This is a genomic window from Novosphingobium sp. 18050 (assembly GCF_902706195.1).
GTDB lineage: Bacteria > Pseudomonadota > Alphaproteobacteria > Sphingomonadales > Sphingomonadaceae > Novosphingobium.
This window is the reverse complement of sequence record NZ_CACSJO010000017.1, coordinates 1-57,671: the sequence shown is the minus strand read 5'-3', so window position 1 is coordinate 57,671 and position 57,671 is coordinate 1. Positions and strand designations below refer to the sequence as shown.

Here is a 57,671-nt window from a genome sequence, read left to right as displayed (position 1 = left end):
GCGCGGATCGTTGGGGTAGTGGCTGGTGCGCACGGCGTTGACGTTGGCGGCCTTCATCAGCTCGATGTCGCGCCGCATGGTCGCCTCGGAAACGATGCGGAAGGTCTTGGGATCATGCTCGTGCCGGTTGACCCCGCGGATCATGATGCGTTTGCCGTTGACGCGCACCTCGCCTCCCGCGATCTCGACCGTTCGGAAGCCGATGCGGCGGCTCGTGGCCTCCACCAGCTTGCCCTTGTCGTCGAACAGTTCGACCAGCAGGGTGTAGAGGTTGGGCGCTTCCGCCGTCCATGTGCGCACCGCAGGCAGCGCCGCGCCCAGTTCGACCGTGCCCTGGCCCCTGCCCTCCCGCATGAGCACCTGGCGCTTGCCATCGAGCACGGTGGCGCGCACCCGCATCGCGGCCGCCTTGCCGCCGATATCCACCTTCACGGCCAGCTTGCCGCTGCGGTAATCGCTTTCAAGTCCCGCATCGACCACCAGATCGCGGATATGCGTCTGCGGCGCGGCGTAGAGCGTAACGCTGCGCTCGATGCCATTGACGCGCCAGAAGTCCTGATCCTCCAGATAGCTGCCGTCCGCAAAACGGTAGAGTTCGATCGCCACAGTGTTGCGTCCCGGACGGGCATAGGCAGTGACATCGAACTCGGCGGGGAGCTTGGAATCCTCCGAATAGCCCACGCGCTGGCCGTTCACCCAGATGTAGTATGCCGCGCCCGCCGCGCCCACGGTCAGTAGCAGGCGGCGCCCCGCGAAATGAGCCGGCACGGCGAAGTCGCGGCGGTAGGAGCCGACTTCGGCCAGCGCGTGGTCGATCCTGGGCTGATCGCGCGGGAACGGATAGCCGCTGCCCACGAAGACGGCGCGGCCATGCCCCTCCGCCTGCAGGATACCGGGGACTTTCATGGTGCCCCATCCGCTGACGTCGAAGTCGTTCCTGAAGAACTCCACCGGACGGCTCTCGGGCGTAGGGGAAAGCCTGAACTTCCAGTCCCCGTCGAGCGAAAGGTGGTAGCGCGATTTCGCCGCGTCGCGCGAAAGCGCACCGGCGCGGGTATCGAAACCGTCGAAAGTGGTGTGCATCGGCTCGGCACCCTGACGCACGATCTCCGGCTGCTCCCATTCCGCGGCCGGCGCCTGAGCATGTGCGCTGCCCGAGGCGAGGAGGCTGACAGCAAGCGCCGCCACGCTGGTGTGGATGGTGCGTCGCATATGTCTCTCCTCAATCCGCCAATTCGGTCGCGCAGCGCATCATTGCTGCTGCAGCGCCCGCACGAAGAAATCGAACTGGCGCCGCGTGATGTAGTCGATTGGGCCGGTGGAGCGCCCGACGCTGTGCTCGCCGCCGGGGACGACGAGAAGGTCGAAATCCTTGTCCGCCTTGATGAGCGCGTCGACCACCTGCATGGTAGAGGCCGGGTCGACATTGCTGTCCTGCTCTCCCACGATCAGGAACAGCTTGCCGGTAAGGCGCGTGGCATTGTCCACGCCCGATGCGGCGGCATAGCTGGCATCGACCGGCCAGCCCAGCCACTGCTCATTCCAGCTGATCTTGTCCATGCGGTTGTCGTAGCAGCCCGCATAGGCAACCCCCGCCTTGTAGAAATCGCCGTGGAACAACAGTGCGTTGAGCGTGCTCTGCCCGCCCGCCGAAGCGCCATAGATGCCCACGCGGCTGATGTCATAGGCGGGATCTTTTGCCGCCAGGGCCTTGTGCCAGAGGATACGGTCGGGGAAGCCGGAATCCTGCAGGTTCTTCCACGCAACGTCCTGGAACGCCTTGGAGCGGTTGGCTGTCCCCATCCCGTCGATCTGCACGACGATAAAGCCAAGGTCGGCCAGCGCCTGCATGCCGATCACCTTGTCCCCGCCGGAGTGATAGCCGAAAGGCCAGAACTGCTTGGGCACGAAACTGTCGTGCGGGCCGGCATAGATGTTCTCGATCACCGGGTACTTCTTCGCCGGATCGTAGTCGCGCGGGCGCACCACGAGACCCCATATATCGGTTTTTCCATCGCGGCCCTTGGCGGTGAAGACTTCCGGCGCGCGGAAACCGGCGGCGGTAAGGGCGCCGATCTCGCCGGTGGTCACCGTGGCCACCGGGGCGCCATTGCCCGCGCGGCGCAGGACGCTGACGTTCGGCAGGTCCACACGTGAATAGTTGTCGATCAGCAAAGTCATGTCGGGAGACAGGCTGGCGACATGGTCTGCTTTCTCCGGGGTCAGCGCGGTCAGGTTCCGCCCGTCGAAATCGATGCGGTAGTAATGGCGGAAATACGGGTCTTCGCTGCCGCCCTTCGCGGCATCCATGCCGCTGGCGACGAACCAGACCTGCCGCTTCGCGTCGTCCACCCTGACCACTTCGCGCACGGTCCAGTTGCCGGTGGTGATCCGGTTCTTCACGCGCCCGCTGCGCCCGTCCATCAGGTACAGGTGGTTCCAGCCGTCCCGCTCGGAGGCCCAGACGATCTCGTCGCCGGCCTTGCCCGCTTCCCATGCGAAACGGCGGTCGGCGTAGACGAAAGTGCGCGCATCTTCGGTAACGGCAGCATGGGCCTTGCCGGTGGCCGCATCGACCGCGATCACCTTGGCCTGCCCGAAACCGCGCGCCACGTAATCGAACGCAACGCTGCGACCGTCTGGCCGCCAGCGGGGCGCGGACAGTTGGTAGGCATTGGGGATCAGGCCGGGGTCCACTTCCGTCTGCCGCCCTGTGTCCAGATCGAACAGCACCGGCTGCTCCATGTCCACCGCATCGCCGGGCTTGGGATAGAGCTGGCGGCGCAACCCAGGCTGGATCTGGCCTTCCGGCGCCGCCTCCACGCGCAGGACGTGGCGGGCGTAGCCGGGCCGCACGCGGTAGATCATCAGGTGCCGACCGTCCGGCGACCAGGCGATCGTCTCCGGATCGTAGAAATTCCCCGCCGATCCGTCGGTGCTAAGGCGAACGAAATCGCCACCGCCCCTGCTGCGCACGACAAGGTTATCACCCTCGACAAGGGCCTCGCGCAGGCCATCGGGGGAGAGGCGCGGATGATTGTCGGCAGGCACCGACAAGTCACGCACCACCCCGAAGCCACGTGGACGGCCCTGTTCGGTCCGCTCCTCGCAGGCATATTCGACCAGCGTGCAGCGCCAGCCCTGCTCGCCCGCCGAGAACAGGATCGCCTGACGGGAACCGTCATAACCGAACTCGGCAAAAGGAAGGCGCAGCGCCTGCACTGGCCGCTTCATCGCCTGAGCCAGAGCGCGGGCAAGGCGTTCATGATCGAAGGCGGGAGACTTGGCCAGGGTTCCAGCATCCACGGTTTCAAAGGCAAAGCCTCCCTTCACCGTCTTGCGATACGAGAAAGCCGTGCCATCCGGCGTCCACGTCGCCGGCCATGCGATCTCCCGCGTAAGGTACTGCCAGTCCTCGCGTAGCACCACGGAACGGTCGACCTGTTCACGCGTGGGTTCGGCCAGTGCGGGACATGACAACAACACTCCCGCCAAGGCGCCAGACAGGAATAGGCGGCGCAGCTCACTGGGCATGGCAAACCTCTTGAAAATGGAAAGCACCAATCAGCCGCAGGAGGAGCGGCCGATTTTTGTCGTCTCGGGCGGTGGTGCGAACTTGATCCTTCGCTGACCTGGCACTCAGTCGGCAAGGCGATCTACGGATGCCTGCGGCAGCGTGAACCACTGCGCTCCGGTTTCCGTAACGAACATATGATCCTCCAACCGCACGCCGAAACGCTGCGGCACGACGATCATCGGCTCATTCGAGAAGCACATGCCCGGCTCCAGCAGGGTACGGTCACCGCGTACCAGATAGGCCGGCTCGTGGATCGAAAGCCCGATACCGTGCCCGGTACGGTGCGGCAGCCCGGGGAGCGCGTAGTCCGGCCCAAGCCCAGCCTTGACCAGCACCGCGCGGGCGGCGGCATCGACGCTTTCGCAGGTTTCGCCGGGGCGCACCGCGTCGAAGGCGGCCTGCTGGGCTTCCTTCTCGATGTCCCAGATGTCGCGGATATTCTGCGAAACCGCGCCGAACCCGTAAGTGCGGGTTATGTCGGAGTGATAGCCCTGGATCGTGCAGCCGGTATCGATCAGCACGAGTTGCCCCTCCTCCAGCGCGCGGTCACCCGGGAGGCCGTGGGGATAGGCGGTCGCCTCGCCGAACTGGACGATGCAGAAACTGGAACCGCTGGCACCCAGCTTGCGATGCGCGGCGTCGATAAAATGTACCACCTCGCTCTGGCGGATACCCGGCGCAAGAATGCGCGCCGCAGCGTGGTGGATGGACAGCGTCATATTCTTCGCCTGCTGCATCAGTGCAAGTTCGGCCGCCGATTTGACCATGCGACACTGCTTCACCACCGGCATGGCGTCGACCAGCGCGGCGGCGCCCTGGCGGATGCGTTCGGCGAAGTGGAACGGCAGTTCGGGATCGATGGCCAGTGTCTTCGCGCCGACCTGCGCCAGAACATCGATCACAAGCGCGGCCGGATCTTCGTCTTCCTGCCACGAACGGATACCCACCGGGATCGCGAGGTCCGCTTCCAGCGTGCCGATCTCGAAATGCGGGCAGATCATGATCGGCTCGCGCCCCGGCACCAGCAGCATCGCGACGAGACGCTCGCTCTGGCCCCATGGCAAGCCCGAGAAGTAGCGCAGCGAGGCGCCTGCGTTGATCAGTAGCGCGTCGGCGCCGAGCGCCTCGGTCAGTTCGTGTGCGCGGGCGATACGTGCCTTGCGCTCACTCACACCAATCGCCGGAGCATGCTCGGCCCAGGGCCGGAGGCGATCCAGTTCGATCTGCGCGGTCGATCCACCAATCATCATATATGTCCTTATGCGAAGCGCTGGATGTCGAACGGCGCGAGCGGCAGTTCCGTCTGCCCGCCCATCACCATCGACCTGACCAACCGCGCGGTAATCGGTGCGAGGGTAAGCCCGAGGTGCTGATGCCCGAAAGCATAGTAGAGGTTGTCCGCCCGCGTCGAGCGTCCGATCGCCGGCAGATAGTCCGGCAGCGTCGGCCGGCAACCCATCCAGCGGCGGAACGGCCCGGAAATAGGCAGACCGAGCTGCGCCACATGGCGTTCGAGCCGCTCCCACTTGCGAGGATCGGCAGGCGCATCGAGCCGGCTGAATTCCACGAAGCTGGCGGCCTGCACGGTCGGCCCATAGCGGGTCACGATCATCGAACGCTCCTCGAACACTACTGGCGGCAGATCCTCCGGCCAGCCCGAAGAATTGGCGCGGATGTGATAACCACGCTCGGCGATCATCGGCACCTTGTGGCCTAGAACCTCCATCAGTCCGCGCGAGTGCACGCCCGCGCAGACAATCACCCGGTCGGCGTCCAACCCGGCAATCCGGGCGCGACCATGATCCAGGCCGAGAACGGCGGAGGCTTCGTGGATCGTGCCCCCGCGCGCGATAAAAGCCGCGCGGAGGGCGCCGCGCAGAGCGCCGAGATCGGCAATCTGGCCGCTACCTGAAAAGCGGATCGCCCCGGCCACGCCCCGATTGCCGAGGGCCGAGAGCATACTGCGCTCATCGGGCGTTGCACCGCGTACTTGCGCAGTGCCGGTACGGGCCATTTCCCAGGAAGCACGCCCGGCGCTGGCTGCATCGTCACCATGCCACACCACGAAGTGCCCGTCCCGACGTAGCAGTTCCGGCGCGCCGATGCGCTCCGCTATGGACTCCCAGGCCGGCATCGAACGCTCCAGCAGCGGCCCCAGCGCCGCGCAGCCGCTGCGAAAACGCGAAGGACTCGCCGCCCCAAGCAGGCGCAGGCCAAATGGCAACCATGCGGGCAAGGACAAAGTCGGCAGCGCCAGCGCACCGCCGCGAATGAACAGGCGCCGGGGCATCGTGCGCAGCGTATTCATCGAGGCCAGCGGCTCGACCTGCTCGACTGCGATGTGTCCGGCATTACCCCAGGACGGAGCCTGCGCAGCAGCGTCATCGTCGATGATCGCCACGCACTCCCCTGCCTCCAGCAGTTCGATGCCGGCGCAAAGGCCGACCACCCCGCCGCCGACGATCCCGATTAGTCCCACAAAAACTCCGTTGCAATGAACGAGATATCGTATACGGTATATACACCGATCAGCGCCAGCACAAGGCTCCGCATCAGCGATGACCCTAACCTCAGCCCGCCCTCAAAACAGTTGCCTTTATAGGGTCACTGTTCGCGCGGCGACGAGTTCTCGGGCCTTGAAACCAAGGCGCAGATTGCAGGCGCATTCCGGATCATCTACCGTATACGTTAGCGCAGCCGCGTTTGACCCGGCCGCTATCGATATGGAGATACACTGGTGACGATCGTCGTCCGCACACTTGCCGAACGGATTTTCGACGTGATCCGCGAAAGGATCGTCGAAGGGAAGCTCCCCGTCATGGAGCCGGTCCGCCAGGACGCGCTCGCGGCCGAGCTGGGCGTCAGCAAAATCCCGCTGCGCGAGGCGCTGACCCGCCTTGAACATGAGGGCCTGCTGACCAGCCAGGCCAATCGCGGCTGGTTCGTCCGGCCGATGTCGAGCGACCAGGCCGAGGAAATCTACCTTCTGCGCCTGGCGATAGAGCCGGCCGCCGCAGCCTATGCCTGCGGCCACGCCGACGAGGCCGACAAGCGCGCCGCTCTGGAAGCGTTCGAACGGCTCGACGAAGCGGCTCGAGGCGACCTCACAAATGTTGGTCTGCGAAACCGTGAATTCCACGTCGCGCTGGTGCGGCCCGGCAAGCGGCTGCTGACCACCCAGCATGTCGAACGCCTCGAGGTTCTCGCCGAACGCTACGTGATCGCACACCTCGAACCGGCAGGACGCGGCGATCGCGCGCATTCCGAACACCGTGACCTGCTCGACGCCTGGCTCGCCGGAGAGGCAGACAAGGTGAAGGGCCTGCTCACGCAGCACATTGCCAGCACGCTCGACGACTTGCGCGCTCATTTCACAGCCAGCCTGACCGGCTGATCCAGACTTCACAAGGGGGACACATGCTCGGACCGCGTAAATCCATAGACTCGTTGCTGAAACGCGAATCCGGGCACTCCCTCGCCAAGACCCTTAGCTGGCCGCACCTGATCGCCTTGGGAGTCGGCGCAATCGTCGGCACCGGCATCTATACTCTGACCGGCGTGGGGGCCGACCGCGCCGGGCCCGCGGTGATTCTGGCCTTCGCGATCGCCGGAGCCGTTTGCGCCTGCGCCGCCCTCGCCTACGCCGAAATGGCGACGATGATCCCGGCGGCGGGCAGCGCTTATACCTTCAGCTATGCCGCGATGGGCGAATCGATTGCCTGGATAGTGGGCTGGAGCCTCATCCTCGAATATTCCCTGGCTTGCTCCACAGTGGCGGTCGGCTGGTCGGGCTACCTGGTCGGCTGGATACAGTCGGCGGGCATCCACCTGCCGCATGCACTGCTCGTCGGCCCGCACGGCGGCGGTATCGTCAACCTGCCCGCCGTGGCCGTGGCGCTGGCGGTAATGGGCATGCTGATTGCAGGCACGCGCGAAAGCGCGACGCTCAACATCGTGCTGGTCATCATCAAGCTCGTCGCACTTTCGGTCTTCGTGGCCATGGCGATGCCGGCATTCCAGTCCGGCAACCTTGAACCTTTCATGCCTTACGGCTTCATCAGCACCGAGGTCGGCGGCCAGCAGCGCGGTGTCATGGCCGCAGCCGCCATCGTGTTCTTCGCGTTCTATGGCTTCGACGCCGTGGCGACTTCTGCCGAGGAAGCCAAGAATCCGGGCCGTGACCTGACCATCGGCATTGTCGGCTCCATGGTCGTCTGCACGGTGATCTACATGGCCGTCGCCTTCGCCGCGATCGGCGCCCTGCCCTTCCAGCAGCTTGCCAATTCGCCCGAGCCGCTGGCCCTCGTGCTGCGCCAGCTTGGCCAGCCGGTTGCCGCGCACCTGATCGCCCTTGCCGCCGTGCTGGCCCTGCCCTCGGTCATCCTGGTGATGATGTATGGCCAGAGCCGCGTATTCTTCGTCATGGCGCGCGACGGCTTGCTGCCGCGCAGCCTTGCCAAGATCAGCCCGAGCACCGGCGCACCCACGCGTATCACCCTGATGACCGGCATCTCCATCGCGATTGTCGCGGGCATCTTCCGCCTCGACGAGATCGCCGAACTGGCCAATGCCGGCACCCTGATCGCGTTCATCTCGGTCGGTGCCTGCCTGATGATCCTGCGCCGCCGCATGCCTGAACTGCCGCGCCTGTTTCGCTGCCCCAAGCCGTACCTTGTCGGCACCTTGACGATCCTGGGCTGCGCCTATCTGCTGTTCAGCCTGCCCGCCTCCACGCTGGTGCGCTTCGGGGCGTGGAACGTCATCGGTCTGCTGGTCTATTATCTCTACGGCCGGAGCCGCAGCGATGCCGGACGCGAAGCGGCGAACGCCGCCGCCTGACCGGCGCACTTTTCCACCTGACATGTCTCATCCAAGATCAAAGGAGATCGCGATGTCGCGCGCCCTTTTCACGGCTGCCGTACTTCTGGGAACCAGCCTGTCGCTGGCCGCCCCCGCGCTTGCCAAGACCGCCTATGACGGTGTCTGGCTGTTCGACGACACCCCGCCGACACCCGGCGTTACGATGATGCAGGTCACCTCGAAAGGCGGCAAGATCGAGGGCACCGTGACCACCCGGTGGTACGGCCCCGTCGAAATGCTGAACCCGCATCTCGAAGGCGGCATGCTGAAATTCGACACCCGTAACATCAACGACCGCGAACACCCCACCCGCCCCTGGAGCGTCACCATCGAAGGCGGTAAAACCAACCTCAGGGCCCGCCTCAAGGGCCGCATCTGGGAGTCGGAAGTCGACGCTTCGGGCTATCGCGGCAAGGCGAAGGACGCGCAGGCCCGTGCCTTCAAGTTCTCGCCCCCGCTGCCCGCGCTTGGTACGCCGATCCCCAGCAAGCTGGCCGCCACGCCGCCGATGGGCTGGAGCAGCTGGAACAAGTTCGCCGAGCATATCGACGACAAGACCGTGCGCGCCATGGCCGATGCGATGGTCTCGACGGGCCTGCGCGATGCCGGCTACCTCTACGTCAACATCGACGATGGCTGGCAGGGCAAGCGCGACGTCAATGGCGTGCTTCAGCCCAACGAGAAGTTCCCGGACATGAAGGCGCTGACCGACTACGTCCATTCCAAAGGACTGAAGATCGGCATCTATTCCTCGCAGGGGCCACGCACCTGCGCAGGCTATGAGGGCAGCTACGGCCACGTCAAACAGGACGCCCAGACTTATGCGGACTGGGGCTTCGACTACCTCAAGTACGACTTGTGTTCGGGCGAATGGTTCTACGACGATGCCGATACGGTAAAGCGCAGCTACTACGAAATGGGCGCTGCGCTTCAGGCGACGGGGCGCGATTTCATCTTCTCGCTGTGTGAATACGGGCGTTTCGACGTGGGATCGTGGGGCCGCGACGTCGGCGGCCAGCTCTGGCGCACCACCGGCGACATCACCGACGATTATCAGACAATGGCCAGGATTGGCTTCGACAAGAACGGCCAGCCCGAATGGGCCCGTCCGCACGGGTTCAACGACCCCGACATGCTCGAAATCGGCAACGGCGGCATGAGCGCGGACGAATACCGCACCCACATGACCCTGTGGGCAATGTCCGCCGCGCCGCTGATGATGGGCCATGACCTGCGGGAATCCACGCCCGAGACGCTCGCCATGCTCACCAACCCGCGCGTGATCGCTGTCGATCAGGACGCGAAAGGCGTGCAGGCCAAGGCGCTGCGCAAGCAGGGCACGATGGAAGTCTGGACCAAGCCCCTGGCCGATGGCCGCGTGGCGCTGGCGCTGTTCAACCGCGGCGATGCGGCGGGTTCGCTGGCGCTTACGCCCGGCGACGCGGGGCTGACGGCCGTGAAGCAGGTTGAGGACGTATGGAGCGGCGCAAAGTCCGTAAGCCTGCCTGCCAGCTACACCGTCCCGGCGCGCGGCGCGGTGATGGTCGTCGTGGGAGGCTGAGGTTGTAGGGGAGCAGCGTGAAAACGCGGCTCCCCTACAACCTCACAACCCTGACAACCCCGCTCAGCCTGAGCGGAGTTTGAGATATTGCGGGTGGTGGTAACGCCTACACCTCCCCGTTCCGAAGGAATGGGGAGGGGACGAAGGGGTCACTTGACCTGAAAGCCTTCCCAGAAGGTATCGGCCTTGTCGATCCAGATCGTGTTGAACCCGGTGGCTATCGCCGAACCCTCGATCGAGGGAATGATCGCCGGCTGGTCGCCCAGCATCACAGATTGCTCCACGCGGCCGGTGAAACGGCTGCAGATGTAGCTCTCGTGCACGAAGCTATCCCCAACGGACAGCCGCTCGGACGCCGCCAGATGCGCCAGGCGCGCCGAGGTGCCAGTGCCGCAGGGGCTGCGGTCGATGGCCTTGTCACCGTAGAACACGGCATTACGGCCATCGGCGCCCTCATGTTTGGGCTTGTCCGTCCAAAGCACGTGGCTGACACCCCGGATCGTGGGATCGAGCGGATGAACCGGCTCGAACTTCGCCCGAACCGCCTCGCGCACTCGGCCGCTAAGGTCGATGATCCGTGCCGCACCAAGATCGTCAAGGCCGGTGTAGGCGCCCTGCGGCTCGACGATGGCATAGTAGTTGCCGCCATAGGACACGTCGATCGAAAGCGGCCCGATGCCCTCCACGTCCACCTTGATGCCGCGCGCGGCGACATAGGCGGGGACGTTGGTGATGCGCACCGAAGTGACCTTCGGCCCCTCGGTCTCATAGGCGATCTCGATCACGCCCGCCGGCACTTCCACGCGCAGGCGGCCCGGCGTGGCGGGCTGGATCAGCCCGTGCTCGAGACCGAAGGTGACAATGCCGATGGTGCCGTGGCCGCACATCGGCAGGCAGCCGCTGGTCTCGATGAACAGGATACCGATGTCGTTCGCAGCGTCGGTCGGCGGATAGAGGAACCCGCCCGACATCATGTCGTGCCCGCGAGGTTCGAAGCACAGGCCGGTGCGGATCCAGTCGAAGCGCTCCAGGAAATCCTGACGCCGTTCGGACATGGACGCGCCCTTCAACAGCGGAACCCCGCCCGCTATCAAGCGGACGGGGTTACCGGCTGTGTGACCGTCGATGCAGAAGAATGTGTGCCGCATCGAGACTCCTTCAGGCTGCCTTTGCGGCGGAAAGTTCCGGCCGGGTTGCGGCGGCCTTCTCGACCATCGCGATCACTTCGGCGCGGCGCTCGCCCTGAAGCACGTAGCGTGGAGGCAGAACGCGCTCCGAACCGCGGCCCATCACTTCTTCGGCCAGCTTGATCGACTGGACAAGATCGTGCTCGGCATCGAGGTGCAGCAGCGGCATGAACCAACGGTAGATTTCCATGGCCTTGGCATGGTCGCCGCGCTCGAACGCTGCAACCAGTTCCACCGATTCCTTGGGGAAAGCGTTGGTAAGACCGGAAACCCAGCCCTGCGCGCCAAGGTACAGCCCTTCCAGCGCAACGTCGTCGAGACCGGCGAACAGCACGTAGCGATCACCGAAGGCATTGCGGAAATCGGTGAAGCGGCGCGTATCGGGTGCCGATTCCTTGACCGCAACGATGTTCGGCACATCGATCAACTGCGTCAGCACTTCCTGGTCAATCACGGTGCGATAGGCCGGGGGGTTGTTGTAGAGCATGATCGGCAGGTCGGTCTGCTCCGCCACGCCCTTGAAGTGGGCGACGAGTTCATGCGCCTTGGGTACGTAGACCATCGGGGGCAGCAGCATCAGGCCGTCCGCACCGGCCTTTTCAGCGGCCTGAGCATAACGCACGGCGCGGCGGGTGTCGTATTCGGAAACGCCGGTGATGACGGGCACGCGGCCGTTCACAACCTCGACGATAGCCGAGAGAACCTGAACCTTTTCGTCATATTCCAGGGAGTTGTTTTCGCCAACCGTGCCCAGCGCGATTACGCCGGTAACACCGTCACGGATCAGATCGTCAACGACGCGCTGTGTGTCCGCGATGTCGATCGACAAGTCAGCGCGAAGCTGCGTGGTGACTGCCGGGAAAACACCCTTCCAACCGATTGCCATGAATTTCGTCCTGTTATGCGTTAACTTGAGATATCGTATACGATATTATTTAGTCGGTTGCAATCGGATTTTTCGCATCTGCACATCGCTCACTTCGGCCCAGTCGGCCGGGAGCGCATCTTCGACATCCCGGGAAAACGGCAGGAGACGGGCGATCACGCAAGAGGGGCCGGGGATCTGGCTAACACTCATCGCAGAGCGTACCTTGTCGCCTTCGCAGACGCGGTCGCCGTCTGACGCCAGATTTACGATCGCAAGCGGGTTAAGCTTGTGGCGCATTCCCTTTAAAGACAGCGATATAGGACTGTCGAACATCAGGCTCCCCGGAAGCGCAGCCTTTGGCGCCGCAGCGCCAGTTCCCAGAAGTACCGCCATGAGAGCGCCGCCGAACCTAACGCCGCCGGTAAAGCGAGATGGTCCGATCATGACAGAAGCTCCGCTCGTTGAAATAGCTGCGGAAACGAAAACAGCCGCGCCATTGGGATGGCGCGGCTGTCGGTCATGTTGACTAAGGCGCCGATCCGATCAGAAGCGGAAGCGAACACTGCCTTGAAGCGTGCGTGCCAGAGTGCGCACACCCAGCGGCAGCAGGTTCTGGTTGGCGTGGTAGCGGAACACGTCATTACCCAGGATATTCGAAGCCTCAAGCGAAAGGGTCATGAACGGAACCGGTGTATAGTTCAGCGCCGCATCCAGCTTGGAAGTGCTTCCATTGTAGGGTGAATACTCCGGATTTTCCTGCCAGATACTCAAACGGTAGGAAGAGCGATAGTTATAGGCGACGCGTGCGCTGAACTTGGGCGTATCGTAGAACAGCGTAGCGTTGGCAGTCCACTTCGACGTATTCGGCGAATCGAATGCACCGGGGAAATCCTCGGGGTAAGGATATTCGATCCGAGCCTTCAAGATATGGCTAGCGTTCATGCTGGCACCGAAATTCTTCAGGATACCCGGCAGGAAGTCGAAGAACGACTGCACCGTACCTTCGAGACCAACGAATGTACCGTCACCTGCGTTACGCAGCTGTTCGACATAACCGGTGCTCAAACCATAGTCCGCAAGGTTAATGCCGTAGGCCGCCATCTCGGTCGCGCTCGCCTGCTCGCGGCTGTAGTAGAGGAAGCCGGTTGCCTTCTTGTAGTAACCGGCAAGAGATACTTGGCCGCCCCGACCGAAGTAGTATTCCGCGCTGACATCGAACGCCTGCTCGCGCTGTGCCTTCAGTGCCGGGTTGCCGGCAAAGACCACAGCTGAAGTAGCGCCGACATCCACCGTATAGAACGGGCGTGAATCGTAGAATCCGGGCCGCTGCACGTTTGTGGAATAGGACAGGCGCAGCTGAGCCTTGGGTGTAAAGTGGACCACTGCCGTCACGGTAGGCAACACGTCAAAGTAATTTCCCGCGCCGGGCGATGCCTCGACGATACCTCCCGGCCGGAAATTGAAGCTGCTCGATGTACCCCAGGTATTGGTATAGCGCACACCGGCAAGTCCATCGACCGGGATCGAGCCAATGTCGAAGCCGTAGTTGAACTGGGCATAAGCCGCGAAGTTCTTCTCGTTCGAGCTGAACGTCTGCCCCCGATCGCTCGACGGATAGACGCTGGCGAAATTATTCGCATTGGCCGGATCGGTCTGCTGGATCAGCGCACGGATCTCATCGATATTGCTCAGGACCGATGCACCGGGAATGCGATACCACTGCGTGGTTGCACCGCCGATGTCAGGCCCGACCATCGATGCAGCATCGAATCCGGGGAACATGCTGAGCGGGGCAAACGTGCCGCCGACACGCGGGAAACCGTCGCGGTAGCCGTAGTAACGGCTGGTCCGGCGCTGGTTGAAGCGGCCACCCACCTGCAGATTGCGCAGGAAGCCGGTGTCGCTCAACTGCAGGGTCAGGTCAGTCTGGGCGGCGAATTCCTTGTTCTTCGAGCCGCCACGATTGTCCTGGAACCGCTCGACCCCGTAGGAGGACAGGTTATTCAGGTCGACACCGTTGAAGGTGATCGACGGCGCGCCCTTGCTATAGAGGTCGGATGCGAAATCGACGCTGGCCGAGGTAATCTTACCGGGCTTGAGAATGGTTTCGACGAAGTAGTTGCCTTCGTTTGACCAGTTGTACTGGGCGGCCGCATTGATCTGGACCCGGTCCGAATGCCAGTGCGCTTCGAGGTTGGTCGTGTAAAGGTTCGAGTGGATCGAGTTGTACAGACTGTCGATACCCGCTGCCAATCCATTCGGATTGCTCAGCGTCACGGACTTAACGGTCTTGCCGTCCGGCATGAACACCAGGTCGCTGTAATTCGGGACCACCTGCATGTCCTGCACGTAAAGGCGCTCCACCGAACGCTTCTCGCGTGAGCCGAGGTAGCTGCCTTCCAGCACGAAATCGAGTTTGTCGCTGGCCCGCCATTGCAGCACACCGTTGATCGAGGGACGCTTCACGCTGCCCTGTTCGAGGCCGTACTGGGCGCGGTAAGGGATCACCATCTCGCTGCCGCCGGTCGGCGTGACCGAGAACGGGGATTCGCTTTCGATGAAGTTTTCGCGGTAGTTGGTCTTGGTCATCGACGCGTTAATAAGGAAACCGATCTCACCGATGCCGGTTTCGAAACGGTTAGCGACCAGAAGGCTGCCGTAGGGACTGACCTTTTCAGAGATGTCGTCGTAGGAACCGCGCGCACTGCCTGCGATCGTCCAGCCCTTCTTCATGTCGAACGGACGGCGCAGCTCGACGTTCACGGCGCCAGCGATGCTGCCTTCCACTTGATCGGCCGAGCGCGTCTTGTAGACATCGACCTGCTTGAGCAATTCAGCAGGAATGTCCGACAAGTTAAGCGAGCGACCGTCACCGAGATTGGTGTTGTTGCCGTTGACTGTGGTCTGGACGCCGGAAAGGCCGCGGATCGTAACGTCCTGCCCCTGACCGCGCGCACGGTCAATCTGCACGCCAGTTACGCGAGCAAGCGCTTCGGGGACGTTATTGTCCGGCAATTTTCCGACATCCTCGGCCACGATGGAATCGACGATCTGCTTGGAATTCTTCTTCTTTGTGACAGCCGCCTCGACGCTGCCACGCACGCCGGTTACGACGATATCGTTTCTGACCGCCTCATCAACGGCTACATCAGTAGTCTGTGCGATGGCTGGCGCGCCAATGGCGATTATCATGATGGAAGAGAGCGCAGTCGAAAGCTTCAAGGCTTTTAAAGATGTCATCACAAACCCCCTGTTTGAATACCCCGGCGCCTTTGATCCGACACCTTAACGTTATATCGTATACTTCTTATCATATCCAAGGCGAGTCAAGCCGATTATGGCTGATTTGTGAATTTTATGTCTGACTAATGAAAGGCGGAGGATACCGCTGAAAATAAAGAATTTCGGGGCGCCGGTTGCTAGCCCGCGCCCCGTTCAGGCTTTCATCGGCGATGCCGCAAGGTGCCTAATTGCAACGGGTAGCGGCTTCGGCTTGTCCGCGTACACGAACCGGTGCTGCTTCGGGTGCCAGTGCTTCCCACTCCTGCACGGCCAAGGCAGCGTGGGTTTTGCCGTCCGTCGAGGCGTCCATCACCGCGCGTAGGCAGCGGGTGGTTACGGGTCGGAACGAGACCTCCTGATAGGCTCCGGTGGCGACGCCGTAGCCGCTGGCGCCGCGAACCGGCTTCCAACCCTTTTGCCAATATTCCAGGTGCCAAGCAGCCGGCGGGGCAACGCCCATACCCGAACCGGCAGGCTGGTCGTTCCAGAACCAGATACGCGAGGCGTTGAGCGTGACCGGCTTGTCCCAACGATATTCGATCCACTGGCGCGGCGGGTTACTCTGCGTCCAACTGCCCCACATGTCGGGCGGCAGGGGCGCGGATTTGGTGATCCCGTCGTTGAGCGACTTGATCCAGAACTGCACCGGCACCGGATAGTTCGAAGCGGTGGCCCAGGCCGAGCGGGCGATGTTGCGGCTGGGAACGGGTGCTGGCTGCGGGCGCAGGGTCGGCACTACGGTGCGGATACGCGCAGGGCTGACGCTGTCGTCCCACTCCATTTTGTCCAGCGCGACACTGCGGCGGAAGTGGCCGCCGCCTGCCGCATCGGCGGTATGATAGGCCATGTACCACTGGCCCTCGAACTCCACCGCGCCGGGGTGCGAGGTGGTCGAGGATACCGGCTTCAGCGCCACGCCGCGATAAGTCCACGGACCCAGTGGCGATGGCGCGCTGCCATAGGCGATGCAGGCATGGTACACCGCCGGGGTACAGTCCGAGGTCGGCCCCGCCTTGTTACCCGCGTAGAGCATGTAATAAGTGCCCTTGCGCTTCATGATCCACGGCGCTTCGAAAAAGCCGTCCAGCCCTTCGACCTTCTGCTCCGGGCCTTTGGGGGTGATCATGTCGCGCGCCAGTTCCATACCGCGCAACTTTCCGAACGTGCCCCAATAGATGTAGACCTTGCCGTCATCGTCGATCAGCACAGTGGGGTCGATGTTCTGGATATCGTTGGCGACGGGCACTCGTTGCGAGATGATCGGCCCTGCCGGATGGGCATCACGCCATGGTCCGGTGGGCCTGTCCGCCACCGCCACGCCGATGGCGAAACGGTCTGCGGCATCGCTGTTCTTCTCCATCACGGGCGCATAGAAGTAATAGCGTTTGTCCGCCCCCTGCACGATCTGGCCGGCATAGGCGCGGTCCGGCTCGGCCCACGCGAAGATGTTAGCGGGCCTGGCTACGGCGGGGTAATGCGTCCACTTGCCAGAGGCCGGGTCTTCGGTCCTGAGCAGTTGCCATTCGCTCATGACGAAGTCGTTCACGTCGCTCGGTGCCTGATCGCGCCCGGCGACAATCCACAGCGCTCCGTCCGCCACGAATGGCGCTGGATCGGCCGAATAGTAGTCGCCGTCCGCAAGGATCGGATTGCCCGGTATCGACAGTTCCCGCGCTTCCTGCGCGGTGGCGGGAGCGGCCAGCGCAGTGGCCCCCAGAACGGCGGCGAGGATGCGGATCATCGGATCATTCCTCATCGGGGTAAGGCCCCTTGCCGCCGTCCTTGATGAGTTGGTCGACGCGGGTGTCGAGCAGCGGCAGCGGCACCCCGCCCAGTTCAAGCGCGGCATCGTGGAAGGCGCGGATGTTGAACTTCTGACCCAGCGCCTTCTCGGCCTTACTGCGCGCATCTACGAAGGCCAGCTGGCCCATATAGTAGGACAAAGCCTGGCCCGGCCAAGAGATGTAGCGATCGACTTCGGTCTCGATCTCGTGGTCGGACAGCGCGGTATTTTCGCGCAGGTACGCCTGCGCCTGTTCGCGCGACCAGCCCATCGCGTGGACGCCCGTATCAACGACAAGTCGCGAGGCGCGCCAGGCCTGATAGCTCAGCATTCCGAAGCGGTCGTAGGGCGTTTCGTACATGCCCATGTCCTCGCCCAGCGCCTCGCAGTAGAGCGCCCAGCCCTCGCCATAGGCGGGGAGGTAGGTGTCGCGGCGGAAGGCCGGAAGGTCGCCGTTCTCGGCGGCAAGCGGCATCTGCATCGCGTGGCCCGGCGCACTTTCGTGCAGGGTCAGCGCGATCTGCGAGTAGAACGGGCGCGAAGGCAGGTTGTAGGTATTGACCAGATAGATACCCGGACCGCCTCGCCCGCCGGTGTAGAACGGCGCGATATCGTCTGGAACCGGCTTGATCGCGAAGCGGCTGCGCGGCATCCGTCCGAAGAACTGCGAGGCCTTGCCGTCGAACGTCTTGGCAATCCACGCGGCGCGGTACAGCAGCTCGTTCGGCGTCTTGGGATAGAACTGCGGATCGGTGCGCAGGAAATGCAGGAAGGCCTTGAGGTCGCCCTTGAATTCCACCTGCTGCATCACTTCGGCCATCTGCGTGCGGATGCGCGCCATCTCGGACAGGCCGATCTGGTGGATTTCCTCAGGGCTTTTGTCGAGCGTCACGAATTCGCGGATCTTCGAGCGGTAGTAGGCCTCACCGTCAGGCAGGGCATAGGCGGCGAGGGTCTTGCGCGCGCCGGTATCGTACTCGCCGCGCATGAAGGCCAGCAGCTTGACGTGCGCCGGGGCCACGCCCTGCGTAATCAGCTTGCGCGCTTCGCTGCGCAGCTTTTCCTGCTCGGCAGCGGGGATAGTGGGGGGCAGAACCTTGAACGGCTCGTAGAAGGGTGAGGCTTCCGGCGTCTTCGCCTGCGCCACCAGTTCGATCCCCTTGTCACGCCCGGCCAGCGTGACATGCGGCGCCGAAAAACCACGGGCAAGGCCGGCGCGCATGTTCTCGATCTGCTGCTCGTAATAGCGCGGGATCTCGCGCAGCATTTCGAGGTAGTCGTCGGCCGCTGCCTTGTCCTTCAGCGGATTACGCGCCCAGTCGCCCAGATCGCCCCAAAAGCTGGTGTCGGCATTGAACGGCTTTTCGAAGTCACGGTAACGCTGCGATGCCAGCAGCGCATCGACCTGCCCCTTGTAAACCGCGAAGTTGACGCGGTTGGCGGGCGAAAGCCGGTCCTGACGGATCGCGCCGAGTTGCTTCTCGACCTTTTCCCAGCAGGCAAGGCGCTCAGCCTGTGCCTTGGGGCTGAGATCGGGGAGAACGACCTTGCTGTTCTTGGGCGTGTCCTCGCAAGGGCCGACCTGCTTCTGGCGCCATTCGTATTCGGCGGTGTAGATCGCCTCGAATGCCTTGTCCGCGCCGGTTTCCTTTGCCTGCTCCGCGACCTGGGCGGCGGGGGCAGCGGCAGTTACGGTTGGCGTGCCGGCAAGGGCAGCGCCGGCCAGCAACATCGCGCGGGCAACCGTTTTGTTCACGTCATTTCCCCTTTCGAGAACCTCGATAATATCCTGATGGAGCTTCGCGGGTATCCGCAGCCCCTCTACGGCAGAGCGTGCTCGGGCGACGAGGCGACGCGATCCGGGAAGGCGTGCGCCCTGCTCCTCGATCGCGGCGAACATGGCTTCAGCTCGGCTCAGGTGCGCGTTTAGTCCGGTGCCGAGGAACCCGGCCGGGTCGATGACAACGATCAGTTCGCCGCCCAGCGGCGCCCCGCCGCGCCCTTCATCCGCTGCAAGTGATTCCGCGCTCGTCATGTCGCCAATCAATGGCCCGGAGACCAGTTCGACCATCGCCGCCAGCGCCGATCCCTTATGGGCGCCGAATGTACGCATCGCGCCGTCCAGCACCGCCTTGGCATCCGCAGAAGGATTGCCGCCCGCGTCATAGCCCCAGTCCAGCGGGATCGCCTTGCCCGCGCGGCGGTGCAGTTCGATCTCCCCGCGCGCGACGGCGCTGGTGGCGAAATCGAACACGAACGGCGCTCGGCCGGGTCGCGGCCAGCCGAAAGCGATCGGGTTAGTGCCGAACACCGGCAGGGTGCCGCCCTCCGGTGCAACCCAGGCATGGCTGGGGGTAAAGGCCAGCACGACCAGCCCTTGCTCCGCCAGCGCCTCAACCTCGGGCCAGAGCGCGGCGAAGTGGACCACGTTGTTCAGCGCCATGGCAGCGATGCCGTAGCGGCGCGCCTTCTCGACCAGCAGCGGCATACCCTGCTGGAAGGGCAGCTGCGCAAAGCCGCCCTTCCCGTCGACGCGCACCAGCGCAGTGGCCGGCTCGCTCACTTCCGGCACCGCATCGGGCACGACGACGCCGCGCTCGACCGAGTTCGCCGCCACCAGCAGCCGGTACAGCCCGTGCGAGGTGCAACCGTCACGTTCGCCAGAGACCATCGTTTGCGCCACGGCGGCGGCATGGTCTGGCGCCAGCCCCCATGCCTGCAGCACGGTGCGCGCCAGTTCATCGGCCTCGGCCAGCGTCAGCGCAACCTCGTCCGTCATGCTCATTTCGCCGTGAACAGGCGCACGCCGAAGACCGGGCCGGCGGAACTGCGATCATGCGGCACGAAGCGCACCTTCACGCTGCTCTTGCCCTTGGTCACAGCCTCGGGCAGCGGATAATCGACGTCGAAGAACTTGCCCGGGCGATCGTTTTCAAGACGCTGCGTGGCGACCTTCACATTGTCGACGAGAATATCGAAAATGCGCGACCGCTCATCGCCCCAGTAACTGGCCTGAAGCAGCAGCGGACCGGGCTTCACCTTCATCGTGAACTCGAAGAACCCGCCCGAACGCGCATCGCGGCCATTACGGCCCCGGTACGATGCGGGGTATGAGAGTTCCGATGTCAGGGCGTGGTCACGCTCGGGCTGCATTTCACCCAGGTGCATGAAGTCGATCGAGCGTGCCGCGAGGTCCTTCTGGCGGGCCTGTTCGGCGAGGAAGGCGGCTTCCTCGGTCTTCCAGCCAGCCTCGGTGAAGCGCTTGAAGTAGACTGCGCTGCGCCGGTCGTACTGGCTGTAGAACGGCACGAAGGTCAGGTTGCCCGGACGGATGATCCCAGCGGTCTGGAAGCGCGGGCGATCCGAAACCATCGGCGCGAAGGCGGCGAGCGGGCTATCGCCGACCATTGCCGGCTCCGCGCCCGTCCACTCCGTCTCGGACGGCCCAAGGTCGGCGGCGAGGACCAGCGGGCCGCGCACCACGGCAACGACATCCTGCGCGCCGGGCGCGGATTCCAGACGCAGATCCAGCGGCAGGTGCAGCGCGACGACGTCGCCCTTCTTCCACCGGCGTTCGATGAAGGCATAGCCGTTGGTCGGCGTCGAAGGCACCGGCGCACCGTTGACGGTGATCGCCGCCTTGCCGCCCGACCATGCCGGAATGCGCAGCGCCAGCGCGAACTTGCCCTGCTTCACTGCATCCAGCGTGAAGCGCACATCGGACTTGAACGGATATTCGGTGTCGATCGTCGCAGCGACGCCCTTGGCCTGCCACTGCACGCTGGAGGGGATGTAGAGGTTGACGAACAAGGTATCGTCGCCCTCCCAGTAGATGGAATCGCCATGCTTGGCATGGCTTTCCATGCCCGAGCCGACGCAGCACCAGAACGAATCCTCGTTCGGCTGCGAATAGCCGCGCGCAGTGCCGCTCATCATCGGGGTCATGTAAGTGAAGCCGCCCGTCGCCGGGTTCTGCGCCGACATGACGTGGTTCAGATGCGCGCGCTCGTAATAATCGAACGCGGCGCCGTCGGGCTGCCAGCTGTAGAGCTGGCGGGTCAGCTTGAGCATGTTGTAGGTGTTGCAGTGCTCGCAGGTCGATTCCGTGAGATGCAGCGCCACCGTGTCCGGCTCGAAGAAATATTCGCGGTCGGCATTGCCGCCGATCACGTAGCTGTGGTGCCCGGTCACGCGCTCCCAGAAAAAGCGTGCGGCCTTGCCCGGCGCTTCCTTGCCGGTCAGTTCGTGGATGCGCCCAAGGCCGATCAGCTTGGGCACCTGGGTGTTGGCGTGAAAGTTGGAGAGCTTGTCCTCCTGCGCTTCCAGCGGCGCCAGAACGCGGCGGTCGAAGATGCTCTCGGCAACCTTCAGCCAGCGCAGGTCGCCGGTGCGGGCGTAGAGTTCGGCATAGCTCTCGTTCAGGCCGCCATATTCGCACCCCAGCAGCTCCTGCATCTGCTTGTCGTCGAGCGCAGCGAAGACCTTCTCGAAATACCCGCCAAGGCCGATCACCACTTCCAGCGCCCTGGCATTACCCCAGGCGGCATGGACATCGAGCAATCCGGCGAAATACTTGTGCACCGTATAAAGCGGCGACCACGATCCGTTGAGGTCGAACCCGCCGGACTTGATCTCGCCGCGCATGACTTCTGGGAAGATCGCCTCGCCGTCGACGATCGTGCCGTCCTTGGTCTTGCGGCCCAGCGCGCCGATGTAGCCATCGCTGCGCTTCGACTGGCATAGCGCCAGTTCCTCGACGATATAGTCGGCGCGCTTGCGGCATTCCGGGTTGCCGGTCTGCTGCCAGCCCAGCACCAGCGCCGTCATGTAGTGGCCAAGGGTGTGACCGGCGATGGTGTCCGATTCCCAGCCGCCATAGATCGGCGCCTTCGGCTCAAGCCCGGCATACTTGCGGAAATTGTGCAGGAAACGGTCGGGACTGAGCGACATCAGGTAGTCGATGTTGACTTCCACCGCAGTCGCATAGGCCGAGGGACGCAGGCGCACGTCGGTCAGCGGCAGAGGCTTCGCCTTGAGCGGCACCTTGGGCGCCACTATCGCGGCAAAACCCTTCAAGGGAACAGAGCAAAGCGCCAGTGCCGCAACACCCGCCATCCATTCGCGCCGACTGGCCTTCATGCCCTCAAAACTCCTATCGAATATCGTATACGTTATTGATAGAAGCCGGGTGGGCAGAGTCAACCCCGCTTGGCAGCCTTGCCCGTCAGCGCTTGAGGGCGATCTTCGTGTCGGAATGGGCAAGTTCAATCAGCGTGATCATCGCCCTGCGCGCCTGCCTGGGGTTGCGATCCGCGATCTGGGTATAGAGCGCATAATGCTCCGGCATCGCATCGCGAGGCGATCCGTCGCGGCTCTGCTTGATCGCCGTGGTCGAGGCGATGGCAGTGGAAATCGAGTTCGATAGCGCCAGCAGCATCTCGTTGCGGGTCGCCTCCATCAGCAGTTCGTGGAACCGGATATCTGCCGCGCGGCCTTTGGGGGTGGAAAGTGTGAAGCGCTCCATAGCGTCGAGCGCGTTGGCCATGTCGACCAGTTGCCTTTCGTCACGGCGCATGGCGGCCATCTCGGCGGCCTGGGGCTCCACGACCATGCGCAGTTCGAACAGGTCACGCAGGAATTCATCGCTAGCCCCGCACTGGATCTGCCAACCCAGCACATCGGGATCGAGCAGGTTCCACTTGCGCCGCTCGTTGATGCGCGTCCCCGCCTTGGGCCGACTGCTGACCAGGCCCTTGGCAGTGAGCACCCGGAACGCCTCGCGCAGGACCGAGCGCGAAACGCCGAGCATCTCGGCATGTTCGACCTCAGCGGGGAAGACATGCCCGCAAGGCGTGTCGCCGCTGACGATCTGGGTCGCCAGCCGCTGAGCCACGACATGGTGCAACCGCCCACTCGGCAATGGCAGCCCTTCGATCTCTTCGCCCAATCCCAAATCGGCCATCGTGCTTTCTTTCTTCATGCGTCCGGTCGTGTAACACGCATATAGCGCAAGAGGACCCGAAAAAGCGCAGATCATATATCGTATATTCTTCTTGACGCTTTCTTAAGCGGCGGTCATGACAAAGGCGTCTCCCCTGAAATAATCGACGGGCCGTCAGCCGTGAGCTCACCACTTTCTCGCATGTCCCGTTCCGTCAGCCTGTTCGCATTCGCATGGGCAACCGTTGGTGCCAGTCTTGGAGCCGCCATGACGGTGACGCCCACCGCCCATGCCGCAACCTCGCGCACTGCCACGTCGCCTTCGCAGCCCAGTATTGCCCAGCGCTATGCAGCGGCCGATGCGTTTCTCGGCAATGCGCTTGGCGACCTTATCGACAATGCCGATATCGCCCCGCGCTTCGTTGAGGGCGGGCTGTTCTATCGCATCGGCAACCGCCTCGACCAGCGCTACCAGTTGCTTAACCTCGCTACGCGGGAAACGCGGGAGGTGACGACGACCGCGAAACTCCTCGCTGCGTTGTCTGCCACGAAGGGCAAGAATGTGACGATCGACGAGGCGCGGATCACCGACGTCGATTACGATCCGGCCAGGGATGAGCTGAAGTTCAAAGCCTTCGACGGTGCCCTGTGGAGCGTCGATGCCGCCGGCAAGGCCGCGCAGATAGAAGAAGCCGACCACCGCGAATACGACCTGCTTTCTCCCGATGGCAAGACGAAGATCATCGCGCGTGATTTCAACCTGATAGCGGTCGATGTTGAAAGCGGACATGAAGTGCCGCTGACCACCGACGGCACGCGAGAGCAGCCCTATGGCCGTTCGATCCCTGAGCTAGCGGACATCCTGCGCGAAGGCACCGAGGAACCGGCGATGCCAGTCTCGGCCCAGTGGTCGCCCGATGGCCGCTATCTGCTCAGCTGGCGGCTCGACACGCGCGAGGTGAAGAAGCTTTCGATCACCCAGCAGAACCCACCGGGCAGCTTCTATCCGCGCAGCTTCTCCTATGTCTATCCGCTGGCAGGGGCCGAGAAACTGCCGCAGGCGTCGCGCTTCGTCATCGACATGCGCGCGGCTATGAAAGCGCGCAAGGCGAAGCTGGTGCCGATCCAGATGCCGGCCGAATCCCTGCTCTACCCCGCCGCGCCCGACATGGGCTGGGTGGATGGTAAGCTCCGGATGCTCTGGACCGAGCGCGGCTATAAGCAGCAGGCCGTCTACATCGCCGATCCCGCAACCGGCGCCGCCCGCATCGTGGCGCATGAAGCGGTCAAGCCGGTGGTCACGGTGACCTCCAGCATGATGATGCCCTCGCCCGAGCTTGGCGGCGAACTGTCGATTTCCGAGCGGAGCGGGTGGGCGCAGCTTTACCTCGTCAGCCCCGATGCGCCGGACGGCGGCACCGCGCTGACGCAGGGGGCGTGGGAAGTCCTCTCCGTCGACCACATGGACGAAGACAAGTCCGCGCTTGTAGTGACCGGCGTGGGCCGCGAAGCGCAGCGCAACCCTTACTGGCGGGCGCTCTACCGCGTGCCGACCAAGGGCGGCACCCTTACCGAACTGACGCCCGAGCCGCTCGATCACGATGCCAAGGTATCGCCCGACGGAAAGTGGATCGTCGACCAGATGTCCAGCCCCACCTCGCCCACCCGCGCGGTGCTGCGCGACGGCAGGACCGGCAGGATCGTCAAGGAACTGGCGAAGGCCGACGACAGCCGCCTGATGGCCAGGGGCTTCACCGCGCCCGAACCGTTCAAGGGCCTGGCCGCAGACGGCACGACGCCGATCTACGGCATGATCCTGCGCCCCGCGAACTTCGACCCGAAGCGTACCTACCCGGTCATAGACAACGTCTACACCGGCCCGACGACCACCGATGTGCCTGCCACATGGTCCGATGCGCGGCGCGTGGGCGGCAACAGCCTTGCCCAGATCGGTGCCATCGTCGTCATGATCGACGGCACCGGTACATCGCGGCGCGGACAGGCCTTCCGCCTTCCCGCTTTCCAAAACCTTGGCGAAGTCGGGCTCGACGATCACATCGCCCTGATCCGCCAGATGGCCGCGAAGTACCCCTACATGGACGTGAACCGCGTCGGCGTGTTCGGCGGTTCGGCGGGCGGCTATGACACCGCGCGTTTCGTGCTGCGGCGGCCGGACTTCTTCAAGGTCGGCGTATCGTCATCTGGCAACCACGACCTCAGGCTGGACAAGACCTGGTGGCCCGAAGTGTCGATGGGCAACCCGGACGAGGCGACCTGGGAGCGTAATTCCAACATGTCAGTGGCGGGGCAGCTCAAGGGCCACCTGCTGCTGATCCACGGCGATATCGACGACAACGTGCCCGTTACCGAGAGCTTCCGTCTTGCCAAGGCGCTGATGGATGCCGGGCGCGATGTCGACCTCGTCGTGCTGCCCAACACCACTCACCGAGTGAACCAGCCGTTCTTCTTCAAGAAGCAGCGGGACTATTTCACCCAATACCTTCTGGGCGAAACCCCGCCCCCGCTTGGCCCGGTCACCCCGGCCAGGCCTGCCGCCCCCGCGGCCCAGTGAAATCTTGCGTGCGAGGATCTGAAATGAAGCGTCTCCTGAAGCCCCTGCCCCTTGTCGCACTGATGCTGGCTGCCGTTCCGGCCATGCTGCCGATGGCTGCAGCGAGGGCCGAAGAAGGCGCCGAACAGCCCAAGCCGGTGTTCCCACCGATCCAGACCACCGGCATGACCACGCCGACCTTCGACCTATCCCTGCGCGCCGATACCCAGACCCTTGCGCACCTGTCCCCCACCGCCGACGCCGCGTTCGACTTCGTGCCCGCATCGCGCGAACCGGAGCGCGCCGGCGACGGCTACGTCCACATCGGCGACATCCACATCCGCCTGAAGACCGCCGGGTCCGACTGGCAGGACTTCTCCTCCGCCCACGCGCGCAAGCAGATCACCGCGCTTCCGGGCGGCGGCGACGTGCTTGCCGCTGCCGACATCACCGCCTCGATGGGCAGTGCGATGCCGCTGCGCGTCGAGCGCCGCTGGGTGAACGATTCCGGCGTGCTTGCAATGCGCTTCACGCTGGTGAACACGTCGGACGCGGCGGTAGAGATCGGCGGCCTCGGCATGCCGATGGTGTTCGACAACATCATCCTCGACCGCGATCTGGATCAGGCGCACGCGCAGGCCAGCTTCGTCGATCCCTATATCGGGCGCGATGCCGGCTACCTTCAGGTCACCCGCCTGAACGGGCAAGGCCCGGCGCTGCTGGTGCTGCCCGAAAAGGGCACCCCGCTCGAAGCCTATCGCCCGGTTCTGGAAAAGCGCGCCGCGCCCAGGGACGATATCTTCACCGACCGCAGCCCGCGCACCCAGGTTTCCGAGGGCTTTTACGACTGGACCGTCGCCAGCAAGGGCTTTGCCGAGAAGGAATGGGCCAAGGCCGGCCAGCAGTGGAACGAGGCGACCAGCATCACCCTCGCCCCCGGTGAAAGCCGCACCATCGGCCTGCGCTTCGTGACCGCCCCCAGCGTGCGCGCGATCGAGGACACGCTGGTCGCCAACAAGCGCCCCGTCGCGGTCGGCATTCCCGGCTACGTGGTCCCCACCGACCAGACCGCCAGCCTCTTCCTTAAGACGCCGAGCAAGGTCGCCAGGATCGAATCCTTCCCGCTCGGCGCGTTGACCGCGACCACCGAAAAGGCCGGAAACGGCTGGGCGCGCTATCAGGTGAAGGCCAGCGGCTGGGGTCAGGCCCGCCTGACCGTCACGTATGCCGACGGGCAGAAGCAGACGGTGAGCTATTACATCACCAAGCCGCTCGATCAGGTCATGGCCGATATCGGCAACTTCACTACCACGAAGCAGTGGTTCGAAGGTAAGGACGACCCGTTCCACCGCTCTCCCGCGATCCTCTCCTACGACCGCGAGGACAACAAGATCCTCACGCAGGACGGCCGCGTCTGGGTTTCGGGCATGAGCGATGAAGGCGGCGCCGGATCGTGGGTGGCAGCAGCTATCAAGCAGCTCGACAACCCGAATGCCGAGGAAGTCGCCAAGCTGGAACGCCTCGTCAACGAGACCGTGATCGGCCACCTCCAGATCGCCGAAGGCCCGCAGGCCGGCGCGGTCAAGAAGAGCCTGTTCTACTACGACCCCAAGGAATTTCCGGACTATTACGACCCCAAGATCAACTGGAAGAACTGGACCGCGTGGTCGAAAAAGGATTCGGACGATCTGGGCCGGTCCTACAACTATCCCCACGTCGCGATCGGCCACTGGGTGCTCTACCGCCTTGCCCGCGACAGCCAGGGTCTGGTCAAGCAGCACGACTGGAAGTTCTACCTTGAGTGGGCCTATCGCACCTCGGTGGCGATGATGCGCGATGCGCCGTATTACGCGCAGTTCGGGCAGATGGAGGGCGACATCTTCCTCGACGTCCTCAAGGATCTGAAGCGCGAGGGCCTGACTGCCGAAGCCACCCAGATGGAAGGCCTGATGAAGGGCCGCGCCGATCACTGGCGCACGCTGAAATTCCCCTTCGGCAGCGAGATGGCATGGGATTCCACCGGCCAGCCCGAAGTCTATGCGTGGATGCGCTATTTCAACTACCAGCCGCAGGCGGACGTGACCCGCGAAGTGATCCTGGGCTATGATCCCACGATCCCCAGCTGGGGCTACAACGGCAATGCCCGCCGTTACTGGGACTTCCTATACGGCGGCAAGGTTTCGCGCATCGAGCGGCAGATCCACCATTACGGCTCGGCGCTGAACGCCGTTCCGCTGTTCGATGCCTATCGCCAGAACCCCACCGACCTGCACCTGCTGCGCGTCGCTTACGGCGGCATGATGGGCGGCGTGACCAACATCGATCAGGAGGGCTTCGGCTCGGCCGCGTTCCACTCGTGGCCCGACATGATGAAATGGGACGTCATCACCGGCGATTACGGCATGGGCTTCTACGGCCATGCGATCACCTCGGCCAGCTACATGGTCAACGATGCGCAGCTGGGCTGGGTGGGCTTTGGCGGAGACCTCAAGGCCAAGGGCACGCAGGTCAGCATGGTTCCGAAGGACGGCGCCCGCCGCCGCCTGTTCGTGGCGCCCGCAGGCCTGTGGATCACGCTGGAGGCAGGCCGCATCCAGAGCGCGCAGTACGATACGAAGTCCGGCAAGGTCGTGCTCACCCTCGACCCTGCCAGCACCGCCGCGCCCACCGCACGTCTGCTGTTCGAAACCACCGCGCAGGGCGCCCGCGTCTATACCACGCAAACCGGCACGGCGGACCGGGGCGGTTATGCGATCCCGCTGGGTAGCGGCGTCACCACCGTCACGCTGAACCCGCGCTGATATGAAGAATCTGCTTCAGGCATCGGCGCTGGCGCTCATCCTTTCCGGCGCCCTCCTCCCCCCCGCAGCGATCGCCGCGCCGGTGCCTGAGGCCCCCGCCGCGCCTTCCGGTCAGGCCTGCGCGGCCGGACCGTGGGGCGTGGCGGATACCGACCCGTCCGACGCGGTCAATTCCGCCCTGCCCCTGCAGATGCAGAGCGCCCACTTCGCGCTGCACTGGAAGCCGGGCACCGTCACCCAGGCCGATGCGCAAGGGGCGGTGAAACGCCTTGAATACGTGTGGGACTATTTCATCGGCACCCTGCACTTCCCCGAACCGCACTGCGGCTCGGCCGAGAAGTTCAAGGTCAACGCCTATATCGGCGTCGATTACGGGTTGACCGGCGGCACCGATCAGCTCGGCCACATGGGCATGTGGATCGGCCCCGGCGCGCTGAGGGACCGTTTCGGGCTGGCGCATGAACTGACCCACGCGCTGCAGGCCGCAACCGGCCACCTAATGGACTCACCCTTCACCGGCTGGCTGTTCGAAAGCCACGCCAACTGGATGACCGTACAACTGCCGGAATTCCGCGAGAATACTCATTGCTCGGTCCTGCTCAAGCAGTACCCGCACCTCTATTACGGCTCCACGCGATCGCGCTACTGCAACTGGCAGTTCCTTGAATACATCAAGGACAAGCACGGTTTCGAGGCGATCAACGACATCTGGCGCAAGGCTCCCGGCACCGCCGACCCCGCACACCTGACCGCCGATCCGATCAGCGTCCTGAAGCAGAACATGGGCTGGAGCCAGTCACAGCTCAACGACGCTTTCGGCGACTGGGCGCTGCACAATGCCAACTGGGATTACACCAACCCGGACGGCTCGGACCAGGGCGCGGTCTTCCGCAAGAACTACGGCACATACGACCAGACCACCGACGCCGGCATCCTCTCCGCCACCGTGCTGGACCCCATCGACCTGGCCAAACGGCGCTTCGCCGTGCCCGAGATGTGGGCGCCGCAGCGCTGGGGCTACAACATGGTCAAGCTCTACCCCGACGCGGGCAGCAGCCGCGTGACCGTGTCGTTCCGGGGCATGGTACAGCAGACCAGCGACGCCGCCTCCCTCCCCGGCCTCGCCGACGAGCCTTCAGCGATCCCGCCGCCGTCATCGGGCTGGCGCTGGGGCCTCGTGGCCGTGGGCGCGGACGGCAAGAGCCGCTACGCCCCGCTGCAGCGCGGCGCCAAGGCCGAAGCCTCGATCGACGTGCAGCCGGGCGACACCGGGCTGTTCCTGATGGTCATGGCGGCGCCGTCGCAGATGCAGCAGATCCGGTGGGACCAGCCCTGGTATTCGATCTACCGATACCCGTGGATGGCCCAGTTCGAGGGCGCCATGCCCGAACGCTACCAGCCCGGTGCGCCCGCAGCGATCCCCGGCGGCCACCGCCACGGGAACGGCGGCGGCTGGGTCGGCCCGAACGCGCAGGTAGCAGCCTGCGCCTACATAGGCCCCTATGCGCGGGTCATCTCCGGCACTGTTACCGGCAACGCGAGGATCGAGGATCACGCCGTCGTGCTCGATCAGGCGCAAGTTCGCGACAATGCCGTAGTGGGTGGGCTGAGCGTCCTTAGAGGGGACACCATCCTTCGCGAATCCGCCCGCACGAACACCGTGATGCTGGGTATCGGCGAATATGAAAAGGGCATCGTGTTGTCCGGCAACGCCCATCTGATCGGCGATATCGAGCAGCGCGGAGCCTCGCCGTCGCAAGGGATCTTCTACGGTTTTGTGGATCCCGCCACGATCACCGATCCAGAGCACGGAGCCCAGCTCCGCAGCCCGGTCCGCGAAATAACGGCCAAGCAGGCAAACACCTGGCCTCGCTGATAGGCGTTTAATTCTCACCCAACGCTCGCAAGTGGCCTGTTTTTCTTCAAGCCTGAAGTGCGGCGTTGAGGGGAACGGCCGCCCTCTCAAATCAACCGTTCAGCTTGTCCTTCATCGCCTTGGCGGGAGCGCGGCCTTCACGCTTTCGGGCCGCCCTTGATCTCGAACTTGCCGAAACCGTTGAGCGCCGAAAGCCCCCGCTGCTCGGTGATCAGTCTCCCGAAGTTGCTGACGAAACCGGCATATTGTCAGCCGGCACAGCGAGTGCGCCCTCCCATTTCGAGACTACCGCTGTCGCGATCGCATTCCCCAGCACGTTGGTTGCTGTCCGGCCCATGTCCATGAAATGATCGACGGCGAGGATAAAGGCGATGCCCTCCACCGGAAGGTCAAACTGTCCCAAAGTCGCTGCCACCACCACCAAAGAGGCGCGGGGGACCGCAGCGATGCCTTTGCTGGTCACCATAAGGACCAGGAGGATGGTAATCTGCGTGAGGATCGGCAGGTCTATGCCGTAGGCCTGTGCGATAAATAGCGTAGCGAAGGTCGCGTACATCATCGAGCCGTCGAGGTTGAAACTGTAGCCCAGCGGCAGGATGAAGCTGTAGATGCGGCGCGGCACGCCGAAGCGATCGAGCTGTTCGAGCATCTTGGGATAGGCGGCTTCCGAAGATGCGGTGGAGAACGCCAGCAGTACCGGCTCGCGGACGTGGCGCAGCAGATCGAAGATGCGCTTGCCAAGGAACAGCGCTCCTGCTGCGATGAGCAGCAGCCACAGTGCGCCCAGCGCAAGGTAGAATTCTCCGACGAGCCGTCCGAAGGTGCGCAGCACGCCGAGCCCCTCGGTGGTGATCGCGGCTGCCAGCGCGCCGAACACCGCGAGCGGCGCCATTCGCATGACGTAGCCGGTGACGGTGAGCATCATCTTCACCATCGCTTCGATGAGGGTGACGATCGGTTTCGCCTCCTCGCCGATGGCCGTGAGGGCAACGCCCACGAATATCGAGAAGACGACGATCTGCAGGATCGAATTCTCCGCCATCGCGCCGACCATCGAGGTCGGGAACACGTGCAGCACGAAGTCGCGGAAATTGAGCGCCTGTGCATCCACGGCGGCAGCGGCTCCGGTCCGCACCAGATGCAGTCCATCCCCCGGCGCCAGCACATTCACGAAGACGAGGCCCAGTGCCAGCGACAACAGGCTGGCGGTGAGGAACCACGCCATGGCCCGCCCGCCGATGCGGCCCAGCGCGCCGCTGTCCCCCATATGCGCCATGCCCGCCACCAGCGTGGAGAAGACGAGCGGGGCGATTATCATCTTGATGAGATGAAGGAAGATGTCGGCAAGGAGGTGAAAGTATCCCGCGACCTCCTTCGCCGCCGCCTGCGTGTCACCGACGAGCTGGTTTGCGGCGAACCCCGCGCAGATGCCGGAGACCATCCCGGCGACGATGAAGGTCGTCAGGCGACGCGACATGAGTGATGTAATTCCGCTTGAGCCGGACAATGCCCGGGCATGACCAAAAAAAGCCCCGGTTCCGCCCAAGTTATTGGGGCGGAACCGGGTTCAGGATGGGTTCGGTCAATTCCTGGAAGCGGGCGCCTTGCGGTAATCGAGCGAAGGAGCCTTGTCGCCGAGCAGCGAGTGGTAGACGAAGTCGGCCCCGCGCCGTTCATCCAGCTCCTTCTTCGCTGCCGCCAGCGTGTCGGGGCTCTGAAACAGCTGCGCTGCCGTCAGGGCCAGGGTCTTGGCGGCGACTTCAGCGCCCTTGGTGCCGATGCTGGTGCCGCTGGCGGCGACCGCCTGCCAGCTGTGCGGCGGCGTACCGGGAACCCAGGTGCCGGTGGAAAGCCCTGCCGTGGGGGTGGTGTAGCTGACATCGCCGACGTCGGTGGAGGCCGACATGATCTCGCCGCTGGAATAGGGCGCCACGCCCGTCTCGCGCTTGCGCCCGCCCTTGGGCAGCGTGACCGCGAGCTTGTCGATGAAGGCCTGTTCCTGCGCGGTGTAGGTGGGCAGCGGAACCTGCTTGAGATTGTCGTACATCACATGGCCCAGCGTGTCGTTCGGCAGCAGGTCGAAGGTTCCGCCGATCTGGTCATAGGTCACCGTGGTGCCGGTGCCCAGCGCAGCGCCTTCAGCGGCCTTTTTCACGCGCTCCATGATATCGGCGACCTGCTGCTGGTCGGGATGCCGCACGTAGTAGTAGACCTCGGCGGTGTCGGGCACCACATTGGGGGCCTTGCCGCCATCGGTGATGACGTAGTGAATGCGCGTTTCCTGCGGCACGTGCTCGCGCATCATGTTGACCATGTTGTCCATCGCCTCGACCCCGTCGAGCGCGGAACGGCCACGCTCAGGGGCGGCGGCGGCGTGGGAGGCCAGGCCGTGGAAGCGGAACTTGGCGCTGACATTGGCAAGGGCATGGCCCTGCATGGCGCTATAGCCATCGCCTGCATGCCAGTGCAGCATGGCGGATACGTCCTTCGTCAGCCCGGACCGGACGAGGAACACCTTGCCCGAACCGCCCTCTTCGGCCGGCGCGCCGTAGACGCGCAGTTCGCCCTTGATGCCGTGGGCGACCATCCATTCCTTGGTGGCGATCGCTGCAGCAACGGAAGCGGCACCGAACAGGTTGTGGCCGCAGGCATGGCCGGCGATGCCGTCGAGGGCATGGCGTTCCGGTTCGGCCGCCTGGGCAAGGCCGGGCAGCGCATCGTACTCAGCAAGAATGCCGATGACCGGGCCGTCGCCCGTCCTGAAGCTGGCGACGAAGGCGGTGGGCATGCCGGCGACCCCAGGCGTCACCTTGAACCCGGCGGCCTTGAGATCCTTCTGGAGCAGGCCCGAACTTTTGGTCTCCTGGAAGCCGACTTCGGCCCAAGACCAGATCTGCAGCGCATTGCGCGCCATTGCGGGTGCGCCGCGATCGACTTCGGCGAGGATCGCGGCGCGATCGGCATCGGCCAGCGGCTCGGCCAGTGCGGGGGTGGCGGCAAGCGCGGAAAAGGTGAGCAAAGCGGTACGCAGGCTGAGTTTCATGGGGCTACATCCTCGTCGTAAGATCGCATCGAAACGGGTGCCCGCGCGGATCGGCTCGATCCGCGCGGGCGGGTGTCGGATCAGCGCTTGCCGAACGACATGCGCAGCTGGGCGCCGAACACGCGCGGCTCGTTGTAGACGAGCGTGGTCGAGGTAATCGACGGCGTGACGACGCCGCCAGCCGCAGCATAAGTCACGTCGAACACATTGCGCACGAAGAACCCGAGGTCGATGCCTCGGTTCTCGAGGTTGTTGAAGTCCAGCTTCAGGTTGACGGTGTCATACGCCTTCTGGATGCCGTTGGTGTCCAGCGGACGCTCGACATACCAGACCTTGGCGCTGTGGAACCAGTTCGCGTTGAACACCATCTCCGCGAAATCGCCCAGATACGTCGCATAACGCGCGCCGCCGCCGACCGTCCACTTCGGGGTGTAGGAGAACTTGTTGTTCACCGGGTTGTTGCCCAGCAGCGTGACGAACGCGGCAGGAGCATCATACTCGTCGTACTGGGCGTCTGTGTAGGCGCCGAAGCCGGACAGGGTGAAGCCGCTGACCGGGGTGACCGAGAAGTCGAACTCTGTGCCCTTGATCGTCGCCTTGGCGGCGTTGATGATCAGGCTGCTGGGATCATTGCCGGGATTGCCGTCACCGTCGAAGTCCGCACCCGGGAAGATCGAGCGCTGGATGTTGCTGTACTTGCTGGTGTAGGCCGCGATGTTGAAGCGGCCCTTCACGTCGCCGATGTGCCAGCTGCTCTTGATGCCGGCCTCATAGTCGGTGACCTTCTCCGGCTTGAACGTCTCGAAGCCGTCGAAGTAAGGGGACATGCCGCTCTGGTTGTACCCTGCCGAACGGTATCCGCGCCGGTTGGTGACGTAGAGGAACAGGTCGTCGTTGACCTTGTAGTCGAAGCCTAGCGTCCAGGTCGGCGCCTTGGAGCTTTCCGAGCCGGTCTTGCCGCCCTGTGATGCACAGGCATCAGGCCCGATGCGCGCCGCCGTATCGAGCACGGCGACCGAGCACCCGCTCGACTTGTCCCAGGTGTAGCGGAAACCGCCGTTGAAGCGCAGGCCGTCCGCGAAACCGCCAAAGGCATAGCCGACCTGACCGAACAGCGCCTTGCTGGTCGAGGAGTTGTAGTTCTCGTTGTAGGTGAAGGTCTTGCCCGGAATCACCGCCGAGTAGGTGGCGCTGCCGTTCACCCCGGTCGGGTCGCTTTTGAGGTAGAAGGCGCCGACGATCCAGTCGAGGCGGTCATTCAGCAGCGAACCCAGGATCTGGAACTCGTTCGAATACTGCTCGACTTCGGTGTTCGAGACACCGTCGTAAAGGCGCAGGTACGTGCCGTCCATGTCGCGGGCGGCGGCAACCTTGCTGCTGCGGTAGCCGAAGATGTTCTTGAAAGTGACCGCGCCCACTTCCAGTTCGGTGGTGTTGGCCACGCCCCAGAACGTGCGGTTGGAATAGGGATCGATGCTGGTGCTGACGTCGCGCACGCCTGCGGCCTGCTGCTCGGCCAGGGCGATGTCGATATCGCAGCCGGCAACGCCGCAGTCGAAGTAGGGACGGTTCGCTGCCGTACGCGCGGTGCCGCCGCCGGGAACGGCCGGGTTCGGATAGACGCCGTTGAGCACGGTGCCGGTGCCGTTTTCGCGGGCGCGATACCAGTCGAACACGGTGGTGTTCTTCAGCCCGTCGATCGGTTCGACCAGCAGCGAAGCGCGGAAGGCGTCGTTGTGGCGATCATCGAGGTCGCCGCCGTTGCCGTGGTTCTTGGTATAGCCTTCGCGGCGGGCGATCTGGCCGGCGACGCGCAGTGCCACGCGGTCAGCGACGATCGGCACGTTGACGGCGCCTTCGAAGGTCTTCTCATTGTACGAACCCAGCGTGATCTGGCCGTAGCCTGCCAGGTCATAGTCGGGTGAAACCGGGTAGAGCAGCAGCGCGCCGCCGGTGGTGTTGCGGCCGAACAGGGTGCCCTGCGGCCCCTTGAGCACCTGAATCGAACTGATGTCGAAAGTGGGCACGATGCTGCCCTCGTTCGGCAGCGGCACGTCGGCAAAGTAGGTCACGACAGAAGGTGCAGAGGCGCCTGCGGTGGCGCGGCGCTGGCCGCGGATGACGATGCTGGGCGTATCGCGCGATGTCTGCGGGGCCACGTTCAGGCCCGGCGTGGTGTAGGTCAGGTCCTGCGTGCTGACGATGGCCTTTTCGCGCAGCATCTCGGAGTTGAACGCGGTCACCGAGACGGGAACCGTCTGGGCGCTTTCCTCGCGGCGACGCGCGGTGACGACGATATCGCCGCCGGGCTGGTCGAGCGACTGGGCCGAAGTGTCGTTCTGGGCCTGCACGGGCGCGGCGATTGAGAGGACCGAGGATGCGAGAAGCAATGCGGCAAGGCTGCGACAGGTCATGTTTTTATTACCCCTTTAGGTCTTTCGGCCCGTCCCTGATCGCAGGCCGATATGTGCAAGACGCAAGTCCGCGTGGATCATTCGCTTTTTTCGAAAAAATATTCTGGATGACGCCATCAAGCGTCGGGCGCTAAAGAGAGCCCCGTATTCCAACCGAAAGCCGAGCCCATTTTCTCGTTACGCAGGACATCGTCGGCAAAGCAGGAACAGGCTCGCCTCGACGCCGCAGACCTGTCGTCGCACGTCCCCGCGCTGCGTCGCTATATCGCAAAACGCGCCGTCCCCGCAGACGTCGACGATCTGGTTCAGGACGTATTGGTGCGCATGCACGTACGCGGGCAGGCAGACCCCATCGCCAACGTCGAGGGCTATCTGTTCCAGGTCGCCGCCAGCGTCCTTACCGACCGAGCCCGCCGCGACACCGTGCGCCACCGCGGCGCCCATCACGAACTGACCGAGGCGCTGCACCCCGTCGACGAACTCACGCCCGAACGCGTGCTGCGCGGACGCGAGGACGTGAACCGGCTGGCCTGCGCGCTGGAGGAAATGCCCGACCTGACGCGCGACGCCTTCGTGCTCCACCGCTTTGAGGAAATGTCCTACGACGCGATCGGGGAGCATCTGGGCATCTCGACCAGCGCGGTCGGACGCCATATCATGAAGGCGATCCGATTTCTGGCGGCGAGGGACCTGCCATGAGCAAACCTTTCGACGCCCTTGCGCTGGAAAAGATCGACTCACCGGAAGCTACGGCGGCCGCCTACTTCAGCATCTTCCGTTCGCCCAAGGCGACCGCGCAGGACTATCAAGACTTCGAAAGCTGGCACGCCCGCGACGAGGCCAACCGCATCGCCTGGGCCAAGGTTGAGCATTCGTGGGATGGCTCGGGCGCCATGCGCGCCGATGCCCGCATTCTCGAGATCCGCGAACGTGCGCTCGCCAACCGGCGGGGCCGCAAGGCCTGGGCGCGCCCGGCAATCGCCGCCTGCGCGGTGCTGGCGGTGCTTGGCGGAGGCATCGCCTTTCAGCGACAGCGCGACGCCGTGGGCGCGGCGCTGGCCGTTACCGACAGCCGCGTGATCTCAACCGGGGTGGGCCAGCAGGGCACGTTCCGCATGACCGACGGCTCGATCGTGACCGCAAACACGGCGACCGTCCTCACCGTTGCCGAGAGCGATACCGGCCGCAGTACCGCCATTCGCGATGGCGAGGCGTTTTTCGAAGTCGCCAAGAACCCGCGCAAACCGTTCGTGGTGACCGCAGGTGGGCTTACCGTGACAGCGCTTGGCACGCAGTTCGCGGTTCGCGAGGCGCAAGGCAAAGTTGACGTGACGCTGGCGGAGGGACGGGTCCGTGTCGACATGCCCGCAATCAATGGCCATGCGGCGCAATCGACCGTTCTACAGCCGGGGCAGGAACTGGCTTGGGATGGCCAGGGCTATCGTACCGGCGCCGTGGAAGTCGAACGACGTCTCGCCTGGCGCAAGGGTATCGTCGATTTCGACCGGGTTCCGCTGGCGCAGGCCGTGGCGGAGATCAATCGCTACAGCCCGCAGGAGATCATCATTTCCAGCCCGACGCTCGGCCGCCGTCCGATCAGCGGCACATTCCGCATCGGAGTGACGCGCGGGTTCCTGCAAAGTCTGGAGGCAGCAGGGATCGCCCGCGTGGAAAACGAAAGTGCAACGCGGGCCGAACTCGTCGCACCGTGAAGCTGATCGCCGAAGGCGACTGTTCGGCTAATCGAAAGTGTAGCGCAGCCGAAGTCCAATCGTGCGGGGCACCCCCGGGATAATGGTCGCGGCCGTATAGGACGGATTGAGAGTGCCGCCGCCGCCCGCGTAGAAGCGGTTCGTAAGGTTGCGCCCCCACAGTTGCAGTTCCAACGGCAGGCTTGCCGGACGCATCCAGGTGACGGAAGCACCAAGCAGACCGTAGGCGGACTGCTTTGCGAAGCTCTCGGTGACGCGCTCGGTAAAGCGAACACTGCTGACGTGGGCATAGTCTGCCTGCAGCTCAAGCGTGCCGAGGCGCTCCGGCAGGCTGATCTCGTGCGTAAATGATACGGTGCCGCTGAATGTCGGCGTATAGGTAAAGCGGTTATGCAGTGGATCGCTGCCCAACAGGCTCGTCAAAGCCATCGGCACGATGAGCCGGGTATAGCGCGCATCGATCCACGAAGCGCTCAGCGTGGCACGCGTTTGCTTGCCCATGTCGAGTGATAGGTCGCTGTCGAACCCTGCCACCCGCGCCCTGGCGCTGTTGACGTAAAGCGTTATCGGGTCCGTCGCAGGATCGCCGTCTCCGTCGTGATTGACGTTGGGGAACAGTGCCCGCTGCACATCGTCATAGATGCCAACATAGGCTGCGGCAGCATAGGAACCGGAAAACGCGCCCATATTCCAGCGGCCCTTGGCGCCAAGCTCCAGGTCGGTAAGCATTTCCGGCCGAAAGGTCTGGTAGGCACGCAGCGTGCCGCCCAGGGCCGGGGTGTTGTATCCACCGGACCGAAAAGCCCTGCGGGTGGTGATAAAAATGCTGCTGTCGCCACGCTTGCGCATAAGCGACAAGGTCCAGGTAAGGCGGCCGGAGCTGGATTGTGCCTGGGTTCCGCCATCCTCGATGCATTGCCGTGTGCTCAACGGCTTTGCTTCGACCGACCGCAGCGAGCACCCGGCGATCTTCTCGCTCGTGTAGCGCAGGCCGAAATCGGCGACATAGCCGTTCCCAAGCGTCGCCGTAATCTGGCCGAAGACCGCGCCGCTGCGAAAGATCTGATAGCTGGCGATGTGCGACGCAGGATTGTCGGGGCGAACGAAGCGCGACACCGTCTGGATCACCGGCCCGTCCGGTGCGCTGTCGAGATAGAACAGCCCGGCGATGTAGCGCAGGTTTCCGGTGCGACCCTGCACCTGCAACTCCTCCGTTAATTGCCGCAGGTGAGAGGTGTTGACGGAATCGTTTATCCGCAGCGGCGTACCGTCGCCGTCGAGTTGGTAATGCACTTTCGTCGAGCGCAGCCCGACAATATTTCTAACGAGAAAGGCATCGTCACCATATTCGGTGACATTGCCAAGGCCCTGGAACCGCCGCCCAAACGTCAGGGCCGGGCTCGACTGCGACGTGCGCCGCCCCAAAGCCTTCTGCGCCTCGTAATAACTGTCGACGTCGCAAGCGCCGGCGCCGCAATCGTAATAGGGCCCGTTCTGCGCATCCCAGTCGCTGCCTGCAGGATAGACACCGGCGAGGACCAGGGCAGCTCCCTTCTCGTCCGCACGGAGCATGTCGAAGCTGGTGGTCGATCGCAGCGGCCCTGCCGGATCGAACAGCAAAACCGCACGCACCGCGTCACTGTGAACATCGTCAGCGCGCCCGCCGGCCAGAAGCCGTGTATACCCGTCCCGGCGCATGCGCTGGCCCGAAACCCGGAGCGTAAACGGCCCGCTTACGGGTAGTTCGACTGCGCCTTCCACCCGTGCGAGGCCGTAGCTGCCGGCTTCCGCTTCCAGGTAGCCAGGAACGCCCTGCCCCGGTTGCACGGAGCGCAGCAACACGGCCCCACTGGTGGCATTTCTTCCAAACAGGGTGCCTTGCGGGCCTCTCAGAACTTCGACTGTTGCTACGTCGAAAAGCGGCGACAGTGCTGCCTGGTTAGGCAGCGGAACTTCGTCCTGATAGATGACCAGCGGCAGTCGGTTTTCGTCGCTGATGGAGCGCCGCTGCCCCCGCAGTACCAGCAATGGAGTGGCGCTGCTCGTCTGCCCGGTCGCGATGAAACCGGGTGTCAGTCGGGCAACGTCGGCGATCGTCCGCACCGCAGCATTTTTGAGGGCACCGGCATCGAGTTTGGTGACGAGGAGCGGCACGTCTTCCTCCCGCTCGGGACGGCGGCGGGCTGAGACCAGAATTTCCTGCGCTTCGGCAGCAGACGATGGCTTGGTCCGGAGCTTGCTGCGCCGGCTGACAGGTGCTTCGACGACAACATAAACGCGCGGGGACACGCGACGGATGGCAAGGCCCAAGCCGCGGATCATCCTTGCCAGCGCGTCACTGGCGGAGATGTTTCCATGCACAGGCGTGGTCTGCAGGCGCTCACGGCCGGGTGCGTTGAGCAGGATCTCGACCCCAGCCTGTCGGCCCAGCATGCCGATCGCGCTGGAAAGGGGCAGCGCAGGCACATCGATCTGCGCTGCATGCGCGCCGCTCCCGCAAGCGACAAGGCCGGACACCACACCGAGACAGCTTGCAATGTGGCGGCCCAACCAGACTTCCCCGGCAATTTATGCGTCACGCCCCGAGGGGGCCCCTTAGCTTCGGCTGCGTATGGATATTACCGCCAAAGTTCAAGCAGACGCAAAACCACTTTCAGGGCCATATGGGCGACTAACGCCTCCAGAAATTGCAGCAGCAAAACTGCTTAACAATACTTAACCCTTACCCGGATTGCCGGACCTGCGGGTTGCGCGTAGCGAGCGGTGCCATTCGGATATCCGATAACGCATCAGGAACCAGGCATGAAGATCGGGAACGCCGCTTCGGAACGGCTTCGAAATGCCGATGAGCTCGATATAGTCTTGGCAATGGAAGGCGCTTCGTTCGGAAGCTGGCCCCAGGATGAGGCTGCCCTGCTCGAATTCTTCAACCGGATGATCGACCTGAAGCTGGGCGATGGTGCAGACGAGGGACAATGACCGACTGCATCGCCAGCGAGACGGCCCGATGCGCTTGCTGTCGCTGAAGTAAAACTTCTTTGCGACGAATGGGCCCTCAATGAATGTCACTTAACTAGTCGACTAGCTAAAATTCTGCTAGCGACTGTGATGGCTTGAACGGGTACGCCAATGTATCGGCGCCCTTGAAAACAGACCCGGCACCGATTGAAATCGGGGCGGGCCTTGAGTTGTTAAAAGGCGCTGTCGCTCCCTTCGGGTCGCACCGAGTTGCGGTGGGTAAAACCAAATCCAGTGGCATCAGATATAGCTGCATTACCCCTTCATTCGCGCGGCAATGCGAGCTTCCCCATGCCTCCGCTCCTCTGCGCGCAACTTGCACGCGATGCTGTAATGCAACCAATGGAGTACGTTACGCATTGCGATCAGCGAAGGTGTCCGCCACCGGGCGCCCAGGAGTTTCATCTTGCCGGCTGCCCTTTCACCCCGTGCCTCGTCTGCGATGCATCCTTTGCATTCATTGCTCCTCGCCTTTCCCGTGGCCCTGTTTCCGGGCGCGCTGCTATCGGACATCACCTATCTTCAGAGTTCCGAGATGCAGTGGTCGAATTTCTCGGCCTGGCTCATCACCGGCGCGCTCGTTTTCGGAGGTCTGGCACTGGTATGGTCCATCGCTGCGCTCGTACTTGGCAAGCCGCTCCATTTTCTTGCTCTCGTGCTGGCACTGATGTGGGTCGCTGGCCTCTTGAATGCTTTCCAGCATAGCCATGACGGTTGGAGTTCGGTCGGAACGACCGGGCTGACCCTCTCGATCGTGTCGAGCGTGCTGGCGCTTGCCGCCGGGTGGAACGGTTACTCCCCAAGCAGGGAGGCGCGCACATGATCGCCCTGCGCACGTTTGCCGCCTCCGCCGCACTCTCGCTTGCCCTGTGCGCCTGCGGGACCGAACCTGCCGCCGACCAGACCGGACCGCGCCCCACCCTGCCCGGCCAGAAGGAAACCCTGCTGCCCCCGATGAAGATCGCGCGGCCCGCCGAATGGGAAGGCGCGAAGCCGACTGTGCCCAAGGGCTTTTCGATAACGCCCATCGCCACCGGCCTGAAAGTGCCCCGCCAGATGCTCGTTCTTCCCAATGGCGACATCCTCGTTGCCGAAGGCAGCGGCGGCGGCGCGCCCAAGTTGCGCCCCAAGGACGTGATCGCGGGCTATATCAAAAGTCTCGGCAAAACCGGCGTGAAGGGCGGCAACCGCATTACCCTGCTGCGTGACGCCGACCGCGATGGCGCCTTCGAATTCAAGTCCGTGCTCATCGACGGCCTCAATGCTCCCTACGGGCTCGCGCTGGTGGGCGGGGACCTGTACGTCGCCAACCAGGATGCCCTGCTGCGCTTCCCCTATAGCGGCGGAACCACGCGCATCGACACTGCCGGACAAGTGGTGACAAAGCTGCCGTCCAAGCCCAACCATCACTGGACCAAATCCCTCGCCGCCAGCGCAGACGGATCGAAACTATACGTCGGTATTGGCTCGAACAGCAACGTGGGTGAACGCGGCATGGCGGTGGAAGAAGACCGCGCCGTGGTGTGGGAGATCGATCGCGAGACCGGCGCGCACCGCACGTACGCTTCGGGCATACGCAATCCCACGGCTCTGGCGGTGAATCCCGCAACGCAGGCGCTGTGGGCCGTCGCCAATGAGCGTGACGAACTGGGCGCACAACTGGTGCCGGATTACCTGACCTCAGTCCGCCCCGGCGCGTTCTACGGCTGGCCTTACAGCTACTGGGGTGCGAACGTCGATCCGCGCGTCCATCCGCAGGACCCGGAGATGGTGAAGAAAGCCATCGCTCCCGATTATGCGCTGGGTTCTCACGTTGCAGCTCTGGGCCTCGGCTTCGTCACCGAGGGCGGGTTCGGCGGGACATATGCCGACGGCGCCTTCGTCGGTGAACATGGCAGCTGGAACCGGCAGGATCTGGCGGGCTACAAGGTGGTCTGGATTCCGTTCACTAACGGGCAGCCGAGCGGCAAACCCCAGAATTTCGTTACCGGCTTCATCGGCAAGGACGGCAAGGCGCGCGGGCGGCCGGTCGGCGTGACTTTCGACCCGGTCGGCAAAGCCCTGCTGGTGGCGGACGATCTGTCAAACACCGTCTGGCGCATCGCTCCAACGCGCAGTGTACGATGAGGGGTGTACATGGAACCGAGGGGCGGCTTTGGCGCTGATGACGATCGTCGCGAGCCTGCCGCACCCGCCATCGCCGATCCGATGTTGGCGGACTTCTCCTAAGAGCGGCCGGTCCGGCAATACGCTTTCACCAGCCAGGGCGAGGTCATGAAAATGGCCTATCTCGATGTACCAGCGACGCACCTTCCACCGGTTGCCTCAGACTCGAAGAGCATCGCCGAAACGATCCAGTCTGCCCACCGTGGCTAGGTGCGAGCCTTCTTTTTCCTAAACTACCGCAGTCGCCGATTGGCCGGTACGGTAGCCAGGCTGCGCGGGTTCACCGAAAGCCGACATGATTTGCTCGAACCGGGCCTTGGTTGCCTCGGCGTATTCGGGATGGGTGATAATGTAGGGCTCATTCGCTTCGACAGCGCGCACCACCGCGCGGCCGAGCCACACCGGCTCCATCATGTTCGCCCGGATCGCCGCCGCCCGTGCTTCGTCGAGGGCGACCGGGCCGGACGACATCGATTCCGACATGCGGCTCCGCGTCAGGCCGGGGAACAAAGTGGAGACGCCCACGCCGGAAGGCGCGAGTTCAGCCCGGACGGCGTCGGACAGGCCGAGCACCGCGAACTTGCTCGCCGAATAGGCCGCGAAACTGGCGAAGGGATTGAGCCCGTTCATCGACGAGGTGTTGACGATGTGCCCCCGGCCGCGCTCGATCATGCCGGGCGCGAAAGCGGCGATCCCGTGGTATACGCCGGTCACGTTGATGCTCATCAGCCGTTCGAAGTCGGCCGCGCGCGTCTCGACGATTGGCCGGAAGCCCGATGAAATACCCGCATTGTTGCAAAGCACTTCCACCGCGCCGAAGCGATCCTCGGCGGCCGATCGTGCCGCCGCCCAGCTGTCGGGGTCGGTGACGTCGAGCTGCACAACCGCCACGTCGCTGCCGGCAGGGAGCCTGTCTGCTTCTTCCTGCGCGTGTCCCACGTCGATATCGGCAAGGACGATCTTGGCACCGCGCTCGGCGAACGCCATCGCCATGCCGCCGCCGATCCCGCCGCCGCCTCCCGATATGAAGACAACCTTTTCGGTTACGTCCATCTTGGTCTTCCCACTTTCGAATTGATCAGAAATCGACCGGCGCGCGAGTCACGCGCATCGCCTCTCGCAGCGGTCGGTGCCTGTCCTCGTCGGACGCCTGCACGTCAATCGCGAGCGAGACGTGGGCGTAAGTCAGGAACAGGTCCAGCAAGCGGCGCTCGCCCTCATCGAGGTCACGGAGCGGCTTGGCGTCGAGTTGCCTGAGCCCTCTTTCGATAAGAGGCGCGCAGGCCGCATGGAACGCGGCGCGTTCGGCCGGCGGATATGCTCCTCGCAGGGCGGCGCGGTCCGCCGCAGTGCGGCCGGCCCAGTTCGCGACAAAGGGTTCGAGGGCCTCGAAGCCGGCGGGAAGGTTCGCGGTCATCGCGCATTCTCCGCCTGATGACGCTCTACCGCCGCGGCGACCTGCTGGTAGAGGTGGCGGCACAGCACTTCCTGCGTCTGGAAATGGATGTTCTTGAGTGCGCCGCTGCTTAGGCCTTTCTGCCCAGCCTCGATGACGGCGCGGTCCTCGGCGTGGATGTCGCGCGCGGTAGCCATTAGAAATTCGCGCGCGAAGCTCTCGCTGGCTGACGTATCCTCGCCGATCCAGTAGATCCGGATCACCCCACGCGACCGCGTTGCGTCGATCGGCATGATAACGTGGGAGAAATGCTGAACCGGTGATCCGAACAGGAAGAAGTTCGGGAACAGCGCGATGTAATCCTTCGCGTCATTCACGCCAAGGCCGTTAACCGCCGCAGCCCGGCCCGCAGCTGCGTAGGCCAGCATGGCGGCCGGGGGCGGCGGCGGCGCGGAGGCATTGGACCAGATCGTCTGGGTCCGGTGTTGTCCATGGAAGCCGTAGCGAACGGGATATCCGAAAGGATTTTCCGGGCCGGTCCCTGCCCCGCCGGAGCGCGGGTGAATGAAGCGGAGATGGTAGTTCTCCTGGAAGTTGTCGTAAGTCAGTTTCCAGTTGGCGTCGATTTCATAGACGTATTCGTGAAACGCCGTCGCACGGGCCACGAGCAGCGTGTCGAGCCGGTCGGCGAGATCGCCTAGCCACTCGCGCAGCGGCGGCGGGCGGTCGGCGAAGTTGATGAAAATGAGCCCTGCGCAGACCTCGACCGCCACCTTCGGCAGAGAGCAGTCCTCCTTGGCCACGTGGAACTGACCGAAATCCGGCGCCGAGATCAGTCCGCCGTCGGTGCCGAAGGTCCACATGTGATAGGGGCAACTGAACGTTGACTGCCGCCCGGCTTCGGCTTCGACCAGCTGCGTGCCCCGGTGCGTGCAGACGTTGTGAAAAGCCCGGATCGTGCCGTCCTTACCGCGTACGATCAGGATCGATGCCTTGGCGAACTCGATCTCGCGGCGGATGAAGCTGCCAGAATCCGGCAGCTCGCAGACGTGGCCGACCTCGATCCAGCTTTTTAAGAAAACCGCCTGTCGCTCAAGCTCGTAAAAGGCTGGGTCATAGTAAGGCTCGGCAGGAATGGGATCGGTGCCCAGCCAATCGAGATGTGATTGCGATACCGGACTGAATGCGGTGGCTTGTCCTGCCATGGCGCCTTGGCTCCTCTCCATCGCGGCCGCCGGATGACTCGACTGGTCCGCTGTGAAGCCATCTAAACCTTCTTCACCGACAATTGCAACACATGTGTCGAAATTTTATCTCATTCGTCCATGAGACCATCGCGTCGGAGAACGCGCAGGTGCTCCTTGCTGAACCGGTCGACCACCTCATCCACCGGCATGTCCGGACGCACGCTGCCTATGAACACTCGAGGCGCGATGAAGGCGGCGGTCAGCATGATCAGCGAGTAGATCTCCGCGTCGAAGTCGTCGGCTCCCGCACCCCGCGCATCACGTCCGATGCCGGAGACGAGGTCGTCCCAGCGCGGATAGCGCGCGCGGATGTCACCGGGCGCCAGGAAGTCGTCGATGAACAGTTTGGCGACTTCATTGTTCTCCAGCACGAAACGGGTGATGTGCGCGGTCCGCTCGTCCCGCGGCAGGTCGTCGCTGAACCCGCGCGTCAGTTGCTGCGCGGACCAGTCCTTGACCGCCTCGACAAGCGCCTCGCGGTTGGCGAAATGGTAATAAAGCGTAGTCCGGTTGACGCCGGCCGCACGGGAAATCGCCGCCATCGACAGCGCTTCGATCCCTTTGTCCGAGATGAGGCGAACCGCCGTTTCGATGATGACCTGATGCGTTGCCTCGAAGCCTTTGTTACGCGTGTTACCATTGTCTTTTCGTATCGTCGTCAAAATCAGACCCTTCGTGGAGCGCCGGGCTATTAACAGATGATTGAAAATCCGAGGAGTCGTTACAGCAAATGACCTGCCCCCCGAAAGCTCCCTCATTCTAATGTAGGGCCTTCCCACGGGAAGGAGCAGACGTATGAGGAAGAACCGTTTTACCGAGGCGCAGATCATCGGGATGCTCAAAGAGCAGGAGGCCGGGCTGCCGACGGTCGAGATTTGCCGTAAGCATGGGCTGAGCACTGCAACGTTTTACGAGTTGAAGGGCAAGTACGGCGGCATGGAAGTGTCTGATGCCCGCCGGCTGCGCCAGCTTGAGGATGAGAATGGGAAGCTGAACCGCTTGCTGGCGGACAGCATGCTCGACAACGTCATCCTCACGTATCTGCTGGGAAAAGCCTGACGACGCCAAGCCAGCGGCGGGATGCAGTGCTCAAGGTGTTGGGACGCTATGCAATCTCCCAGCGCCGGACCTGCGTGCTGATGAGCGTCGATCCCAAGACGGTCCGGCGCGAACGTCCGCCAGGCCATGGTGCCATCCGGGCCGCCATGCGTGAGGTCGCGGGTAAGCGGCGACGCTTTGGCTATCGCCGGATCGGCATCATGCCCGAGCGCGCCTACTAATGAGAGCGTGTCGTTGCTCCACCCCAGCTCACCTCGCGCCCGGAAATGAGGTGGATTGAAGATGGTCTCCGCCATGACAGTGGTAGGCTGCCCGGAGCTGATCTTCTGCCGGCTCCTGATATAGCTGCCATTGGCGAGAGCCCTCACAGTTCCCCCGAACGCCGCAAGTTCGTAGCTGGCCAGAATGTCGAGCCCATGCACGGTCTGGCGGCCGGCATTGACGTTGGAATTGTCGACAAGCGCAACGACGCTGGCTGGATCGTAGGCCGTGTCGGAATAGTTGGTGAAGGTCGTTCCCTTCGCAATTGCTGCGGTCTGGTCCGTAGCACTCGGATCCGCCTCAAAATATTCGGCGTAAACCGAATTGGAGAGAGCTTGCGAAACGTAGGCCACCGGCGTCACGATCCGGTCGCGATACCGAATAGCGAAGTAGCTCACGACGAGTTTCGCGCCGACAAGCCACCGGGGATGCAGCTCGAACGTGCCGGACCAGTTACTTGATCGTTCCGGACAAAGGTCGGCATTGCCTCCCCAAACGTAAATTGCCGTGGCGCCGGCACTGCCGCCGAAGCTCGAAGCCGCATAATGAGCCGTGGTCGCTGGCCGGTACTGCTCGTAGAGTGTCGGGGTACGGAAGGATCGTCCCCAGCTTCCCTTGATGGAAAAGTCCGGGCTCGGGGCATAGATCACCCCCAGCTTCGGGGTCACGACTGAATCGACATCCGGATAGCGTTCGTAACGCGCTGCCAGGCTCAGATCGAGACTCCGACCGAGTGCCGGTAGCTGGCCGGGCCAGAATATGGGGACACTCAGCTCGCCAAAGGCGTAATAACTGTCCTGCGATGCATCGATAACTGCGCTGGCGGTCGATCCTGACCGTCTGAACAGATTGCGCCGGTAGCCGGCGCCCAACGCCGCCTTCACGTTGCCGCCGGGAATCTCGATCAGCTTGCCATTGCCCGACAGTTCGACGTTCTGTGCGATGTTGCGATAAATGCCTGCTGCGGCGGGGAATCGGTCCGCACCGTAAGTGTAGACGCCGCCAAATTCCGAAGTGTTCCAGCCATAGCTACCGCCCAGTGTCACCAGCCATTCGGCGGGCAGCGCAAGGGCAATCGACGGCGCCGCGCTCCAGGATTGGGAAGTTCGCGCAAAGTTGACCCGGCTGACGGAAAGATCTCCGGCCCTGTTGAGGGGCAGCGCCTGCCCCCACCACCGTTTGTTGCAGAGCAGGTCGATGTCGAACGTCAGGCTGTCCGCCACCGTCTGTCGCACCACCAGAGCTGCATTGTGGTGCCGTAAATAGGGTGTCAGCGTTACACCAGGCGTACGGTCCTCGGCATGCCTGCGCTCGTTCGCCTGGACCGACGTGGTGCGGGCATATTCATATGAAAGCATCGCACTTCCCGACCTCCAACGTCTTCCGGCGGTCGCCCCGTACTGCTGCTGGAAATTTCCCCCGTCAGTCGACCCACCAAGCCGAGCGCTCGTCTCCAGTCCATTGAAATCGCGGCGCAGGATCACGTTGACGACCCCCGCGACCGCATCCGAACCGAAGAGCGCCGACGCTCCGGGCACGACATCAATGCGCTCGACCGCACCGAATGGGATTGCCGAGAGGTCTATTCCCTGGGTCGCGCCTGCGTAACTCATCCTTCGGCCATCGAGCAGCGTCAGGGTTGCATCGCTTCCCAGTCCCCTGAGATTGATCGATAACCCGCCATCGAGATCTAAACCGCTGCCGGCGGGGACGTGGTAGCCGACACCCGCATTCTGCCCGCCACCGAAGTTCGGCGGGATAGTCCGAATAACATCGGCAAACGAAGACTGCCCGGCATCACGCATGGCCTCGCGACGGTATGACAGCGTGGTCGATGCGATCGGTGCGCCTCTATACGCGACCCCGTGACAACGATACCGCCGCCATCGTCCTGGCCAGTCTTGTCTTCCCGGATCACCGCACCATTATCTGCAAAGTCGGCCATCAGCCCGCTACCGGCGAGCACGGATGCAAGCGCCTCCTCGAACGTCAGGTTCGCGTCGATCGCCGGGGCGGCACGGCTCGCGACGAGCGCGTCGTCGACGCTCACGTTGCGCCCAAACGACCGGCCGATGTCCCGGATCGAAACCGCAAGAGCCTGCGCCGGAAGATGGAGGCTCGCTCGTCCCTCGTTTTGCGCTGATGCCGGCATGCTCAGAACCGTCGCGGCTGCAGCCATGCTGCAGCACGCCAGAAATTGGTAACGCACTGGTAACCTCCTTCCCTGGGACCTGCTCCAAGCAGTATCCTCAGGGCCGAAACGCCGTTCGCGAAAAGTACCCTACGATTATTTTGCCAATTCTTTCTGCGCAGGCTGCAGCAAGGCGAAACTCCCGTCGGAGCGGGCTACCATTGTAAGTCCGAAGTTCGCCGCCAGATGATGTGCGAACCCTCGCGCATCAGATCGCCGGAAAGTGCCGGTGACCTTGAGCGGACAGGAGGATGACCCTTCCAACACCACCGGCGATGCGCTGGTGCGGTTGAAGGCGGCAATAGCATCGACGACATCCGCCCCGTCGAGGGCGAGCATATCCGCCGTCCACTTGCGATCGGCGGGGTCCAGACGAGTTAACCGACCGATCGAGCCGTCGCACACCTCAACCCCGTGCCCGGCAAACAGCTCGATGTGCGTCCGGCGGCCGGCGATGCCCGAATGGCTGCTCACATCGACGACGCCTTTCAACAGGGCAACGCCAATGCTCGCCGGCAGGAACTCCACGTCGAACAGGGTTCCATGGGCGATGACATCGGCTGCTCCCGCCTCGACGATGAAAGGCCGACGATCATCGTGGGCGACGGAAAATCTCCCCCTTCCTGCCAGCAGGCGCAGGGCTCTTTTTTCACCATTGTAGGAAATCTGCAGCCTTGCTCCGCGGTCGAGAATCGCGCTCGAACCATCGGGCAAACGGATGCCGCGCGGCGGCCGATCGAGTGCGGCGATTTCCATTCGCGCCAGGTCACCGGCAGGATTCCTGGTTGACCTGATGTGGACGAATGCCGCCGCGCCCACCACGAGAACCAATGCCGCCGATGCTACGAAGGCCCCCCGCGTGCCGACCAGCAGCTTTGCCCTGGCCCGGTCAAGGTCCCTGCCCTTGCCGGTGGTTGTATTGGCAAGGAACATCGTGGTGTCCCAGGCTCTGATATGGCGCTCATAGGCCTGCGCATGGTCTTGCACGCTGTACCAGGCGTCAAAATCCGCCCGATGATCCTCGGCCTGCGGTCCGCGCATCCTGGAGAACCAGTCGGCGGCTTCTTTTTCGAGTCTCATTCAGCCCCCATGGCGAAACATCCTCGCATCATACATTCAAGTGCCGGGAGACATGCGCAATCGCGCGGCTCATGTGTTTCTCGACCGCCTTGACGCTCAACCCCGTGCGAGCAGCTATCTCCCCATAACTGAAACCATCAATGCGGTGCGCCAGAAAAATTTCACGCGTCCGCGGTTTCAGTAGAGCCATGGTCGCCTCCAGGCGGGCCAGAATGTCCCTGGCTTCGAGAGTCGCGACCGGATCGCCTGCCGAAAGCGGCACGTCCTCTGCGCAAACATGCAAGTTGCCGGAGCGCCGTCTGGCTTGGCGAGTTTCATCCCGGATGAGGTTTATAGCCGCCTTACGCAGATAGGCATCGGGCGCCGCAAGAGTCCATTCGCCATGAAGACACTTGGCCGCCATACGGGCGAACAACAGGTGGACGATATCGGTAGAGCGGTCGACAGGCGTGTGACGACCGACAAACCGCAGGAGCTTATCACGATGGCACCGGTAAAGGCGCTCCAGTCCGCCATACCCGCCATCTATAACTTTGTCCTCCGGCGGCAATGGTTCGCATTCATCGACGGTATATCAGAGATCGCCGCCAGTACTATCTATCTTCACCTGCACGGAGGCACCGCCGAACCGGTGCGACCACCGATATGGTCAGTATGCTTCGCATCCACAAAAGAGCGGCCCATGCGAATGGGCTAATTCCTGTATATATATACCACTCGACGAGGCCGGGAAGTGCCGATCAGTTCGGAAACGATTACCGGCGCCTTTAACCCTTAGAGCCTGGACATTCGCGCCAGCGGCCCGGATGCAAGCACCGAGCGATTATTCCAAGGCGGATGGCTCACCTGATCGCGCAGACAACGCTGTTTCCAACTTAGGGCGCTCGGCGGCCATGGCAAGCTTCGAGTGTCTGCAATAGTCCGGGCGTGAGGGCACCATCGCCTTGAGACAAGGGTCGAGGCCTTTAGCCGTATTCGGCCTGGACATGCGCCTCAACCGCCTGGACGAGCATCAGATCAAGTTCCGATAAATCGATAATGCGACTGGTATGCAACATCATACTATAAATTTAAGTATTTTTCTCAAGGCAAAGACATTGTGATTTATTCTGATTAGCCCAGCAAATGGAATATTAGGAGCGTGAAGGTTTATCCGCTACAGTGGATACCTTGACGAAAGCGGGCATCGCCGAGGCGCTTCGTCGCGACATGGCCCTGATTGAGCAACCTCACGTATGGAAATTGAATCTGGGCGGGATCACGCATTCCGGCATTCCCATTTGATGTAGGCCTTGTTATCGCATTCCCATGGCTCATCGTTTTCGACGAAAACGACGGAGACGAGGCGCAGGAGCGCCTGGTCGTTGGGGAAGACCTTGACGGTACGGCGCTCGACTTCCTGCTGGACGGCGCGCTCGATCGGGTTGGAGGTGCGCAGGCGGCGGCGATGGTGCTCAGGTAGGCCGAAGACGGCCAGGCCTTCGGAAATGGCGTTTTCCAGCCACGTGGCGAGCTTAGGTGCGCTTGTGCTATAGCCTGTGACAAGCTCCTCGAGCGCGGCTTTTGCCTTTGCCAGCGAGCTGGCGTTCCAGACGCTGCGCAGTTCGGCGCCGATGCGAGCGCGGATGGCCACATTGGGAGCGTGATGGATAACATTGGCGGCGAGATGGAACTGGCAGCGCTGCCAGGTGGCCGATCCAAGTGCCGCCCGGCGCGCAGCGCGCAGGTCTGCATGATAGTTAGAGACGATAAATTCGACGCCTCGCATCCCGCGCGACCAAGTCATCGCGGAAGCTGCGCCAGTGGACCTCAGCCTCCGACAGGACAACGCTGACGCCGATCACCCGGCGGCTCTCGTCTGACCCGATCCCGATCGCAGAGAATACCGCAGCATCGTGCACACCGCCGCCCTGGCGCATTTTCCCGTATCGCGCGTCGAGGATGAGGTAGCGGATCTCGACCAGGGGGCGGCTCCGCCATGCTTCCAGTTCGTCATCCAGCAGGGCTGCAGCGCGGCTGACCTGCGAAGAGGATATGCCTTCGATACCAAACTCGCGCAGCACCGCTCCGGTCTGCCGGGTGGAGACCCTTTGACGTACATCTCCGCCAGAGCCAGCAGGACTGCACGCACCGAGCGGCGCCCGCGCTCCAGCGAGTGCGGATAGAAAAGCTGCCCGTCATGGCCGGCGGTCTTGGGAACCGCCACGTTCACCGTGCCCGCCGTCGCGGATCTCATCGTGGCCAGCGGTCAATGACCGCATCGACAGGTCGGACATATGACTACACCGTCCAAAGGTAATTTACGCAGCAAACATCTTGCTAACCGAGGCGGTCCACATATGCGTCAGAGCCAATCCTCAATGGTAAGACCGGGTCACATCTCAGTGGCAATCAGCAGCCGGGGTTAACCCCGGTCGATGAAATGCCGGAACTCCCAAGCTGGCTGGTGGCAAAACTGGAAGAGAGTCAAAAGCATGGCCAATCGGCTAATGACGATGCGCCAATGTGGGTGTCGGTTGCCCGTTGTAATAATTGACAGTCGCGCAGATTGAGCCGCGCTGCCTGCTATTTGAACGTAAATAAGACGTGGGGAATATCACCTTCAATTTCCCCCAGCATCCGAATGTATGAAGTAACGGTGACTCCCGTATCACGCCCGATGTCGAGCATCTCGCCAATGCCTGCTGGTATCGGGGTCGTGTGGGCAATCGTACCCGATCCTACGACGTTACCATCCACCAATATCTCCACTGTCGCTTTTCCAAGTGGACGTTCAAGGTTGAAGTTCAGTCCCACCTCCGACGCCCCCGCAGGAAGTGCATGCCCAGAACCTATCACCACGATATCCTCCGGCCTGGTCGAGCGCGCATAAGTCAATACCGGCTTTCCCTTGTCGAGATGGAAGCTCCACCCGCCGAAGTGGCTGCCGTATGCGACGATGACCCCGGATGCCTCAGATTTATCGAGCTGCAGGTCGGCATCAAGGTGGAACGACTTGGCCGGTGGCAAGCTGGTGGTCGCCGGGATACTGACGTTCTTGCCCCAGAACTCCAGATGCTCGGCAGGCTTGCCCAGACTTTCCGCCCCGGCCCGTGCAAAGTAGAAGCGGTGGTCGAGTGGGAAGACATTGTTCCTGGTCGCTTCGCTAGTCCAGAGCGCAACGAGTTCCTTCAGCTTTTCCGGATTCTCTGCTGCCACATCATCATTTTGCGAAAAGTCCTTGCGCAGATCGTAGAGTGTCCAGGGGTTTTCCGGTCGCGGTCCGCCCGGCGGCATGCTTTCCCAAGGCTTTCGGCCATCCTCGTTACTGGCGAACCAACCGTTGTGGTAAAGGCCAGCCTTGCCCGTCATCTCGAAGTATTGCGTGCGAGGCTTGTCACGCTCACAGCCATTCAGGCTGCCGAGCAGGCTTTGGCCGTCCAGCGGTTTCTGCGTAGTGCCCAGGACCGAGGTAGGCGCCGGAACGCCTGCAGCCTCGAAGAATGTTGGGGCAATGTCGATGACGTGACTGAACTGCGCACAGACCTTTCCTGGCTTTGCGATGCGTCCCGGCCACGACAGGATCATGCCATTGCGTATGCCACCAAGCATTGATGCATACTGCTTCATCTGCCGCAAAGGCGAGTTGAGCGCCCATGCCCAACCAGCGGGATAAGTGCCGTAAGTCTGCTCGCCGCCGTACCCCTCGACGTTGGAAGCCAGCCAGGCATCATCTTCCTTTGTGCCGAGGAGGTGCTGCAATTCGTTCACCGAGCCACTGGGACCTACTTCGGCAGACGCACCGTTGTCGCCTTCGATGACCGCGACGAGCGTATCGTCCTGCAGTCCCATGCGTTCCAGTTCGTCGAGCACGCGTCCCAGTTGCTCGTCCTGGTAAGCGAGCATGGCCGCAGCGACTTCCATGGACTTGATTGCGAACGCCCTCGCATCCGCCGTCAGGTCTGCCCATGCCGGGATACCTTCTGGCCGCGGCGTCAGCTTCGTGCCGGCGGGAATGATGCCCAGCTTGAGCTGGCGCTTGTGGGTTTCCTCGCGGACCTTGTCCCAGCCCTGGTCGAACTTGCCTTTGAAGCGCGCAATATGTTCCGGCGACGCCTGATGCGGCGCATGCAGCGAACCAGAGGCATAGTAGATAAAGAACGGCTTGTCCGGAGCGGCGGCCTTCTGGTTGTGTATCCAGTTAATCGCGTCGTCGGCGAGCCGCTTATCAAGCAGGACAGACTCCTTCGCCGGTTCCGGAAGCATGCCGGTACCCCTGTAAAGCACCGGCCTGTACTGGTCGGAATCGCCGCCATTGAAACCGTAGAAATATTCGAAGCCCAGCCCCGTCGGCCAATTGTCGAACGGACCGGCGACTGAACGTTGATCGGAAGGGGTGTTGTGATGCTTGCCGAACATCGCCGTGTTGTAGCCATTCAGCTTCAAAACCTGCGCCATGGTGGCGGTTTCAGGCGAAATGGCACCGGTATAGCCGGGGAAGCCTGCAGGCATGTCGCTCAACATGCCCACGCTGGCGTTGTGGTGATTGCGACCCGTGAGCAATGCCGCACGCGTAGGCGAGCAGATGCCGGTGGTGTGAAAACGGTTGTATTTCTGCCCACGCGCCGCGAGCCGATCGTAGTTGGGTGTCGGTACCGGACCACCAAACGTGCTGGATGCGGAAAAGCCCACATCGTCGCTCATGAACACGAACAGGTTTGGTGCCTGTTGCGGGGCACGAAGAGGTGACAGCAGCGCAGGGCGCGCATCAAGCACATTGGGCGCGATCTGACCCGAGAATGCCGGCGCTGGAATCGGCAGGACCGTGCGGTCGGCCGTGCTTTGGGCATGGGCCAGCGGCGCGATCGCGAAAGACAAGATCGCGGCCGACAATTTCAAGTGGTATCGTGGCATGTGGACATCCCCTGTTTGTTTATTATTGGCGCCGGCCGGCACCTGCGCCGCATAGCGGTACTGGCAGAGCGCCGATTTAAAGGACATTCCTCAATGTCAGTCCATACGTGCGCGGCTCACCAATGATCCCCGTGGAGGAACCGGCGTTTCCGACATTTAGTGTTTGGAAGTACTGCTTGTCGGTCAGATTGCGAGCCCAGACGGACAGGTCCCAGCGGCGGTCATCGCTACGGATGCCAACGCGCCCGTTGAGCAGTCCGTACCCGTCCACCAGCGAATAGCGGCTGTTACTGATCGTGGTGAAGAACGACGAGCGATACGCGAAGTCCGCGTGCGCATAGCCGATCCACTCCCCGACGCCGAGAGGCTGAGAAGCGTCCGCGCTCAGTGAGTAGCTGTACTTGGACGAACCGGCGAGGCGATGGCCAGTCAGATCCTGCGATGGCCCCTGGTCGGCGTTTTCCGGCGCCTGGACAGCGTTTGCGTAGTCCAGATATTTGGGGTCCAGATACGTCCCGGACGCGGAAAAGCTCAGCCACTGCGAGGGTTGCCACGACACGTCTGCCTCGAGCCCGCGCGAACGGACCTTTGGAATTGTCCCCACGTACTGGTAAGTGATCAACGATCCGGGAGGCGCGTCGAACACCACCGTCTGGTAGTCCCTTACATTGGATTGAAACGCAGCGAGGTTCACAGTGAGCGTACGGTCGAACCACTGGGACTTGAGGCCCAGCTCGAAGGCGTCGACCGTTTCGGCCTTCACACGCCCCTCCACGCCAGCGGGCAAGACGCTCAGGTTCAGGCCGCCAGATTTGGCGCCGCGGGAATAGGTGGCGTATATCAGTCTGTCGGCGCCGGGCGCATAAGACGCCGTCAAAAGGCCCGATACGGCCCCCTCGGAGAAATCGATGCCGTAGTCGGTCAACGGCGCGAACTGGGTACGCAGCGCGAGCGCCGTGCCGGCGGCCTGCGCGGGCAGGCCGATCAGGTCTACATCGCCATTCGAATGAATCTGCCGATAGCTACCCGACTTTTCTTCATGTGTATAGCGCAGGCCGGCCGTGACTTTCAGCTTATCAGTGGCAGTCCAAGTCAACTGCCCGAACGCCGCATAGCTCTTGGTCGACGGGTCGGAGAACGCTTCCGTTCGGAAGCCGTCAAGCGCGAGGTTTCCGATGGCCTGCGGTACGGCCGCCGGCAACATCATGGCGGCAGCATCCGCGCCATATTCCATGGTATTGTGACCAGTGTTTCGCTGCCAGAAGTAGTAAAGCCCGGCTACATAGTCGAGGTTGTTGTCGCCTTCGGAGGCGAAGCGCAGTTCCTGGCTGAACTGCCGCTGGCGGTTAGTCATGGCCACCGTGCGCAGGCTGTCGAGCGCGGTGTTGTCGCTGTCGTTCTGTGGATTCCAATCCCACCAGCGATAGGCGGTGATTGATGTCAGCGTCGAGGCGCCTAGGTTCCAGTCGACTTGGCCCGAGACGCCATAGCTTTCCATTTCAACCTCGTAGCGGCCGTTGTAGTCCGTCAACCGCGCGAACGGATCAACCGACGGCGGTATGTAACCGGCCCGGGCGTTGCGATCGTAATAATTGTTCGGGATCGGCGCACCGCTGTCATAAGTAGCGAACACTGAGGCCACTTGGTTGACGCAGCAGCGTGTGCTCTGCCGTCCGAAATCACCGATCAGCCGCACATCCACATCCCCGCTCGGCTTCAGCAGCAGCTGGGAGCGCAAGGCAAAGTTGTCATAACTTTGCACGTCCTTCCCGGTCAGCACATTGTGTATGTATCCGTCCCGATGCGTGTCCGACACGCTGAGCCGCAGCGCCGCCCAGTCACTAAGCCCCGCGCTGCCCGATCCGCGAATCTGATGATATCCAAAGTTTCCAACGCTTAGCTCACCGCGAAACTCCGGCTCGAACGAAGGCGCGCGGCTGGTGATGTTGATGGCACCGGCGGTGGTGTTCTTGCCAAACAGGGTGCCCTGCGGACCGCGCAGCACTTCAACCCGTTCCAGGTCGACAAGGTCGAACTGCGACTGGCCAAAGCGCGAGTAATAGACATTGTCGATGTAGACGCCGACACCGTTCTCCAGACCGTCATTGGTGAATGCCACGTTGGAACCAAGGCCGCGGATGTTGATGTTGGTATTACGCGGGTTCGATGAGATGATCTGCAGGCTGGGAGCCAATTGCTGTATCTGCGACAGCGTATAGGCGCCGGTCTGGGCCAGCTTTTCAGCGCTCACCACGCTTAGCGCAATCGGCACTTCCTGCGCCCGCTCACTGCGCCGTCTCGCGGTCACCATGATGTCTGCGTCGGGTTCATACGCGCTTGCCTGGGCGGACTGAGCAGCATTTTCACCTGAAGAAACGACCTCATCCGCCATCGCCATCTGTACGGTCGAGAGCATTGCCGTGGCGAGGAAGGAAGCTTTGCATCGAAGTGCAAGGCTGTGTCGCGAAGAAGTCATGTTTGCCCCCTGACGCCAATCCTGAAACAAGATCGGCACTTTTCCTTGTTGTTCAGATACCCGGACGAGCCCGAAGACGCTGAAGCGCCGCGGAGACGTAAGGGTTACGATAAGGAATCCGGAGGTCCGGTGTTCGCGCATTTCCGCCTAAAGCGGCACAACCAATCAGTCTACCGTTTCAGTAGAGAATAATATGAAGAATTTCTACGCACCGCATTACCTCAGCTTCGGATGTCCTGGCCGCCGCGTCATAATGCGCCTTTTCTTAATTTTTCAAAGCTGACCGCTTCTCCTCTGGTTCCTAGCCCGGAAAATTCATCGTGTTGGTCAGCGCAGGCCAAGATTTGGATTTTGGGCAGGCGGCGGGCGCGTAGCGTCATTGCCGGAGATGAGCCGGATTTGAGGGTGATTGAGGTTTGCGGGTTGAAG

At 63.0% G+C, this 57,671-nt stretch carries 36 protein-coding genes and 4 pseudogenes (1 of these 40 running past the window's edge); 12 read left to right on the top strand and 28 right to left on the bottom strand.

The window, feature by feature from the left end; translation table 11 throughout:
- The 4 genes from GVL61_RS16315 to GVL61_RS16300 all read right to left on the bottom strand — a co-directional run.
- Nucleotides 1-1,212 carry the start of a glycoside hydrolase family 2 TIM barrel-domain containing protein gene (locus GVL61_RS16315; RefSeq protein WP_159981718.1) on the bottom strand. The gene continues 1,902 nt to the left of window position 1, outside the view, so 1,212 of the gene's 3,114 nt are visible here — the first part of the coding sequence; its start codon is at nucleotides 1,210-1,212; the stop codon falls past the left edge of the window.
- Nucleotides 1,213-1,251: 39 nt separating this feature from the next.
- Entirely contained in the window at nucleotides 1,252-3,534 is a 2,283-nt protein-coding gene (locus tag GVL61_RS16310) for a DPP IV N-terminal domain-containing protein (RefSeq protein ID WP_159981717.1), read from the bottom strand.
- Between the two features lie 105 nt (nucleotides 3,535-3,639).
- Nucleotides 3,640-4,827, bottom strand: coding sequence for a Xaa-Pro peptidase family protein (locus GVL61_RS16305; protein WP_159981716.1), 1,188 nt, complete (start codon nucleotides 4,825-4,827; stop codon nucleotides 3,640-3,642).
- Nucleotides 4,828-4,835: 8 nt separating this feature from the next.
- Nucleotides 4,836-6,056 (bottom strand): FAD-binding oxidoreductase, encoded by a 1,221-nt coding sequence (locus GVL61_RS16300; protein ID WP_159981715.1) that lies wholly within the window; start codon nucleotides 6,054-6,056, stop codon nucleotides 4,836-4,838.
- 258 nt (nucleotides 6,057-6,314) lie between these two features.
- Here GVL61_RS16300 and GVL61_RS16295 point away from each other — a divergent pair, with 258 nt between their 5' ends.
- From GVL61_RS16295 to GVL61_RS16285, 3 genes are read left to right on the top strand one after another with little or no spacing between them, the layout of a single operon-like run.
- On the top strand, nucleotides 6,315-6,971 hold the full coding sequence (locus GVL61_RS16295) for a GntR family transcriptional regulator (RefSeq protein WP_159981714.1): 657 nt from the start codon (nucleotides 6,315-6,317) through the stop codon (nucleotides 6,969-6,971).
- A gap of 23 nt (nucleotides 6,972-6,994) precedes the next feature.
- Complete coding sequence (locus GVL61_RS16290) at nucleotides 6,995-8,416, top strand: amino acid permease (RefSeq protein ID WP_159981713.1); 1,422 nt, start codon at nucleotides 6,995-6,997, stop codon at nucleotides 8,414-8,416.
- Between the two features lie 52 nt (nucleotides 8,417-8,468).
- Nucleotides 8,469-9,998 (top strand): glycoside hydrolase family 27 protein, encoded by a 1,530-nt coding sequence (locus GVL61_RS16285; protein WP_159981712.1) that lies wholly within the window; start codon nucleotides 8,469-8,471, stop codon nucleotides 9,996-9,998.
- 149 nt (nucleotides 9,999-10,147) lie between these two features.
- Here GVL61_RS16285 and GVL61_RS16280 read toward each other — a convergent pair whose 3' ends face one another.
- The 8 genes from GVL61_RS16280 to GVL61_RS16245 all read right to left on the bottom strand — a co-directional run bounded on the left by GVL61_RS16280 (nucleotide 10,148) and on the right by GVL61_RS16245 (nucleotide 23,098).
- Nucleotides 10,148-11,146, bottom strand: coding sequence for a 4-hydroxyproline epimerase (locus GVL61_RS16280; RefSeq protein WP_159981711.1), 999 nt, complete (start codon nucleotides 11,144-11,146; stop codon nucleotides 10,148-10,150).
- A gap of 10 nt (nucleotides 11,147-11,156) precedes the next feature.
- Nucleotides 11,157-12,071 carry a dihydrodipicolinate synthase family protein gene (locus GVL61_RS16275; protein ID WP_159981710.1) on the bottom strand — a complete coding sequence of 305 codons (915 nt, stop codon included), beginning with the start codon at nucleotides 12,069-12,071 and terminating at the stop codon, nucleotides 11,157-11,159.
- A gap of 45 nt (nucleotides 12,072-12,116) precedes the next feature.
- A complete protein-coding gene (locus GVL61_RS16270; protein ID WP_159981709.1) occupies nucleotides 12,117-12,497 on the bottom strand; it encodes a hypothetical protein in 381 nt (126 codons plus the stop codon).
- A gap of 99 nt (nucleotides 12,498-12,596) precedes the next feature.
- Nucleotides 12,597-15,293, bottom strand: coding sequence for a TonB-dependent receptor (locus tag GVL61_RS16265; protein ID WP_159981708.1), 2,697 nt, complete (start codon nucleotides 15,291-15,293; stop codon nucleotides 12,597-12,599).
- Nucleotides 15,294-15,519: 226 nt separating this feature from the next.
- Nucleotides 15,520-17,076 (bottom strand): family 43 glycosylhydrolase, encoded by a 1,557-nt coding sequence (locus GVL61_RS16260; protein WP_200844810.1) that lies wholly within the window; start codon nucleotides 17,074-17,076, stop codon nucleotides 15,520-15,522.
- Between the two features lie 4 nt (nucleotides 17,077-17,080).
- The gene (locus GVL61_RS25435) at nucleotides 17,081-19,897 is read right to left on the bottom strand and encodes a DUF885 family protein (protein WP_159981706.1); all 2,817 of its coding nucleotides are present in this window, start codon (nucleotides 19,895-19,897) and stop codon (nucleotides 17,081-17,083) included.
- Between the two features lie 2 nt (nucleotides 19,898-19,899).
- Nucleotides 19,900-22,257, bottom strand: coding sequence for a glycoside hydrolase family 127 protein (locus GVL61_RS16250; RefSeq protein WP_235037738.1), 2,358 nt, complete (start codon nucleotides 22,255-22,257; stop codon nucleotides 19,900-19,902).
- 85 nt (nucleotides 22,258-22,342) lie between these two features.
- Entirely contained in the window at nucleotides 22,343-23,098 is a 756-nt protein-coding gene (locus tag GVL61_RS16245; protein ID WP_235037737.1) for a FadR/GntR family transcriptional regulator, read from the bottom strand.
- A 228-nt stretch (nucleotides 23,099-23,326) separates the two neighbouring features.
- On the opposite strand from GVL61_RS16245, the gene GVL61_RS16240 reads away from it, so the two are divergent.
- Genes GVL61_RS16240 through GVL61_RS16230 form a run of 3 tightly spaced genes read left to right on the top strand, consistent with a single transcriptional unit; the run spans nucleotide 23,327 to nucleotide 30,286 of the window.
- Complete coding sequence (locus GVL61_RS16240) at nucleotides 23,327-25,630, top strand: DPP IV N-terminal domain-containing protein (RefSeq protein WP_159981705.1); 2,304 nt, start codon at nucleotides 23,327-23,329, stop codon at nucleotides 25,628-25,630.
- Between the two features lie 23 nt (nucleotides 25,631-25,653).
- A complete protein-coding gene (locus GVL61_RS16235) occupies nucleotides 25,654-28,410 on the top strand; it encodes a DUF5695 domain-containing protein (protein WP_159981704.1) in 2,757 nt (918 codons plus the stop codon).
- A 1-nt stretch (nucleotide 28,411) separates the two neighbouring features.
- On the top strand, nucleotides 28,412-30,286 hold the full coding sequence (locus GVL61_RS16230; protein WP_159981703.1) for an Svx/AvrXca family virulence/avirulence protein: 1,875 nt from the start codon (nucleotides 28,412-28,414) through the stop codon (nucleotides 30,284-30,286).
- A 211-nt stretch (nucleotides 30,287-30,497) separates the two neighbouring features.
- On the opposite strand, the gene GVL61_RS16225 is transcribed toward GVL61_RS16230, so the two are convergent.
- The 3 genes from GVL61_RS16225 to GVL61_RS16215 form a co-directional block, all read right to left on the bottom strand.
- Nucleotides 30,498-31,763 carry a dicarboxylate/amino acid:cation symporter gene (locus tag GVL61_RS16225; RefSeq protein WP_159981702.1) on the bottom strand — a complete coding sequence of 422 codons (1,266 nt, stop codon included), beginning with the start codon at nucleotides 31,761-31,763 and terminating at the stop codon, nucleotides 30,498-30,500.
- Between the two features lie 105 nt (nucleotides 31,764-31,868).
- Entirely contained in the window at nucleotides 31,869-33,329 is a 1,461-nt protein-coding gene (locus tag GVL61_RS16220; RefSeq protein ID WP_159981701.1) for an amidohydrolase, read from the bottom strand.
- Nucleotides 33,330-33,409: 80 nt separating this feature from the next.
- Nucleotides 33,410-35,743: a TonB-dependent receptor gene (locus GVL61_RS16215; RefSeq protein ID WP_159981700.1), complete on the bottom strand. Its 2,334-nt coding sequence runs from the start codon at nucleotides 35,741-35,743 to the stop codon at nucleotides 33,410-33,412.
- A gap of 168 nt (nucleotides 35,744-35,911) precedes the next feature.
- Here GVL61_RS16215 and GVL61_RS16210 point away from each other — a divergent pair, with 168 nt between their 5' ends.
- Both GVL61_RS16210 and GVL61_RS16205 read left to right on the top strand, forming a co-directional pair.
- Nucleotides 35,912-36,442 carry a sigma-70 family RNA polymerase sigma factor gene (locus tag GVL61_RS16210; RefSeq protein ID WP_159981777.1) on the top strand — a complete coding sequence of 177 codons (531 nt, stop codon included), beginning with the start codon at nucleotides 35,912-35,914 and terminating at the stop codon, nucleotides 36,440-36,442.
- Nucleotides 36,439-37,455, top strand: a complete 1,017-nt coding sequence (locus GVL61_RS16205) for a FecR domain-containing protein (protein WP_159981699.1) — start codon at nucleotides 36,439-36,441, stop codon at nucleotides 37,453-37,455. Before GVL61_RS16210 ends, GVL61_RS16205 begins: the two co-directional genes overlap by 4 nt.
- Before the next feature lie 27 nt (nucleotides 37,456-37,482).
- On the opposite strand, the gene GVL61_RS16200 is transcribed toward GVL61_RS16205, so the two are convergent.
- Entirely contained in the window at nucleotides 37,483-39,888 is a 2,406-nt protein-coding gene (locus tag GVL61_RS16200; RefSeq protein ID WP_159981698.1) for a TonB-dependent receptor, read from the bottom strand.
- Between the two features lie 369 nt (nucleotides 39,889-40,257).
- Here GVL61_RS16200 and GVL61_RS16195 point away from each other — a divergent pair, with 369 nt between their 5' ends.
- From GVL61_RS16195 to GVL61_RS16185, 3 genes are all read left to right on the top strand, one after another.
- Complete coding sequence (locus tag GVL61_RS16195; RefSeq protein WP_159981697.1) at nucleotides 40,258-40,434, top strand: hypothetical protein; 177 nt, start codon at nucleotides 40,258-40,260, stop codon at nucleotides 40,432-40,434.
- 481 nt (nucleotides 40,435-40,915) lie between these two features.
- A complete protein-coding gene (locus GVL61_RS16190; protein WP_235037741.1) occupies nucleotides 40,916-41,296 on the top strand; it encodes a DUF2231 domain-containing protein in 381 nt (126 codons plus the stop codon).
- The gene (locus GVL61_RS16185; protein WP_159981695.1) at nucleotides 41,293-42,600 is read left to right on the top strand and encodes a sorbosone dehydrogenase family protein; all 1,308 of its coding nucleotides are present in this window, start codon (nucleotides 41,293-41,295) and stop codon (nucleotides 42,598-42,600) included. The genes GVL61_RS16190 and GVL61_RS16185 overlap by 4 nt, the downstream gene beginning before the upstream one ends.
- 267 nt (nucleotides 42,601-42,867) lie before the next feature.
- On the opposite strand, the gene GVL61_RS16180 is transcribed toward GVL61_RS16185, so the two are convergent.
- The 4 genes from GVL61_RS16180 to GVL61_RS16165 all read right to left on the bottom strand — a co-directional run bounded on the left by GVL61_RS16180 (nucleotide 42,868) and on the right by GVL61_RS16165 (nucleotide 46,040).
- On the bottom strand, nucleotides 42,868-43,692 hold the full coding sequence (locus GVL61_RS16180; RefSeq protein WP_159981694.1) for an SDR family oxidoreductase: 825 nt from the start codon (nucleotides 43,690-43,692) through the stop codon (nucleotides 42,868-42,870).
- Between the two features lie 25 nt (nucleotides 43,693-43,717).
- Nucleotides 43,718-44,056, bottom strand: coding sequence for a hypothetical protein (locus GVL61_RS16175; protein ID WP_159981693.1), 339 nt, complete (start codon nucleotides 44,054-44,056; stop codon nucleotides 43,718-43,720).
- Nucleotides 44,053-45,240 (bottom strand): aromatic ring-hydroxylating dioxygenase subunit alpha, encoded by a 1,188-nt coding sequence (locus tag GVL61_RS16170; RefSeq protein WP_159981692.1) that lies wholly within the window; start codon nucleotides 45,238-45,240, stop codon nucleotides 44,053-44,055. The genes GVL61_RS16175 and GVL61_RS16170 overlap by 4 nt, the downstream gene beginning before the upstream one ends.
- Before the next feature lie 110 nt (nucleotides 45,241-45,350).
- A complete protein-coding gene (locus GVL61_RS16165; RefSeq protein WP_159981691.1) occupies nucleotides 45,351-46,040 on the bottom strand; it encodes a TetR/AcrR family transcriptional regulator in 690 nt (229 codons plus the stop codon).
- 37 nt (nucleotides 46,041-46,077) lie between these two features.
- On the opposite strand from GVL61_RS16165, the pseudogene GVL61_RS16160 reads away from it, so the two are divergent.
- Nucleotides 46,078-46,553 (top strand): annotated as a pseudogene (locus tag GVL61_RS16160) (transposase); the annotation flags it as partial.
- Between the two features lie 30 nt (nucleotides 46,554-46,583).
- Here the strand turns inward: GVL61_RS16160 and GVL61_RS16155 are convergent.
- The 8 genes and pseudogenes from GVL61_RS16155 to GVL61_RS25030 all read right to left on the bottom strand — a co-directional run.
- Nucleotides 46,584-48,428 (bottom strand): annotated as a pseudogene (locus tag GVL61_RS16155) (TonB-dependent receptor plug domain-containing protein); the annotation flags it as partial.
- A gap of 143 nt (nucleotides 48,429-48,571) precedes the next feature.
- Nucleotides 48,572-48,754 (bottom strand): annotated as a pseudogene (locus GVL61_RS25430) (hypothetical protein); the annotation flags it as partial.
- 135 nt (nucleotides 48,755-48,889) lie between these two features.
- A complete protein-coding gene (locus GVL61_RS16140) occupies nucleotides 48,890-49,834 on the bottom strand; it encodes a FecR family protein (RefSeq protein ID WP_159981689.1) in 945 nt (314 codons plus the stop codon).
- Between the two features lie 67 nt (nucleotides 49,835-49,901).
- On the bottom strand, nucleotides 49,902-50,423 hold the full coding sequence (locus tag GVL61_RS16135) for an RNA polymerase sigma factor (RefSeq protein ID WP_159981688.1): 522 nt from the start codon (nucleotides 50,421-50,423) through the stop codon (nucleotides 49,902-49,904).
- 708 nt (nucleotides 50,424-51,131) lie between these two features.
- Nucleotides 51,132-51,936: pseudogene (locus tag GVL61_RS16130) on the bottom strand (transposase).
- Between the two features lie 502 nt (nucleotides 51,937-52,438).
- Nucleotides 52,439-54,853, bottom strand: coding sequence for an arylsulfatase (locus tag GVL61_RS16120; protein ID WP_235037735.1), 2,415 nt, complete (start codon nucleotides 54,851-54,853; stop codon nucleotides 52,439-52,441).
- Entirely contained in the window at nucleotides 54,843-57,242 is a 2,400-nt protein-coding gene (locus GVL61_RS16115; protein ID WP_159981685.1) for a TonB-dependent receptor, read from the bottom strand. The genes GVL61_RS16120 and GVL61_RS16115 overlap by 11 nt, the downstream gene beginning before the upstream one ends.
- Before the next feature lie 248 nt (nucleotides 57,243-57,490).
- The coding region (locus GVL61_RS25030; RefSeq protein WP_235037734.1) for a hypothetical protein at nucleotides 57,491-57,671 on the bottom strand (181 nt) is incomplete at its 5' end.

What these genes read in the sequence shown, in the direction of transcription:
- GVL61_RS16310 (WP_159981717.1), bottom strand. Translation starts at nt 3,534, where the DNA reads ATGCCCAGTGAGCTGCGCCGCCTATTCCTGTCTGGCGCCTTGGCGGGA.
- GVL61_RS16305 (WP_159981716.1), bottom strand. Translation starts at nt 4,827, where the DNA reads ATGATGATTGGTGGATCGACCGCGCAGATCGAACTGGATCGCCTCCGG.
- GVL61_RS16290 (WP_159981713.1), top strand. Translation starts at nt 6,995, where the DNA reads ATGCTCGGACCGCGTAAATCCATAGACTCGTTGCTGAAACGCGAATCC.
- GVL61_RS16285 (WP_159981712.1), top strand. Translation starts at nt 8,469, where the DNA reads ATGTCGCGCGCCCTTTTCACGGCTGCCGTACTTCTGGGAACCAGCCTG.
- GVL61_RS16280 (WP_159981711.1), bottom strand. Translation starts at nt 11,146, where the DNA reads ATGCGGCACACATTCTTCTGCATCGACGGTCACACAGCCGGTAACCCC.
- GVL61_RS16275 (WP_159981710.1), bottom strand. Translation starts at nt 12,071, where the DNA reads ATGGCAATCGGTTGGAAGGGTGTTTTCCCGGCAGTCACCACGCAGCTT.
- GVL61_RS16270 (WP_159981709.1), bottom strand. Translation starts at nt 12,497, where the DNA reads ATGATCGGACCATCTCGCTTTACCGGCGGCGTTAGGTTCGGCGGCGCT.
- GVL61_RS16265 (WP_159981708.1), bottom strand. Translation starts at nt 15,293, where the DNA reads ATGACATCTTTAAAAGCCTTGAAGCTTTCGACTGCGCTCTCTTCCATC.
- GVL61_RS16260 (WP_200844810.1), bottom strand. Translation starts at nt 17,076, where the DNA reads ATGATCCGCATCCTCGCCGCCGTTCTGGGGGCCACTGCGCTGGCCGCT.
- GVL61_RS25435 (WP_159981706.1), bottom strand. Translation starts at nt 19,897, where the DNA reads ATGACGGACGAGGTTGCGCTGACGCTGGCCGAGGCCGATGAACTGGCG.
- GVL61_RS16250 (WP_235037738.1), bottom strand. Translation starts at nt 22,257, where the DNA reads ATGAAGGCCAGTCGGCGCGAATGGATGGCGGGTGTTGCGGCACTGGCG.
- GVL61_RS16245 (WP_235037737.1), bottom strand. Translation starts at nt 23,098, where the DNA reads ATGAAGAAAGAAAGCACGATGGCCGATTTGGGATTGGGCGAAGAGATC.
- GVL61_RS16240 (WP_159981705.1), top strand. Translation starts at nt 23,327, where the DNA reads ATGACGGTGACGCCCACCGCCCATGCCGCAACCTCGCGCACTGCCACG.
- GVL61_RS16235 (WP_159981704.1), top strand. Translation starts at nt 25,654, where the DNA reads ATGAAGCGTCTCCTGAAGCCCCTGCCCCTTGTCGCACTGATGCTGGCT.
- GVL61_RS16230 (WP_159981703.1), top strand. Translation starts at nt 28,412, where the DNA reads ATGAAGAATCTGCTTCAGGCATCGGCGCTGGCGCTCATCCTTTCCGGC.
- GVL61_RS16225 (WP_159981702.1), bottom strand. Translation starts at nt 31,763, where the DNA reads ATGTCGCGTCGCCTGACGACCTTCATCGTCGCCGGGATGGTCTCCGGC.
- GVL61_RS16220 (WP_159981701.1), bottom strand. Translation starts at nt 33,329, where the DNA reads ATGAAACTCAGCCTGCGTACCGCTTTGCTCACCTTTTCCGCGCTTGCC.
- GVL61_RS16215 (WP_159981700.1), bottom strand. Translation starts at nt 35,743, where the DNA reads ATGACCTGTCGCAGCCTTGCCGCATTGCTTCTCGCATCCTCGGTCCTC.
- GVL61_RS16205 (WP_159981699.1), top strand. Translation starts at nt 36,439, where the DNA reads ATGAGCAAACCTTTCGACGCCCTTGCGCTGGAAAAGATCGACTCACCG.
- GVL61_RS16200 (WP_159981698.1), bottom strand. Translation starts at nt 39,888, where the DNA reads ATGCTGGGCCGACAGGCTGGGGTCGAGATCCTGCTCAACGCACCCGGC.
- GVL61_RS16195 (WP_159981697.1), top strand. Translation starts at nt 40,258, where the DNA reads ATGAAGATCGGGAACGCCGCTTCGGAACGGCTTCGAAATGCCGATGAG.
- GVL61_RS16190 (WP_235037741.1), top strand. Translation starts at nt 40,916, where the DNA reads ATGCATCCTTTGCATTCATTGCTCCTCGCCTTTCCCGTGGCCCTGTTT.
- GVL61_RS16185 (WP_159981695.1), top strand. Translation starts at nt 41,293, where the DNA reads ATGATCGCCCTGCGCACGTTTGCCGCCTCCGCCGCACTCTCGCTTGCC.
- GVL61_RS16180 (WP_159981694.1), bottom strand. Translation starts at nt 43,692, where the DNA reads ATGGACGTAACCGAAAAGGTTGTCTTCATATCGGGAGGCGGCGGCGGG.
- GVL61_RS16175 (WP_159981693.1), bottom strand. Translation starts at nt 44,056, where the DNA reads ATGACCGCGAACCTTCCCGCCGGCTTCGAGGCCCTCGAACCCTTTGTC.
- GVL61_RS16170 (WP_159981692.1), bottom strand. Translation starts at nt 45,240, where the DNA reads ATGGCAGGACAAGCCACCGCATTCAGTCCGGTATCGCAATCACATCTC.
- GVL61_RS16165 (WP_159981691.1), bottom strand. Translation starts at nt 46,040, where the DNA reads ATGAGGGAGCTTTCGGGGGGCAGGTCATTTGCTGTAACGACTCCTCGG.
- GVL61_RS16140 (WP_159981689.1), bottom strand. Translation starts at nt 49,834, where the DNA reads ATGCGCGGACCGCAGGCCGAGGATCATCGGGCGGATTTTGACGCCTGG.
- GVL61_RS16120 (WP_235037735.1), bottom strand. Translation starts at nt 54,853, where the DNA reads ATGTCCTTTAAATCGGCGCTCTGCCAGTACCGCTATGCGGCGCAGGTG.
- GVL61_RS16115 (WP_159981685.1), bottom strand. Translation starts at nt 57,242, where the DNA reads ATGACTTCTTCGCGACACAGCCTTGCACTTCGATGCAAAGCTTCCTTC.